The 57,671-nt window shown below is 49.4% G+C and carries 47 protein-coding genes; 23 read left to right on the top strand and 24 right to left on the bottom strand.

The genetic code is table 11. From position 1 onward, the window contains the following. Positions 1-880: 880 nt before the first annotated feature. Both ACQ4MZ_RS22175 and ACQ4MZ_RS22180 read right to left on the bottom strand, forming a co-directional pair. Entirely contained in the window at positions 881-2,623 is a 1,743-nt protein-coding gene (locus ACQ4MZ_RS22175; RefSeq protein WP_430848605.1) for a serine hydrolase domain-containing protein, read from the bottom strand. Positions 2,624-2,789: 166 nt separating this feature from the next. Then, positions 2,790-3,170 (bottom strand): nuclear transport factor 2 family protein, encoded by a 381-nt coding sequence (locus ACQ4MZ_RS22180; protein WP_430848607.1) that lies wholly within the window; start codon positions 3,168-3,170, stop codon positions 2,790-2,792. Positions 3,171-3,676: 506 nt separating this feature from the next. On the opposite strand from ACQ4MZ_RS22180, the gene ACQ4MZ_RS22185 reads away from it, so the two are divergent. The 10 genes from ACQ4MZ_RS22185 (at position 3,677) to ACQ4MZ_RS22230 (ending at position 21,157) form a co-directional block, all read left to right on the top strand. Further along, positions 3,677-6,115, top strand: a complete 2,439-nt coding sequence (locus ACQ4MZ_RS22185; protein ID WP_430848609.1) for a right-handed parallel beta-helix repeat-containing protein — start codon at positions 3,677-3,679, stop codon at positions 6,113-6,115. A gap of 607 nt (positions 6,116-6,722) precedes the next feature. After that, a complete protein-coding gene (locus ACQ4MZ_RS22190; RefSeq protein WP_430848611.1) occupies positions 6,723-7,223 on the top strand; it encodes a hypothetical protein in 501 nt (166 codons plus the stop codon). A 58-nt stretch (positions 7,224-7,281) separates the two neighbouring features. Then, positions 7,282-7,860 (top strand): RNA polymerase sigma factor, encoded by a 579-nt coding sequence (locus ACQ4MZ_RS22195; RefSeq protein WP_430849202.1) that lies wholly within the window; start codon positions 7,282-7,284, stop codon positions 7,858-7,860. A 1-nt stretch (position 7,861) separates the two neighbouring features. After that, positions 7,862-9,070: a hypothetical protein gene (locus ACQ4MZ_RS22200; protein ID WP_430848613.1), complete on the top strand. Its 1,209-nt coding sequence runs from the start codon at positions 7,862-7,864 to the stop codon at positions 9,068-9,070. Positions 9,071-9,166: 96 nt separating this feature from the next. Then, positions 9,167-9,811 (top strand): RNA polymerase sigma factor, encoded by a 645-nt coding sequence (locus ACQ4MZ_RS22205; RefSeq protein WP_430848615.1) that lies wholly within the window; start codon positions 9,167-9,169, stop codon positions 9,809-9,811. Positions 9,812-9,947: 136 nt separating this feature from the next. Further along, on the top strand, positions 9,948-11,042 hold the full coding sequence (locus ACQ4MZ_RS22210; RefSeq protein ID WP_430848617.1) for a FecR family protein: 1,095 nt from the start codon (positions 9,948-9,950) through the stop codon (positions 11,040-11,042). 249 nt (positions 11,043-11,291) lie between these two features. Further along, complete coding sequence (locus ACQ4MZ_RS22215) at positions 11,292-14,636, top strand: TonB-dependent receptor (protein WP_430848619.1); 3,345 nt, start codon at positions 11,292-11,294, stop codon at positions 14,634-14,636. A gap of 19 nt (positions 14,637-14,655) precedes the next feature. Beyond that, the gene (locus tag ACQ4MZ_RS22220) at positions 14,656-16,269 is read left to right on the top strand and encodes a RagB/SusD family nutrient uptake outer membrane protein (protein ID WP_430848621.1); all 1,614 of its coding nucleotides are present in this window, start codon (positions 14,656-14,658) and stop codon (positions 16,267-16,269) included. 36 nt (positions 16,270-16,305) lie between these two features. Next, the gene (locus tag ACQ4MZ_RS22225) at positions 16,306-20,229 is read left to right on the top strand and encodes a PVC-type heme-binding CxxCH protein (RefSeq protein ID WP_430848623.1); all 3,924 of its coding nucleotides are present in this window, start codon (positions 16,306-16,308) and stop codon (positions 20,227-20,229) included. Between the two features lies 1 nt (position 20,230). After that, positions 20,231-21,157 carry an alpha/beta hydrolase gene (locus tag ACQ4MZ_RS22230; protein ID WP_430848625.1) on the top strand — a complete coding sequence of 309 codons (927 nt, stop codon included), beginning with the start codon at positions 20,231-20,233 and terminating at the stop codon, positions 21,155-21,157. Positions 21,158-21,274: 117 nt separating this feature from the next. Here ACQ4MZ_RS22230 and ACQ4MZ_RS22235 read toward each other — a convergent pair whose 3' ends face one another. The 6 genes from ACQ4MZ_RS22235 to ACQ4MZ_RS22260 form a co-directional block, all read right to left on the bottom strand. Next, positions 21,275-23,890 (bottom strand): zinc-dependent metalloprotease, encoded by a 2,616-nt coding sequence (locus tag ACQ4MZ_RS22235; RefSeq protein ID WP_430848627.1) that lies wholly within the window; start codon positions 23,888-23,890, stop codon positions 21,275-21,277. Positions 23,891-24,315: 425 nt separating this feature from the next. Then, positions 24,316-25,947: a tetratricopeptide repeat protein gene (locus ACQ4MZ_RS22240; protein WP_430848629.1), complete on the bottom strand. Its 1,632-nt coding sequence runs from the start codon at positions 25,945-25,947 to the stop codon at positions 24,316-24,318. 177 nt (positions 25,948-26,124) lie between these two features. Next, complete coding sequence (locus ACQ4MZ_RS22245; protein WP_430848631.1) at positions 26,125-27,111, bottom strand: S41 family peptidase; 987 nt, start codon at positions 27,109-27,111, stop codon at positions 26,125-26,127. A gap of 70 nt (positions 27,112-27,181) precedes the next feature. Then, a complete protein-coding gene (locus ACQ4MZ_RS22250; protein ID WP_430848633.1) occupies positions 27,182-27,979 on the bottom strand; it encodes a helix-turn-helix transcriptional regulator in 798 nt (265 codons plus the stop codon). Between the two features lie 22 nt (positions 27,980-28,001). Then, positions 28,002-28,556: a hypothetical protein gene (locus tag ACQ4MZ_RS22255; protein ID WP_430848635.1), complete on the bottom strand. Its 555-nt coding sequence runs from the start codon at positions 28,554-28,556 to the stop codon at positions 28,002-28,004. Between the two features lie 119 nt (positions 28,557-28,675). Further along, entirely contained in the window at positions 28,676-29,248 is a 573-nt protein-coding gene (locus tag ACQ4MZ_RS22260) for a dihydrofolate reductase family protein (protein WP_430848637.1), read from the bottom strand. A gap of 442 nt (positions 29,249-29,690) precedes the next feature. Between ACQ4MZ_RS22260 and ACQ4MZ_RS22265 the strand changes: the two genes are divergently transcribed. Both ACQ4MZ_RS22265 and ACQ4MZ_RS22270 read left to right on the top strand, forming a co-directional pair. Continuing rightward, positions 29,691-32,813, top strand: coding sequence for a SusC/RagA family TonB-linked outer membrane protein (locus ACQ4MZ_RS22265; RefSeq protein ID WP_430848639.1), 3,123 nt, complete (start codon positions 29,691-29,693; stop codon positions 32,811-32,813). 19 nt (positions 32,814-32,832) lie between these two features. Then, positions 32,833-34,407 (top strand): SusD/RagB family nutrient-binding outer membrane lipoprotein, encoded by a 1,575-nt coding sequence (locus ACQ4MZ_RS22270; protein ID WP_430848641.1) that lies wholly within the window; start codon positions 32,833-32,835, stop codon positions 34,405-34,407. Positions 34,408-34,521: 114 nt separating this feature from the next. On the opposite strand, the gene ACQ4MZ_RS22275 is transcribed toward ACQ4MZ_RS22270, so the two are convergent. The 5 genes from ACQ4MZ_RS22275 to ACQ4MZ_RS22295 form a co-directional block, all read right to left on the bottom strand. After that, on the bottom strand, positions 34,522-34,749 hold the full coding sequence (locus ACQ4MZ_RS22275; protein WP_430848643.1) for a hypothetical protein: 228 nt from the start codon (positions 34,747-34,749) through the stop codon (positions 34,522-34,524). Between the two features lie 163 nt (positions 34,750-34,912). Further along, positions 34,913-35,599 carry a phosphoribosyltransferase gene (locus ACQ4MZ_RS22280; RefSeq protein ID WP_430848645.1) on the bottom strand — a complete coding sequence of 229 codons (687 nt, stop codon included), beginning with the start codon at positions 35,597-35,599 and terminating at the stop codon, positions 34,913-34,915. Between the two features lie 69 nt (positions 35,600-35,668). Continuing rightward, on the bottom strand, positions 35,669-35,998 hold the full coding sequence (locus tag ACQ4MZ_RS22285; protein WP_430848647.1) for a DMT family transporter: 330 nt from the start codon (positions 35,996-35,998) through the stop codon (positions 35,669-35,671). Positions 35,999-36,072: 74 nt separating this feature from the next. Next, positions 36,073-36,636, bottom strand: coding sequence for a Crp/Fnr family transcriptional regulator (locus ACQ4MZ_RS22290; RefSeq protein ID WP_430848649.1), 564 nt, complete (start codon positions 36,634-36,636; stop codon positions 36,073-36,075). A gap of 4 nt (positions 36,637-36,640) precedes the next feature. Next, positions 36,641-37,000 (bottom strand): DUF4180 domain-containing protein, encoded by a 360-nt coding sequence (locus ACQ4MZ_RS22295; protein WP_430848651.1) that lies wholly within the window; start codon positions 36,998-37,000, stop codon positions 36,641-36,643. Between the two features lie 442 nt (positions 37,001-37,442). Here ACQ4MZ_RS22295 and ACQ4MZ_RS22300 point away from each other — a divergent pair, with 442 nt between their 5' ends. The 3 genes from ACQ4MZ_RS22300 (at position 37,443) to ACQ4MZ_RS22310 (ending at position 40,617) form a co-directional block, all read left to right on the top strand. Continuing rightward, positions 37,443-39,056, top strand: coding sequence for a sensor histidine kinase (locus ACQ4MZ_RS22300; protein WP_430848653.1), 1,614 nt, complete (start codon positions 37,443-37,445; stop codon positions 39,054-39,056). Further along, complete coding sequence (locus tag ACQ4MZ_RS22305; RefSeq protein ID WP_430848655.1) at positions 39,049-39,462, top strand: response regulator; 414 nt, start codon at positions 39,049-39,051, stop codon at positions 39,460-39,462. Before ACQ4MZ_RS22300 ends, ACQ4MZ_RS22305 begins: the two co-directional genes overlap by 8 nt. 174 nt (positions 39,463-39,636) lie before the next feature. Continuing rightward, entirely contained in the window at positions 39,637-40,617 is a 981-nt protein-coding gene (locus ACQ4MZ_RS22310) for a glycosyltransferase (RefSeq protein ID WP_430848657.1), read from the top strand. Between the two features lie 22 nt (positions 40,618-40,639). Here ACQ4MZ_RS22310 and ACQ4MZ_RS22315 read toward each other — a convergent pair whose 3' ends face one another. Continuing rightward, on the bottom strand, positions 40,640-41,539 hold the full coding sequence (locus ACQ4MZ_RS22315; RefSeq protein WP_430848659.1) for a DMT family transporter: 900 nt from the start codon (positions 41,537-41,539) through the stop codon (positions 40,640-40,642). A 387-nt stretch (positions 41,540-41,926) separates the two neighbouring features. Here ACQ4MZ_RS22315 and ACQ4MZ_RS22320 point away from each other — a divergent pair, with 387 nt between their 5' ends. Together ACQ4MZ_RS22320 and ACQ4MZ_RS22325 are read left to right on the top strand one after the other, a co-directional pair. Beyond that, positions 41,927-42,490: a hypothetical protein gene (locus tag ACQ4MZ_RS22320; RefSeq protein WP_430848661.1), complete on the top strand. Its 564-nt coding sequence runs from the start codon at positions 41,927-41,929 to the stop codon at positions 42,488-42,490. An 86-nt stretch (positions 42,491-42,576) separates the two neighbouring features. Beyond that, positions 42,577-43,692 carry a hypothetical protein gene (locus ACQ4MZ_RS22325; protein WP_430848663.1) on the top strand — a complete coding sequence of 372 codons (1,116 nt, stop codon included), beginning with the start codon at positions 42,577-42,579 and terminating at the stop codon, positions 43,690-43,692. A 72-nt stretch (positions 43,693-43,764) separates the two neighbouring features. On the opposite strand, the gene ACQ4MZ_RS22330 is transcribed toward ACQ4MZ_RS22325, so the two are convergent. The 3 genes from ACQ4MZ_RS22330 to ACQ4MZ_RS22340 form a co-directional block, all read right to left on the bottom strand. Beyond that, positions 43,765-44,346, bottom strand: a complete 582-nt coding sequence (locus ACQ4MZ_RS22330; RefSeq protein ID WP_291206094.1) for a DJ-1/PfpI family protein — start codon at positions 44,344-44,346, stop codon at positions 43,765-43,767. Positions 44,347-44,435: 89 nt separating this feature from the next. Beyond that, positions 44,436-45,077, bottom strand: a complete 642-nt coding sequence (locus ACQ4MZ_RS22335) for an SCO family protein (protein WP_430848665.1) — start codon at positions 45,075-45,077, stop codon at positions 44,436-44,438. An 80-nt stretch (positions 45,078-45,157) separates the two neighbouring features. Beyond that, entirely contained in the window at positions 45,158-45,550 is a 393-nt protein-coding gene (locus tag ACQ4MZ_RS22340) for a hypothetical protein (protein ID WP_430848667.1), read from the bottom strand. 231 nt (positions 45,551-45,781) lie between these two features. Here ACQ4MZ_RS22340 and ACQ4MZ_RS22345 point away from each other — a divergent pair, with 231 nt between their 5' ends. The 3 genes from ACQ4MZ_RS22345 to ACQ4MZ_RS22355 all read left to right on the top strand — a co-directional run bounded on the left by ACQ4MZ_RS22345 (position 45,782) and on the right by ACQ4MZ_RS22355 (position 47,282). Continuing rightward, a complete protein-coding gene (locus ACQ4MZ_RS22345; protein WP_430848669.1) occupies positions 45,782-46,366 on the top strand; it encodes a TetR/AcrR family transcriptional regulator in 585 nt (194 codons plus the stop codon). Positions 46,367-46,440: 74 nt separating this feature from the next. Beyond that, complete coding sequence (locus ACQ4MZ_RS22350) at positions 46,441-46,851, top strand: OsmC family protein (RefSeq protein WP_430848671.1); 411 nt, start codon at positions 46,441-46,443, stop codon at positions 46,849-46,851. Positions 46,852-47,072: 221 nt separating this feature from the next. After that, positions 47,073-47,282, top strand: coding sequence for a hypothetical protein (locus ACQ4MZ_RS22355; RefSeq protein WP_430848673.1), 210 nt, complete (start codon positions 47,073-47,075; stop codon positions 47,280-47,282). On the opposite strand, the gene ACQ4MZ_RS22360 is transcribed toward ACQ4MZ_RS22355, so the two are convergent. After that, entirely contained in the window at positions 47,272-47,487 is a 216-nt protein-coding gene (locus ACQ4MZ_RS22360; protein WP_430848675.1) for a hypothetical protein, read from the bottom strand. The two genes, ACQ4MZ_RS22355 and ACQ4MZ_RS22360, sit on opposite strands and share 11 nt — an antisense overlap. 220 nt (positions 47,488-47,707) lie before the next feature. Here ACQ4MZ_RS22360 and ACQ4MZ_RS22365 point away from each other — a divergent pair, with 220 nt between their 5' ends. Together ACQ4MZ_RS22365 and abc-f are read left to right on the top strand one after the other, a co-directional pair. After that, complete coding sequence (locus tag ACQ4MZ_RS22365) at positions 47,708-48,208, top strand: methylated-DNA--[protein]-cysteine S-methyltransferase (RefSeq protein WP_430848677.1); 501 nt, start codon at positions 47,708-47,710, stop codon at positions 48,206-48,208. A 178-nt stretch (positions 48,209-48,386) separates the two neighbouring features. Further along, entirely contained in the window at positions 48,387-49,991 is a 1,605-nt protein-coding gene (gene abc-f, locus ACQ4MZ_RS22370) for a ribosomal protection-like ABC-F family protein (protein ID WP_430848679.1), read from the top strand. A 55-nt stretch (positions 49,992-50,046) separates the two neighbouring features. Here abc-f and ACQ4MZ_RS22375 read toward each other — a convergent pair whose 3' ends face one another. Continuing rightward, positions 50,047-51,945, bottom strand: a complete 1,899-nt coding sequence (locus ACQ4MZ_RS22375; protein WP_430848681.1) for a DUF4139 domain-containing protein — start codon at positions 51,943-51,945, stop codon at positions 50,047-50,049. Between the two features lie 156 nt (positions 51,946-52,101). Here ACQ4MZ_RS22375 and ACQ4MZ_RS22380 point away from each other — a divergent pair, with 156 nt between their 5' ends. After that, positions 52,102-53,016 carry a pirin family protein gene (locus ACQ4MZ_RS22380; protein WP_430848683.1) on the top strand — a complete coding sequence of 305 codons (915 nt, stop codon included), beginning with the start codon at positions 52,102-52,104 and terminating at the stop codon, positions 53,014-53,016. Positions 53,017-53,100: 84 nt separating this feature from the next. Here the strand turns inward: ACQ4MZ_RS22380 and ACQ4MZ_RS22385 are convergent, their stop codons facing one another. The 5 genes from ACQ4MZ_RS22385 to ACQ4MZ_RS22405 all read right to left on the bottom strand — a co-directional run bounded on the left by ACQ4MZ_RS22385 (position 53,101) and on the right by ACQ4MZ_RS22405 (position 57,613). Next, positions 53,101-53,919, bottom strand: coding sequence for a helix-turn-helix domain-containing protein (locus tag ACQ4MZ_RS22385; RefSeq protein WP_430848685.1), 819 nt, complete (start codon positions 53,917-53,919; stop codon positions 53,101-53,103). 15 nt (positions 53,920-53,934) lie between these two features. Beyond that, positions 53,935-54,822, bottom strand: a complete 888-nt coding sequence (locus tag ACQ4MZ_RS22390; protein WP_430848687.1) for an oxidoreductase — start codon at positions 54,820-54,822, stop codon at positions 53,935-53,937. Positions 54,823-54,910: 88 nt separating this feature from the next. Beyond that, positions 54,911-55,588: a GNAT family N-acetyltransferase gene (locus ACQ4MZ_RS22395; protein ID WP_430848689.1), complete on the bottom strand. Its 678-nt coding sequence runs from the start codon at positions 55,586-55,588 to the stop codon at positions 54,911-54,913. 330 nt (positions 55,589-55,918) lie between these two features. Next, entirely contained in the window at positions 55,919-56,740 is an 822-nt protein-coding gene (locus tag ACQ4MZ_RS22400; RefSeq protein ID WP_430848691.1) for a helix-turn-helix domain-containing protein, read from the bottom strand. Positions 56,741-56,902: 162 nt separating this feature from the next. Continuing rightward, positions 56,903-57,613 carry a hypothetical protein gene (locus ACQ4MZ_RS22405; protein ID WP_430848693.1) on the bottom strand — a complete coding sequence of 237 codons (711 nt, stop codon included), beginning with the start codon at positions 57,611-57,613 and terminating at the stop codon, positions 56,903-56,905. Between the last annotated feature and the right edge of the window lie 58 nt (positions 57,614-57,671).

The raw sequence follows: 57,671 nt of genomic DNA on the forward strand, positions 1-57,671 counted from the left end.
CGCAGGCTATAAATGCCCCTTTTGAATTGTATCTGATAACCGGTAAATAATTTACGCCTGCGCGCTGGCACCCATAATTACTAATCGGCAGCGCACAAGGCACTATCACAATAGGAAGTAGAGAAATTCTCATTAAGGAAGGATGTGGTATGATAGAGGTTGTATTCGGTTACAAATTACTTTTTTATTCGAGAACAAAACAAGTATTTCTAATATTTTCTTTAATTAATTGTATTAAAAGTCTTAGAAATGTCGAATTCCTTCAAATTCAGGCACTTTTTTACTTATGAAGATGTGTATTTTGAACTGATCAAAACGGTTGAAAACTTAACAATTGTAGTAATTCCCGATCCGAATGCAACATGCCAGGCTATTGCAGACCGAGAATTTTAGACGAGTTAATGGTATTTGTTCGATGAAAGGCCAAAATTAATCGACGAATGTTCCCATCTATTTGTGGGCGAAACTAATCGTACAAAAATTGAAAATCCCAACATTCGTCCTTTCACAAGGGGAGTCAGAAAATGAGAGTTTGGAGGTTAAGCTTGTAAACGGACTTCAACAACCGCTTTAATCAACCAACAGTGGTTCGGCATTTGTCCCGTCGCCGATACGGTAGCCCCTCAGCTTACACTGAGGGGCTTTTTTGTATCAAAATTTCAGAAGCATTATAATCCTGCGTTGTTCAGAGATCGTCCTTGATGCAAAAGTGGTTCTATATCACGACCGCGGATGGGTTGCTGCCTTTTTGTTACGGCTATACATAAACTTGATCCACGATTTATCTAGTCCCTATTAAAATCTATCATGCCTATCAGCTACCACAACGCCTGATTATTGCCCCCAACAGAGCACCTGCATAATTTCCGTCGAATAGCTATTATTTCTTAACGAGATCGCAATCCGTGACCAAGCCGTCGGAGGTCAGATGCACGAGTATAAAGGTATCCGGCTGATTGGACTTCAATTGATAGGTTACTATTTCGCTTACCTGGCTTTCATGGCGTTGAATTCCCCGGCCCGCGACGTTCTCTGAATGAATAAAAGTCAATGACTTCAGAGTTTCCGGTTTCCGCATTCCTCCCGCGAAATCGCGTTTGGCTCCCAAAGTGAGGCCTGATGCTTCTTCCAATACTTTCCCGCCTTTTACCATAGCCTGCAAAGCCGCCAGGATTTTGGGTGTGCGTGACGGATCAGGATCGACATTGGTTTTTTTGGCATCGGCAAGCGGACCGATACGCGGCACTGTTCGTTCATACCTTTGACCATCGTCTTTCAGCGTGAAACCAGTCACATTTCCCTTAGCGTCTGTATTGAAGATCACTGAAACATTGCGATCAGTGGATGTAAACTTATTATTAGCGACGGGTACAAATTCTTCATCTGCAAAATCATCTTCTATCGTAAAAAGTCGCTTATTTTCGGCCTCAAAAGTGACCATTCGATTATTAAATAATTCATAGCGACCTTCGAATGCCTTTAAAGCCCTGGAATCCACATCTACCGCAGCAGGTTTAGCCGTCTTTATAGGGAAACCATCCCAATGGTAATATTCAGCGATAAAATCAACAATTCTGCCCATCATGTGCGAGTTATCATTCGCATTGATCATGATTACAATACCTTGTCCTTTATCCACACTTGCGGTCAATAACGCATCAAACCCCTCGTCACGCCCTTTGTGACCGAAGCGGAGCGTGGTACTATCGCCCTGCAAAAAGACGCCAAGCCCATCCCTGTTTTTCTGATCTGTCAGCATTTGGCGGGTCATAGACCGGGATAATACATTTTCTGATTTCCCTGCATAAGCATTCTGAATACCAATCGCGAACCGGGCGAGATCGGACGGCGTAGTCCACAATCCCGCTGCTGCCATTTCAGGATAAATATGCCAGCGACCTTCCACTAAATTCCTGTTGTTGTAGTGACCGGTTGCTGTCAATTTTGCCAGTTCGGGAGGTAAAGGTTGCTGGAAGGTGCTATTTTTCATGCCCAATGGCGAAAGCACATTATTTTTCATGAATTCCGGAAACTTAGTGCCAGTCACATCCACCATCAGCTGTTGCATAACTGTATAACCGCCACCAGAGTACCTCCAGCGGGAGCCCGGAACAAAGTCTACGCGAACAGGTGGTGTGTTGGCTGGCGCTGTCCCATCCAGAATCTGAACTACCGAAGGGACTTTCGCTCCCACAGGGTATCCCGGGAATCCGTGAACCGTAAGACCAGTAGTGTGACTGAGTATGCCTCGCAGCGTAACCTTTTTGTCGTTTGTGAATTCATTGTCAGGAACTTTCCAGCTTTTAAGCTGTATGTTGACATTTTCATCCAGAACAAGTTTATTCTGTTCAACGAGATACAGAGCACCCATAGCCGCAACCGATTTACTAATTGAGCCGGCCTGAAACAAGGTATTCGTCGTGACAGGCACCTTCCCCTCCTTATCAATAAATCCATATGCCTGAGCCTTCAAGATTTTACCGTCCTGAATGATAGCCAGCGACAAACCGGGAATACCCCGCTTCTGCATCTGGCTCCTGATAAAGTCATCCAGATCATCTGCCTGGACGTGAAATACAACCAATAGAAAGAAAAGAACCAGAAAGAGGCGTTGGTTTTTCATAGATGTTTTGACAGGAATGTTTTCTATAATTTTCAACCACTGCGGTGGCCGCCACTGCGGTGGGCCGCCACTGCGTGGGTCGCAAAGCTAAAATGTTTCTATCCTACCGCCTGTTAATGACCTGCAAAAGAAGGTTAATGAAATGTAAATGCCGCTTAAGTAAATGCTATGTTAGTTGCATAAAACTTGCACCGATCACCTTCAATCCATCACGAAAGCGCTTCCAGACTCTGAAATATCTAAATTTTCCCTCCAATGGCGTCCCCATCATTTTTCCCCTCGCCGTCATAGTAGCGATGGAAAGTGCAGTATCGCCAATTATTTCAATGTCATCAATGATTATGGAAGCGTCGTCAATAATCATTGTTTTTGCTTTATGTGAGTCTAAATCCATTTTTTTTGTCAGGATTTCTCCTGTCGGCGCAACCGCAATTAAGTCCTGGTATAACAGTTCATCCAGAATATCCACGTTACTCACAAGTTGAGCCGAAAACAGTTTGTTTTCAGCCTCAATAACATCTTGTCTGGTGATTTCTGCCTTTTCCATATTGCTATATTTTGATTTCTCTATTTGAACTTTCTGCGCCATTCTGAATCGTAACAACATAAATTTAATAGCGTGGGCCATCGCCGGCGAACTATTGATTCCGTTGTTGGTCAAGCAATTTCAAGCCTTTATTTCACGGCATCAGGTGTGGCACCATGCGCGATTTCTGCGATAACCATCCGAAAAGACAGTCAATTCTATGTCGCCAACAAACCGCTAAAATTCATTTGGGACGGCATCGCTGTTCACGAAACGAAAGTATAGCAGCTTGTTGAAAATAATTATCAGTAAAACTTGAGATTTTGTGTGCTTTGCTTGAGAAAATGGGTAGTTTCGAAGAAACAGGATCAATTTGATCGTACGATTCGACTCGTTCATCCTGAATGAGAAACAAAATGTAGGTTTTGTATATGTACCAAAACAACAGACAGTTAGAATTAGAGAATATCACCGCCGACCTGAGCCATACGCGTAGCTCGCCAAAAACACAATAAATATCAACTACTATGCAACACATTTACGCACACTCTCTGAGATTATTAGTCCTCATTCTTATCGTTTTCCCCGGTTATGCCGACAAGTTTGTCAGGACAACCGCCGCTGGCAATGGAGACGGCTCTTCATGGGCCAATGCTTCCGCTGATTTGCAGATGATGATCAATGCAGCCGCGACCGGCGAAGCGGTATACGTTGCTGCCGGTACTTACAAACCCAATAGCTATCCGGCCGGATGTTCTGGTTGCAACACTCCGCAGGACTATACCTTCAACATGCGGGACATTAAATTGTACGGCGGCTTTCCAAATACGGGCAACCCAGGTATGGCCGACCGGGACACAAGCCTCTATAAAACCATCCTGAGCGGTGATCTGGAAGGCAATGATTGGTGGGGCGTCTCACAGTATCCCCCTTATTCATTTTACCTTTTCAATTACGACGATAATGTCCGCCATGTAGTGACTTCGGTGAAGGAAACGAATGCACTTATCGATGGCATTACCATCCAGTCGGGTAATGCGAAAGCAGGCGATAGCAGCTCCCCTTTACTGGAAGGCGAGCTGCTCGACAATAATTATGGTGGCGGCATTTTCATACGTAATTCCAATCTGACTGTCACGAATTGCAGCATTGTCCGGAATCAGGCAGCCGACGGTGCCGGGGCTTTCAATGGGAACGGGTCGCTAACAATCAGCGGATCGGTGTTAAGATACAATATTGCCTCGGGCTTTGGCGGCGGAATTTACGTTTATTCGGCTGTCCGGCTGGAGATCAACGGATCACTTATCGAATCCAACAAAGCATATGGCATACCGGCCATTTACGCGATAAATTCGGAGCTTGTCATTCGTAGAAGTTTCGTTGTCAAAAATGAAGGAGAATATTCTAACCTCATTTTTTGCACAGGTCCGAAGCCTGCGGAGCTCACTAATTGTGTCTTTTACGGCAATCGTATCGGGAGTTACGGGATGTTAACTTTTAATTCGAATCTCAAAGTCAACAACTGTACGATCTTCGGCAACGTACAATTGGCCTATACCACCCTTGCCAGCGCTATTAACGTATTTGGTGAAGGCAAACTGGAAATGCGTAATACCATTATTTACGGCAATACAGCCCCCAATGGTAATTTCACCTCGCTGAGTGGCTACAACAACAAATCGTACAATTCGATAATCCAATATGCGGAGGGATACTACACGGGAACGGGAAATCTGGGATACATTAATCCTTCTTTCGTCAACGAGGCCGATCCCGATGGCCCCGATAATACCTACGGGACTGCGGATGACGGCTTGCGAATCAGTAACAATTCGGTTTGTGTAGATGCGGGTATTTCGGCAGGCGCACCCACGGACGATATCCTGGGCAATCCGGTGTATAACCTCACACGCGATGTGGGCGCATATGAACAAATGGAAGGACTGGACGTGTATGCCGGGTCAGTAGAGTGTAATGCCATGGGTGTCGACAATGTGATAGGAAACGAATGGTACCACTTTACCAATAGCGGTAAAATTATGGCTATCAACCCGAATGGTATGAACCTGGGTAATGTATATGTGGATATCAGCGATGCACCCGATACGATCTCCTATAACTCGGCCACATTGCTCGGAAGGACGTTTAACGTTCGCAGCAGTCGCTATGGTACGGCCAAATTGCCATCATCGTACACCATCCGCTTTTATTTTACCGACGAGGAACTCGCGCAATACAACCTCGCCACCGCCGGGAATTTTACACCTGCCGATTTCCTGCTTTCCTATCGCGAAGGTGGGAGTGGCTGTTCACTGGCAAACTACGGAGGCACGAAAGCGGGAACTGTAAGCAAGTCGGCTACAACCAGTGGCGAATACGGACACGACAACTATGGCTTCTATCTCGAAGCGTCGCTCGATCATTTCACGATTTTCGCCGCTTCCACGGAGGAACATGCCTTGCCTGTGGAGTTGGTTTCGTTCAAAGGGGCCGCATTGGAAACCTATAACCTATTGCAATGGGAAACGGCTTTAGAGCACAACAATGCCTATTTCGAAGTGCAGCGTAGTACCGATGGCAAAACGTTCGCCCCGATCGGGGAGCATGTTCCTGGCGGCGGCGATGCGTACATTATTTCGTCTTACCGCTTCATGGACAATGCTCCTGCACCGGGCGTTAACTATTACCGGTTGAAGCAGGTGGACTGGGACGGTACCTTCGCGCTGTCGCGAATGATAGTCGTGGAGAACAAAAGAAGCCTTGCGACGCTATATCCTAATCCAGCCGGTAATGCTATCCGGGTCCGGTCGGCCGCCCCATTCGGGTATCGGATTCTGAATGCGGCGGGTACAACCTGCCTGCAAGGTGACGGTCAGGACAGCGAACCGATTAGCATAGAGACGCTGCCTGCCGGCATTTACTTTCTGGCTATCGATGGAGCTACACAAAAATTTGTAAAAGAATAGCCGGCCATCGCGTGCATTCTAACGCTTCGCCCTTGTGCGGACGCGGGCATTGCCCACGAAATAACCACAAGGCGATGAAGGAATCAATCAGCAAAAAAGTATTGATGGCAGCGGGGATACTTCTCAGTTCGTGTGTGCTGCTAAGCTTCTTCTTGTGGTTCAAAGCGGCCTTGGTCAACGGGAACAGTTTTGAGACGACCAGGCAGTTATATCTATCGAACTATCCGCCATTCCTAAGAAACGCCCGTGTTCTCACTGCGTTGTACATTGTTGTAAATGCGTTAGCAATCATCTGCTTTCTGCGGGTTCCTTTTTCATTATCCAAACCCACTGCACTGGTCAAATTTTTCATCATTCTCAACCTCGTCATGATGATTTGGCAGATGTTCAGTTTAATGTAAAGCCCAGAACACAGCCGCGAGCCGGCTGGCGGAAGTCAAAAGATGAGTTTTACGTTATTGATAGTTGTTTTAAATGCGGGTTGTTGCCATAGCTCCAACCTTTTCCGTCCTATCTTTTTCTTAATAATAATCTTTTATAGCTCGGGACGGTAGCGTTTCAATCCGTTTTTACGACTTGGGTAAAAACAACTTAATCTGTTAGCGAAATGAAAACAAATCTTTCAAAGTGCCTCGCGTTCCTCTACCTGGCTATTCTGGCCGTTTCGTTTTCCTGCAACCGGGAAAACAACATTTCGCCTAACCCGGATGAGGGGCTGTTGGTGCAAACCAATGGTGCCGAGTATAGTAAACTGATGGCAGGACGGGAAACCTTCGATGGTACGCCGTTCGAAATCACAAAAGTGACCCGGGAAGGCAACACGTTGAAGATCGATGTGACGGGCGGCGGCGGTATCGAAAATTACAAAATCGTTTGGGATGGCTCACTGATGCTCTCCTACCCGATGCAAGCCCGGCTTGTGGTTGCATACAACACACCCGATGGCGCCCAGGATACCGCTTTGCACAATTATACGCTTGAAATGGATTTGCAAAAGTTGTTTGGAACTACGGCCAACGCGTCCGAGGTCATCGTGCACGTAGCTAATGGTTCCAAAAAGCAAGATAAGGTGGTTGATCCCAACGGAAGTACTTCCAATCCAAAGTAACACCGCGTTCTTTTCAATCACATTATCCCTGCTGGCCCCGGCGCGTCCGGGGCTTGCGATGTTATCTCTCATTGTGGAATGGCTATCTGATTGTACAGCAAATGAAATACATTGGATTGAGCGCTGCGCTAAACGGGACCCCAAAGCCCAGCAATGGGTGTTCAGGCATTTTTTCGGTTTGGCAATGGGCATAAGCATCCGATATCTTCCCAGCCACGCTGCCGCCCAGGAGGCCGTCAACGATTCTTTTCTCAAAATATTCGAACAGTTGCCCCGGCAGCTGGCAGGTCTGCATTCCTTTAAAGCATGGATGCGGGCACTCGTCGTACGTACGGCCATCGACTATTTCAGAAAGGAACGCAAAAATTACCTTTCGACGAGCCTGGATGCCTACCATGAAAGCTACATGGTTGCTGAAGAAGTCGGCGATGGGCAGTCAGTGGAAGAAATCCTGCGCTTGCTCGACAAACTCCCGCCGGTTTGGAAAGTCGTCTTCAACCTTTACGAGGTGGAAGGTTACAGCCACGAAGAAATCGGAAAAATGCTGGATATCTCCACTTCGTCTTCGAGGGTGTACCTTGCCAGGGCCAAGGAGTGCCTGCGAAAAATGATCACCATTCAAAACGGTAGCCATTAAGATGTCGGATCAGGAACCCGTAGGCAAGCGAATGCTCGGCCAGCTTCGCGACCATACCGAACCTTATCAGCCAGAGGCCTGGGAACATTTTGAAGCGTTTCGTGCTGAAAAAAAAGGTAAAAGACGGACTATATTCTATTGGCTGACCGCAGCGGCCTTGCTGGTAATCTTTGGTACGGCCTTACTGCTGAACCGCGTTACCGACCGCAGCATTCGGACGAAATATTCCGTTGTACAGCACCGGGCGAATGGCCCGGACATAACTGAGGCCCCAAAACCTCTGTCCAACGATATCAACGCCCCCCGTCCATCAAAACAAGCTGGCGCAGTTAAGTCAAAGAAAGTGCATTCTGAACAAGAAAACCCGGCTGCTGAGTTGGGCAACTTCCGGGCAAAAAGGGGCAACCAACTCCCGGAGTATCCTCCCCCGGCAACTGGGCACGAGACTGTGCGCGGCAATATCACGCCTGACTTACTGTCCTCGCGGCCCTTTACATCGCCACTTACCCATTTTAGCACGCTGCATATTTCCCTCCAACAGCAGCAAATGCACATAACGCCGGAAACGGTCCGGACCATTCGCTGGGGTGTCGCCATTTCGCAGCAATCGAACCGGGCCGCACATACTGAGCCGGAGCTCAACTATGGCTTAGGCGGTGCATTGCTGGTGCCCTTGTCGGGCAAATTGGCATTGTTAACCGGCATTTCGGGAAGTAAGCAGTCATTGAATGTCGAAGAACCGGAACGTCTGACTGTCTCCGAAGGGTCGGCACAATTACAGCGCGCCCGTTATCATTGGATGAACCTGGAAGTTCCTTTACAAATCCAGTATAAGTTAAAAACTCTCAAAAACCTGGGACTCACTGCGGCAGGAGGGATCGCTTTACAAAGCAGCCTCGGGCAACAGACCGATTACCTTTACAAAAACCGGCGTACGATCACCACTTTCGCAGAAACCGCTGGTGGGCCGGTGCTGGTTTCCACTCAAACCATTGAAGAGCTGAGCTCGGTTACCGAAAATGACAAAAAACGCACATGGGCCTTTGGCAGTCCGCTGTACTTCGGGCTGGGAATCAGCTATCAATGGCAGAACACGGCCATCGAAGTGGAACCTTATGTCAAATATCCGCTGGGCGCGAGCACCGCTGAGCGACTACAACTTACCACGGTGGGCATTCATCTGCGGCTAACCGCCCCGTTCAGACGGTGATGGCCATTCGGACAATCTAACATCCTGCCACTCGGGCAGACAGTAGAAAAGCCCTCCCGCGAACTTCGGTTGAAAGGAGCTTCAACGAAATCGCAGATGAAGAAATCAACGCCTATTCCCATAGATGAGCCGCAACTGGCTGATCTGTGGAACCGTTTCCGCGAAAATGACGAGCAGGCGTTCGACGAGCTGGCTAAACGCAGATACCGGCTCCTTTTCAACTACGCGACCAGGTTCACCAAAGATACCGAGCTGATCAAGGATTGTATCCAGGATCTGTTTCTGGAACTCTGGTATCGCAGAGGCCGCCTCGCCGACACTTCGTACGTCACGGTTTACCTGATTTCAGCATTGCGGAACAATCTTCTGAGAAAGCTGAAAGTGAATACGCGCCTTGACGATTCGGTCGATATTGCTGCCAGCAGCGATATTTTCACCGACAACCTCACGGTGGAAACAATGCTAATCAGCTCTGAATCCATGTCGCAGAATGAGCGCGAGATCCGTGCTGCGATCAACCGCCTTCCAAGACGCCAGCAGGAAGTGATCTTTCTGAAATTTTATGAAGGATTATCGAACGAAGAAATCGCCAAAGTAATGGATATCGAAAAGCAGACGGTAGCCAACTTCATCTACCGGGCGATCAATCAGCTTAAAAATGACTTGCCTTCGTTCTCGAAGATAATTCCCCAAATTATCTTTCTATTTCTCTCTTCTCCGACACCGGACTTACATTCTTAACAATCAAGGTTTTGAACACAACAAATCACCTATCACCTGATTTAAATTAAATTATTTCTAAAATTTTTATCATAAAAAGAGTATCCGCTTCCCGGGACGTACTATTTCAATGCAGATAGTTTACCAAAACCGGAAAATGCAGGAATACGCTCAATACGACATCAAGGATTTCCTGGCCGACGAGGCTTTTTGCAGATGGGTGCTTCGCCAGCAGCCGGCCGATAATGCCTTTTGGGAAAACTGGCTGCGCAACAACCCCGAGCGCGCCGGTATTGTTTCAACGGCCAAAAGCTTAATTTCAGAAATTCACTACGCACAGAACTACCTGAGTGACGAGGAATTGGAAATAGAACTGCGGCGACTCTCAGCAACAAGAAAATCGGCCACTCAATCTCCCGGATACACCCAACCGGCCCGGCGCTGGCTCCGACCCGTATTGTTAGGTACAGGTGCATTGGTCTGCATTGCCGCCTTGTTTTTTATTTTCGGCAATCCCCTGGGCACGCACACAAGCGGGCGAACCGCACATGCCCTTGCCGAGACGCGTAAAACCGACAAATGGATAGAAATTGTCAATGACAACGCCCGTACAAAATCAGTTTCCCTGCCCGATGGTAGTTCCATCCGGCTTTCCTCCAAAAGCAAGCTCAGCTATCCGGCGGTATTTGTCAAGGCCGAACGCGAGGTGCTGCTCAATGGCGAGGCATTTTTTGAAGTAACTAAAAATCCGCAGAGCCCTTTTAAAGTCTACACGAATGATATCGTCACGACTGTTTTGGGTACCAGCTTTACGATCAAGGCATTCGATGGGGATAAAGATGTACGGGTGATGGTAAAAACAGGAAAGGTGACCGTAGCCACGGCACACAACGAAGCCCGGGAGCCTGAAAAAAACCAACTCGTCCTTTTGCCCAATCAGCAGGTAGTCTACCATCGTGACGAGCAAAAATTGAAACGGTCGCTCATCGGCAATCCGCTGCCGGTCGGGCAACCGAATGCCGCCAACCTGGTTTTCGAAAATGCACCGGTTGCCAGGGTTTTCGAATCGCTGCAAAAGCAATATGAAGTCCAGATTATTTACGATGCCGACCTGCTGGCTGGCTGCCAGTTGACCGCCGAACTCGGCCAGGAACCGCTGTTCGAGAAGCTGGCGATGATATGTAAGGCTATTCAGGCACGCTACGAAATCATCGACGGGCAGATCATCATCCATGGAAGTTCTTGCAAATAAATACCAACTATTTCCGAACCCCTTAACCCCACATTCATGATCCCACTCACTCATCCGCCCTGATCATCAACAAACAAGCCGACGATGCTGTAACATCCCCGGCTTGTCCTGATTCCCCCTCTGATTGCTGCCAGTAATCCGGTTCGTCAAAACCGGAGCAGGGAACTTTTGTATCTCATTTTTTCAAAAAAGCATACATACAAATCTATGAAAATTAATACGAAACCGATCAGGATTTTATTCCAAATCATGCGCATATCAATATATCAGCTGATCCTGTCTATCCTGTGCACCTCACTGGTCGTAGCCAATGATAGCCGCGCCCAGGAATTATTGAACCGTCGGATTTCACTGGACCTGGACGATCAAAAAGTAAGTGCCGCGCTACGGCAGATCAGCCGACAGGCCGCCGTACGTTTCATGTACAGCCCGCAGGTGATCCCCGCCGAGCGCAAGGTCACATTGCATGTTCAGAATGAGACGCTCAGTACGGTTCTTGAAACCCTTTTCAAACCATTGGGTATCGGCTATGAGGTCTCGGGTAATCAGCTTGTTCTTAGCGTTATCGCCGATCCAAAACCTGCCGTTCAGCAGCCTGAAGAGCAGCAACGCCCGATCGACCGAAGCATCCGGGGCTCTGTCAAAGATGAAAAAGGCGCTGCCCTACCCGGTGTAAGCATTGTGGTAAAAGGTACCCAGCGTGGCTCCCTGACCGATTCCTACGGGAATTTCGAAGTCAGCGTTCCTGACGGTGAGCATACGATCATCTTCTCTTACGTGGGTTACCTTAGCCAGGAAATGCCCGTCGGCAACCACAGCACAATGAATATAGTGCTAAAGGACGACCTGAAAGCTCTGCAGGAAGTAGTGGTGGTAGGCTACGGAACGCAAAAAAAGGTGAACCTCACCGGCTCGGTCGCTTCCGTGGAAGGCAAAGAATTGCTTAAAACGCCTGCCACCAATATCACCAATTCGCTCGTCGGTCGGCTACCGGGGCTCATTGCCGTGAATGGCAATGGAAAGCCGGGTGCAGGCTCTTCTATTTCCATCCGCGGGGCGAGCACGTTTGGCGACAACAGCGCATTGATCGTCGTCGACGGCATTATCCGCACTTTTGACCAGATCGACCCGAACGAAGTCGAAAGCATTTCCATCCTGAAAGACGCTTCCGCGACGGCGGTTTATGGTTCAAGGGCGGCCAACGGCGTAATCCTGGTCACCACCCGGCGCGGCGCAACGGGCAAGCCTACCTTCCACTACAATGGCTTCGCAGGCATCCAGCAGCCGACTCAATATCCGCGGGTAATGAACGCCTATGAGTATGCGGTTACCAAAAACAAGGCAGTGCGCAATCTCGGCAAACCTATTCAATACTCCGAGCAGGAGCTGGAAGACATCCGCACAGGCGTACTGCCCGAATATGACTGGTACGGCAATACGCTGAAAAAACAATCCTTCCAGACTCAGCAGAACCTCAGCGTAAGCGGCGGGTCCGACGCGATCCGCTACTTCCTCTCACTGGGCTACCTCGATCAGGACGGGATGTACGACCGCATTAACTTCCAGCGGTACTCCATCCGCACCAACGTGGACGCGAAAATCAACAAAAACCTCACCATATCGGCCGACATCGACGCCAGCAATCGTAATACCAATCAAAGCGGCTATTCACCCGAATCAATTTTCGACGACATTGTGGCTGCCTATCCGCTCGACAAAGCCTACAATCCCGACGGGACCATTTTCTACACCCGTGAACAACACCCGGTGGAAGAGATCAAAACCGGCTACAACCGCATGCGGAACAACATTTTGCAGGCGACACTGACCGTTAAGCATGATCTGCCTTTCGTAAAAGGACTTTCCGCGACGGGCCGTGCGTCGTTCGGGCGCGAGTATTCCAATAACAAGCATTATAATGTCCCGATTTTCATGAACCGCCAGGATTCGGACGGTAACACGCTGGAAATCTATCCTTATGGCGGCTGGAATGGCAAAACTGCATTGACGCAATCTTTCAGCGAGTATAATACGACCACGCTCAATGCCTCGCTCAACTATTCGCGCAGTTTCGGGCCGCACGAGGTGGGCGGCTTGCTTCTCTTCGAGCAGCTCGATGCCAAAGGCAATAACTTTTACGGCTTCCGTACCAATTTTCCGGCGCAGGGACTCGACGAATTCCTGTATGGCGGCGAGAGTCAGAAAGATGCGAACGGCGGATCGTTTACCGACGGACGGCGCGGGGCGATCGCACGGGTCAATTACAGCTTCCAGCAGCGTTACCTGTTCGAAGCCTCGTTCAGAAGGGATGGTTCTGTGGCGTTTCCCGCGTCCAAGCGGTTCGGTTTCTTTCCGGCCGTCTCCGCCGGCTGGCGCATTATCGAAGAGCCATTCCTGAAAAACGCGTCAGGACTTGCATTTGTGGACAATTTGAAGCTTCGCGCTTCGTACGGTGTAGTCGGCAACGATCGCAATGTGTACACGGGTTATTTGCTCCGTAACCCCACCTTCCAATATTCACAGGTTTACAATCCGTCGGGTACCATCGTTTCCGGCACGGAAGGGCTTTCCAGCATTGCACCGGGCATTCTGCCGAATCCGAATGTTACCTGGGAAACTGCAGCCGTTACCGATCTCGGCCTGGAAGGTTCCTTGTGGAAAGGGAAATTGCAATTCGAAATCGATGTTTTTTACAAAAGAACTTCCAACATCCTGCGTACGCGCATCCGCTCGATACCGGGCACGCTGGGTGCACAACTGCCGGCTGAGAACTACGCCAAAGTGGATAACAAAGGCATCGAGTTCATGCTGAGCCACCAGAACAGCTTTCAGGCATTGAAATATTTCGTCAAACTGAACGGAAGCTTCTCGCAGAACAAGGTGATTACGCTCGATGAACCGGCCAATACGCCCGATTACCTGCTGCAAACCGGCCGCCCGCTGGGGTTCATTACCGGTTATAAGGCGTTGGGATTTTTCCAGACCGACGAGGAAGTGGCCGCATATCTGCCGCAATTTAACGGCGGACAAAAAGCCGGCGACGTCAAATACGCGGACATCAACGGCGACCAGAAAGTCGACGCGAACGATCTGACCATCATTTCAATGGACAACAATATCCCGAAAGTGATCGGCGGATTGTCATTCGGCGGCTCGCTGAAAGGTTTCGACCTGAATGTGCTTTTCCAAGCGGCGGGACGTGTGAGGCAGGTACTTTACGGCGCTGCCCGGGACTTCTTCCAGGGCGGGTCGCGCAACACCTATGTGGACTTGCTGGATCACTGGTCGCCAGAGAACCCCGACGCATTGTACCCGAGGCCCTGGGAAGGACCCAATCCCAACAATTCCCTGACTTCCAGCCTGTACCTGCGCAATTCAAGCTATATCCGGCTGAGGTCGATCGATTTGGGGTACACGCTGCCCTCTGACCTGGTCAAACGGATCGGCCTGGGTAATGTGCGGGTTTATTTCTCGGGAGCCAACCTGTTCGTATGGTCGAAAATGAAGATGTTCGACCCCGAGATCGAGAACACCACCGGTACCTATTATCCACAGCAGCGCACGCTGAACCTGGGCCTGAACCTTACTTTTTAATCAGTTAATGTTTACAGTCATGACCAAAACATTTGCCAAAACACTGCTGGTTGTTACAATCCTTATGACCACTGGCTGCAATAAAGATTTCCTGGAACGCCAGGCAACCAACTCCATCCCCGAGGAGAATATCTTCCGGGATCCGGCGCTGATCCAGCTGTTTGTCAACAATATGTACCTCGACGTGCCGGCGTTCGAGCGCAACCTGTATGACAACATCACCGACGAATCGCGCTGCTACTGGGGCGGCGGCCCGCGCAATGTGGTGCAGGGCCAATGGTTCCCGGACAATAACCCGATGGAATACTGGGCCTACGGGCCGGTACGGAAGACAAATATGTTTTTGGACAAAATCGACGCAGCGAATATCGACGAGGAACAGAAAACGAGCTTCAAAGGACAGGTAAAATTCCTTCGGGCAATGCTCTATTTCAATATGATCAAGCGCTACGGCGGCGTGCCCGTCATTACCGAGCCGCAGGGGCTCGACGACGACCTTTTCGTAGCAAGGCAGACTACCGACGAGAGCTTCGATTTCGTGGTGAAAGAATTGGAAGAAGCCATTACACTATTGCCCGAAACGCACGGAAGCCGGGCCATCGACGTGGGCAAGGCTAACAAGCATTCGGCGAAGGCATTTCTGGGCCGCGTGCTCACCTATTGGGCCAGTACATTATACAATCCGGCGGGTGACGTGGCACGGTGGCAGAAGGCCGCGAAGATCAATAAGGAAGTAATGGAGGCCGGCAACTACAAGCTGCACGGTAATTTCCGGAACATTATGCTCGACAAGAACAATGAGGAAGAGATTTTCAGTGTACAATTTCAGAAGCCATTCCGCGAGCACGGCTGGGACTCCTGGGGACAGCCCGACTCACAGTCCAAGCAGGACGCCGTGAACCGCAGCCCGGTGCAGGAATTTGTAGACGCATTTGAGATGAAAAACGGAAAAGCAATCAACGAGCCGGGCTCCGGCTACGACCCGGCGAACCCTTATAAAAACCGTGATCCCCGATTCGACGCGACCGTGCTTTACAATGGTGCTACGTTTTTCGGGGCGACCATTTACATGTACGAGGGCGCGCCGATCGACGGCATTAACCTGCCCTACGCGACCATTACGGGTTACCTGATCCGGAAAGGCATGAATGAAGCCAACAAAGACTATTATGGCGGCGCAGGCAGCGACCAGAACTGGATCGAACTGCGCTATGCAGAGGTGCTTTTAAACTATGCGGAAGCTCAAAATGAAGTGCTGAATGCACCCGACGCCTCTGTGTATGCAGCGGTACAAGCCGTACGCCAGCGGGCGGGCCTGGTCCCATACCAGTTACCGGCCGGCCTTTCCAAAGTACAAATGCGCGAGAAGATCCGCCACGAAAGGTATATAGAGCTAAGCTTCGAAGGCAAACGCTACTGGGACCTCAGGCGATGGAAAATCGCGGGGCAGGTGCTGAACGGCAAGCAATTCCATGCGATGTACATAACCAAAAATGCCAACGGCACTTATACCTATAATCCCAAACCGGTGGACGGCATCCCCTATGTTTTTCAGGATAAAATGTATTTCATGCCCATTCCACAGCGCGAGATCGAGAAAAACCCCAAACTGACACAAAACAGCGGCTGGTAACGACTGGCGGCCATTTACGGCATTATCCGATATCCTATGAAATCTATACTTCGTCATTTCTTTCCAGCCATCCTTATTTTGTCGGTCGCTGTTGTGAAACCGTCCGCCGGACAGGCTCCTAATCCCGGTTTCGCACCCAAAACCGGCGACCGTATCGTTTTACTTGGCAACACCTTCGCCGACCGGATGCGGCATTATGGCTATTTCGAAGCATTACTTCAAAAGAACTTCCCGGGCAGGCAACTGACCCTGCGCAATATGGGATGGAGCGCAGACGAAGTAGGTTTGCAGCCGCGGCCATTAAATTTTCCGGGCTTCGGAGAAAAGACAAAGCGCCTTACCGAAGGCCAGAAGGAAGTTAAATTCCAGGGCTTTACGCATGAGGGTGAACGGATCGTAATGCCGGTCGCGCTGAATTTCGAAGGTTTGAACCAGGACCTGCACGATCAGAAGGCGGACATTGTATTCTTATGTTTTGGTATGAATGAGGCTTTCAAAGGTCCTGCGGGCTTGCCGCAATTTGAAAAAGACCTCGGCGCATTCATTCAAAACCTGCAAAACAACCAGTACAATGGCCGCTCCGCTCCTTCTCTCGTGCTTGTATCGCCGATCGCGCACGAAACCATGGGCGAACATTTCCCCAATCCTGCCGAACACAACCAAAATCTGGCATTGTATACCAAAGCGATGCAAAAAGTCGCGTCGGCGAAAGGGCTTTACTTTATCGACCTCTACACGCCTTCACTCGCCCAAATGCAGCAAAAAGGCCAGCCCAAGCTAACGATCAACGGCATTCACCTCACGGATGCAGGTTACAAGCGGGCGGCCGAGTGGATGACCCGGTCGCTGGGTTTCGGAAAGATGCCGGACTTGAACACCGAGCATAGCAGGAAATTGCTGGCCGTCATCAAAATGAAGGATGACCACTTCTTTTACCGCTGGCGTGCCGTGAACGGCGAGTACATTTACGGCCGCAGAAGGGAACCATTCGGGGTGATCGCATTTCCACCTGAATTGCGCAAACTGAACCAGATGGCCGCCTCGCTGGATTCTGTGATTTGGGAAATGGGAAAAAGTAATGATGCTGCCGCCTTCGCAAAAGCCATTGAAATTGTCGACCGTCGCGGAAAACCTGTGGACCCGATGCTGATACCCGCGGTACCAATGACCGGCCGGCAGGGGGAAGCTGCCAAAGCGGCAGCGCACGCTCATCACGAAAAAATGTGGCCTGCCACGACCGACAAATTCAAGCTGCCGGAGGGCTATCAGATCAACCTGTTCGCTTCCGAAAAGGATTTCCCGATTGAAAAACCCGTAGCGATGAACTTCGACGCACGCGGAAGGCTCTGGGTTGCTACGATGCCTACCTACCCGCAGTACTTCCCGGGCATTCCGGTGCACGACAAAATCGTGATCCTCGAAGACACCGACGCCGACGGGAAGGCCGACAAGCATACCGTGTTTGCGGACGATCTATACCTTCCGCTGGGTTTTGAATTTGGCGATGGAGGTGTATATGTGTCGCAGGAGCCGGATATCCTCTTTCTGAAAGATACTGACGGGGATGGCAAGGCCGATTTGCGCGAAGTCGTCCTGACGGGCTTCGGCTCGGAGGACAGCCACCATGCCACGCACGCATTTACCTTCGGGCAGGATGGTGCATTGTATTTCAATGAAGGTACGTTCCTGAACTCGCAGGTCGAGACGCCATATGGGCCCATACGTTCCTACGCGGGCGCGACCTACCGCTATGAGCCGCGCACCGCCAAACTGTCGCATTACATTTCCTATCCCTATTACAATCCCTGGGGCAGCATTTTCGATAAATGGGGCACACACCTGATCGGCGATGCATCCGACGGCTCCAACTATTTTGCCCCGCCCATGACCGGCAATGTCACCTATCCCGACAAGCATCCGCGCATTGAGATGTTCACTGAGACGCGCGTCAGACCGACCGCCGGTATTGAAATCGTATCCAGCAGGCAATTTCCCGACGATGTACAGGGTAACTTTTTGGTTAACAACAATATTGGCTTCCAGGGCACGAAACAGCACCGGATCATCCCGCGCGGCTCGGGCATTGGCAGCAAGGAAGTGGAAGCGATCCTGCAATCGGAAGACCCCAATTTCCGCCCCATAGATATTGAATTCGGACCCGATGGCGCCTTGTACATTGTCGATTGGTACAACCCGCTAATTTCCCACGGTGAAAACCCACCGCGCGACCCCGCCCGCGACAAATCGCACGGCCGGGTATGGCGCATCACGTACAAAGGCAAGCCCGCGCTGAAAGTGATCGACCTGTCGAAGCAGAGCGTGCTGCAACTATTGGAAAACCTCAAAGCATATGAAGACCGGTTCAGGTACCGCTCACGTGCTCAAATCCGCGAAAAACAAGCCCCGGAAGTCCTGCCCGAATTGAAAAAATGGATCGCTGCATTGGATAAAAAAGATCCGCAATACGAGCATAACCTGCTCGAAGGGCTCTGGCTTTTCCAGGATTTCGATGTGGTACAGCCCGACATTTTGAAAACCTTGCTCCAAGCAAAAGAGTCCCAGGCACGCGCCGCTGCCACGAAAGTACTTCTCTATTGGCGCGATCGCATTCCCGGCGCGCTTGAATTGATGCGCGCACGGTTGAACGACCAGTCGCCCCGCGTCCGGATCGAGGCGATGGTCGCGCTGAGTTATTTCAATTCCGAACAGGCAGTAGCCGCCGCCACGGACATTTTCCAGTATCCGAGTGACTATTATATGGATTATGCCATGCACGAGACTTTCCGCTTCCTCAAACCGATCTGGCTGGCTGGCATGAAGCAGGGAAAGCGTTTTGGAAAAAACCCGAAACAGGCACAGCGATACCTGCTCAAACTTGCCAATACGCAGGAGCTCGCCGCATTACCGCAAACGTCCGAAGTGCTTACCGCAATGCTGACCAGACCCGATATCGATGCCGCTAAAAAGATCGAAGCCGTAGACCATCTTGCAAGAAATCAGCAAACCGGGAAGGTCAAAGTGCTGCTTAATGCCATTTACGAAGAAGAAAAGACCAGAAAATCAAATCAGCCCGGCACAGCCCAACAGGAGTTGACGAAACTCCTGCTTTCCAGCAAGCCAGCCGAATTGAAGGCTAGTGAGCAAGAACTGACCCGTCTGATTAACGCTGACACCAGCCAGGTAATGCAAGCCACCGGTTTTGCGGGGTGGATCAGCGCCAGGCTGCCGGAACAATCACTACAAACGGCTATTCAGGGAAAAACAGCCGCGTATCTAACCGGCATTTCCATGCTGCCGGATGCCGACCTGAGGGCTTCTTATTTTCAGAAAGTAAAAGAACTCGCACCCCGCGCCCCGGTAGTGGCTTATCCATTGCTCATGAAAATGACGCTCGAAAGCGAAACCAAAACGCAGCCGACGAAAGAACTGGTAGCATCGCTGAAAAACACACCCGAGCCGGTTCAGAATTCGGCGGCATTTGGGGCGGCAGTCAGGGCGATGAAGGGAATGGTGAGTGCGGTGCCGGAAAAAGAACGGAAAGAAGTGCTATCCATGCTTGAAAGCATGGGAACTATCGAACTCAGATTGATAGCAGTGGAGGCCAAAATGGCATTTGATAAAAAAGCACTCACCGTACCTGCGGGCAGAGCAGTGACGCTGGTTTTCGAGAACCCAGACCTGATGCCGCATAATGTGGTTATTGTCAAACCCGGAACCGCCGAAAAAGTCGGCGAAGCAGCCGATGCGATGGCGAGCCTGAAAGATGGCTTCGAGAAACATTTCGTACCGTCCACACCGGATGTCCTATTTGCGACCCCGCTGGTCAATTCCGGAAAAACTTTCCGGTTGGAATTCAGAGCACCCACGCAGCCGGGTGAATATCCGTTTATCTGTTCATTCCCGGGACATTGGCGCGTCATGCAAGGCACATTAACTGTTACAGACACCAAAATCCCCTGAAATGCACAGATTAACACCGTATTTTCTCCTCGCCGGAATGTTATTCTCAGGCGCATGCAGCGTCGCGCAACGCTACATGCGCCTGTATCCCGAAGCAATTCCCAATTCCATTGAAGCGCCCGATCAGGAAACTTTGTCCGCCAATGCGACCGTGGATTCGCTCACGTCGCACGTGTCAATCCCAGGTCTGACTGTCTTTTTACCCAAACAAACCCGCCCTAACGGAACGGCAGTCATTATATGCCCGGGTGGCGGCTACGGCACATTGCTCACAAAACGCGAGGGAAGCGATGTCGCGCGGGCATTCAACCAGATGGGCATTACGGCGTTCGTCCTCAAATACCGGTTACCCGATGCGCAGATCATGAAAAAACCTGCTTTCGGCCCCATCCAGGACGCACAGCAAGCGATTAAAACAGTCAGGGAGCGTGCAAAGGAATTCGGTATTAATCCAGACCGGATCGGCATTATGGGTTTTTCGGCAGGAGGCCATCTCGCCTCTACGGCAGGAACGCATTTCCAAACACGTTATATCGACAAGGAGGGCAAAACCAGCCTCCGGCCTGATTTCATGATCCTGATCAACCCGGTCATCAGCTTCAACGACAGCACCGGGCATATCGGCTCCCGCGATAACCTGCTCGGTAAAAATGCCAGCCCGGAAATGATCCGTTTATTTTCAAACGAACTGCAAGTCAGTACCGTCACGCCGCCCGCATTTCTCGTGCATTCGGGCGCCGACGTCGTCGTTCCGGTTTCCAACAGCATTTCCTTTTACAACGCCTTGCAGAAAAACGGCGTTAAAGGCGCCCTGCACATCTATTCCAGGGGAGAGCATGGCTTTCTTACGTATCCGCCGTTTCGGGTGTGGTTCGACGACGTGGTGGAATGGATGCGCGCAGAGTATCTAATAAGTGCGGCGAATTAAATCAGTATTAGCCGTACTTATCAGATACTATAAAGAAAGAAAGCCGCTGGCAATGCCGGCGGCCTTAATAAATTGTCCTCAACGTTATTTATAGACAATTCCGGAATCAGGTTTCCCTTATAATTTAAAGAACCTCAGGGTTCTCGGATCGCTACCGGCATTTGTTGTAACCGTGTACAGACCAGGGGCAAGTTTACTGATATCTATTTCGCACCGGGAACCTGTTGTGGTCCCTAAGGAGGTTAATACAATGTTTCCATTCGAATCGAACAAGGTGAAGACCGGCGCCGATTTTTGGAAAAAATTGGTATTGATACTGATCTTGTCGCCGGCAGGATTTGGGTAAATCGCCGCCACTTCTCCGCTGTTGCCGGTGACGAGCAACGCCTGGATTTTAGAATACGCGTATGTTCCGTCATGGTCGATTTGTTTCAGTCGGAAATAATACCTCCCGGCAACCAGGCCATCAATAGTATACTGGTAGTGGTTAATAGCATTCCCGCCATTTTCCCCGACGAAACCTACTTTGGCAAAGTCTTTCGGGTTGTAGCCCATTTCGATTTCAAAGCCGGAATTGTTCACTTCATCGGCCGTTTTCCAGGAAAGCAATGCGGTTCCGGATTCTTTTGCCGACGCTTCGAAGGAAATCAGCCTGACAGGCATCGACGATTTTTCGATGGTGAAATTTTGATTTGATATGTCAAAAAAGACGTTCGGCGAATTGCCATCTGCTGTACTCGTGCTCGCAGCGACTCTGATCCTTGCTTCGGTGGTGCCGGTATCGGGCAAGGTAATGGCCGCAGACCCTGAATTAGGCACAGCGCTTGCAAGAACCAGGGGAAATGTGTTCCCTCCATCCAGTGAAACTGAAATATCAACCAGCGTACAATTGACTGGCGCCGCTGTCGTGCCGTTTACACTCCATTCGACGGTCAGCAAACTATTTCCCTTTTTGATCCCCGAGGGATCGTTGGTCACCAGAAAAGGTCCTGAGTTGCCGTCGATATTTACCGTTACGTTTTCCGATGTCACACCACCCAGGTTATCACGTACGGTTAGCCTGTGGGTTGTCGCAATTCCAATCGAAGGAAGCTTGTCTCCTTTCGCATAATTGGAACCGTCAAGCACCGCTGAAAGTCTGGGGAAATATCTTTTTCCCGGACTGCTGCTTTCATTGGACTGCACAGGTGGGTAAGACCTGAAAAAAGGCGGTTTGGTGTCGTCCGAAATGGTCGATGCGGTAAGCGTTGCCTTGTCGGACTCACTGCTGATGTTTGTGCCTTCCCATGAGTAGCTGAGCACATTTGCCGCATCACCGTCTGTCGCGAGCGCTTCCAATGCAAAAGGCGTGGATTTCGGGATTACATACGTCGTTTGCATAGGTGTAATTGCCGGTACCGCATTGCCGGTGGCGGTTTCGGTAAAGCAATCGAGCGTGGCAATGTAGGTGTTGGCCTGGTCGAGGCTCACCGCATGGAAGTTGAGAAACGGGGCATAAGGGGTCTCATAGTCGTCATTCCCTACCAGCCCGGAACCGGGGTCACTGTTGCTGCACGTGTACCCGTAGCTCATGATCGTAGTTCCCGCGCCGGGTTCAACCGACGTTGCGAATGCGCGGGTGGTACATACAGGCACGTTGCTGTTGTACGAGTGCGACATACCGAACTGGTGCCCTACTTCATGGGCGACAAGTTGGAAATCAAAAACCTCCGCATAGGACCCGTCTCCCACCCCCGATGCCCCCTGGGCTTTCTCAGAAGGAACGCAAACCGAAGGCCTGGCGGCAAGTCCGCCACCGGACCCGCCCGTATATCCCAATACATGACCTATATCGTAGCTGGCATTACCAAGTGTAGCGTCCAGGTTTTCCTGGTTTTGCGTGAGCATCGCGTCCTGATCGTCGTTGTTATAGGGATCCGTGGCGGCGTCCGTATAAACCAGTGTTTCGTCACTTACCAATACAAAGGCCACACTCAGCTCTTTCTGGTAAACTGCGTTCAGGTTGTTTACATAGTTTGTCAACGCATTGAATGCGGAAATTTGCGTCCCTCCTTTTTGAGCTGTAAACTCGGCTGTGGCAGCCATCGCCAGTTTGAACGTCCTTAATGTGCCTCCTGTGGACAATGCGGCGCTTACCCGCTGATTGCCCGCATTTGATCCGGTTGCCTGGGGAAGTTGCGGCCCTAAATCCAACGCGCCGCACCGGTTGTTTGCATTTTTTAATGTGCTGTTCTCCGGACTTACGGCATCCCTTGCGAAATAGCTTTGATACAAACTGTCTGATGCGTTGTCATCCAACTTCTCAAAATAGACCGCGTCGTTTTCAACGCCCAAGATAATCGCACTGAATCCGCTGGAAGTGAAATTGATGCGAAGAGAATAATTTGGGTGCTGCTTTCCCTTGCCAGAATAGGTTTTGATTTCAGGGTGTTTTTTCGCAACCGCCGGTGCCAGGACCGCAGATTCGAAGATCTCGAAAACCTCCACAGTACCATTGGGTAGGGGCACCTCCAATGGAATGCCATCTGCCGTCTTTCGGGGAAATTCAGGTTGCGCTGTTGCCAGGTAATTTTTCATACCCGCACTGTGTACGCGATGCACCGAAAATTTGGAAACGTTCGTGACTTCACGTGCCCGCGAGGCGTCGCTGATTTTTGTCTCAACAAAGAACCCTTTCTGTGCAGAGGCAATCTGCGAAAGAAATGCGAGTAAAAATGTAAAATGAATCTTCATATTGGATAGTTGTGAATTGATGACTGCTTGACAGGGCGACGATCGTTAATTCCTCTAATATCCCGGGAATTTCACGGGCCGTAACGTCATAGAGACGCACGAGGCAGCCCCCTTTCGCGCTAAATGCGCAAGGATTCTTCATAAAAACAGGGAAGAATTGGTGAACATGCTATCGGCGAATCATAAAACCTGTGTGTGTATACGTATACTAAAGTGAGGTGATGATCTCACTCTGGTTACAATACTGATGCGCCGCTATCAGATCTTCGATTGGGCAAATGTAAAGGGGCATCGCACAAACCTTCAAGGCTTGCTATACCGGAATTCCTGAATTTTGATACAAGTTTTGGGTCAAATTGCACTATTTATACGTCAAAATAGTACAATACCATCAAGATTCTCAAATGTGCGCATTCAGGTACGTGCTATTCCAGTTCACTGGCGAGATGTTTGATGAACACAGAGGGAGAAAGACCGGTGCAATCTTTGAATACGGCCGCAAATTGGCTGTGAGAGGAAAAGCCAGACACTGCTGCCATCGTACTGATTTTGTGCTGGCGCCAGGTTGGGTCTTTTTGCAGCATTTCAATTACGAAATTAACGCGGAGACGGTTGATATAACCATTGAAATCCGCATTCTTATCACTTTTGATCAGATAGGACAGATACTTCGTATTCGTATTAAGCAGGGTAGCCATGGAGGCCAACGAGAAGCCGCTCTCAAGAAAGGCGTCTGACTTCTCGAATTCGGCCAGTTTTTCCAGCAGATGGCGTTCCGTTTCTACCGGCATCATTCGCTTCCGGGGGCTGTCTGCGCTATTTTCGGGCGCGATATCGTCCGCCGTGAAGTCAAGCGTCAATTCCCCAACGTCCGATGCTGGCTCGCGTTCGTCGGCCGAGATTTCGATTTGCTTCCTATTTAAATCGTTGAGCACGTTCCTTACATGGGCCAACTCGCGCTTTTGCCGCTTTCTGTACACGACAAAAAAAACACCGCCCGAAAAAATTAATGTGATAGCGGCAAGGATAGTCGCATTTTTCCGGCTGTCCATGGCCTCCACCTTCACCGCATCCTGATCCAGTTGCGCATACATCTTGTTGAGCAGTTGCGCCCGTTTATTCAGGATCGTATCGACCACCGAATTACTCTTTTCCTGTGCCGTACTCAGCTTTTTAGAATCTTTTATCAATGCATAATATCTTTTGGACAGGTCGTAGGTAACATCTTTCAATTGCAGGTACTGCGACTCATCGGCGAAGCGCTCCGCTTTGTCCAGGTAAGTCTTGGCCTCCGGCAGGCGACCGGTCTCCATCAGCGTTTCAGCCATCCCTTTGTAGATCAAACCAATAACGTAATGAAGCGGCTGGGTTTTGCTTATTTCGAGTGCTTTATGATAATGTATAAGTGCGGTGTCATAGCGGGTAAGCAGCCGGTAGTTATCTCCCAAAAGCCGCTCGTTGTTCATAATGCTGAATTCCCTGTTCTTATTGATCTTTTCAAAGCTCTTTCCTGCCTCGTTAAAGTGCCGGATTGCCTGTTCGTAGTTCTCCTCGTCCATACTTGCGAAAGCCAGTTCCTGAAGAAGCAGCCCCCGCGTACTGCTGGCCTGTTCGGCATCCTCTATTTTGGGAACGATTTCCAGCGCTTTTTGGGAATAAGCTCTGGATTTGCCATACAGCTCCATCATCCGGTAAAGGCCGGCCAGGTACGCATTAGCTCTTGTCTGCCAGGTGTAGTTGGCATTTTCCACTGCGAGCTGGTCAATCTTCAGGGCATATTCGACCGATTTTTCGAGCTCCTCCTTTTGCTGGTATAGCCTCGCTATGAGCATCAGACATCGCATGCGGTGCACCGGCACAGAAGAAGATTTGTACAGCGAGTCGGCGGAAGCCACAACGGTATCCAGGTCCTTATTGGCGGCTTGCTTCCAGATCCTGTCATACGCCTGATCAAAAGCCGGTTCCTGGGCATTTGAAAAAAAGCCCGTGGCCAGCAAAAGGAAAATTAATGGATTTGACCTGCGTCTTTTGATCCAAATAATCGCGTGCCTAAGCATACAATTCAAAAGTGTATTCAGAGGGTAAATTTTGTGGACAGCCCATTTTGATCACTCAGGATATCCACGACGAATTTCATTCCAAGGTAATAAGATTTTTGAAACCCAGGAACGCCAGGATTACACTTTTGTCGTATATGGTTGCTTTAATAGAATGGCACGGATTCGAAGGAGCATTTATTTCAGCAATTGAGAAGCCGCGGTGAGCTCGGTACCTTCAGATACGGTGTAATCGGGGTGAACGCCCGTTCCTTCCCAATTCTCGGTTGTGCCGGGCCAGGTAGGAGCGCCCGTAGAAACGGAAAGATAGAGATGCTCGTTAACCGGGTACCACGAACTCATGAACGCCCCGCCGGCTGACCGCTGTCCGACGACTTTTGCGCGTTTATGCTTTTGAAGCGCATATGCGAACGCCTCCGCAGCGGATGCCGTCCCTTTATTGACCAGAATAAAAAGTGGCTTTTCATATATTGGCTCCAACAACCATCCAACTGTTTTTTCTATCTGCATGCTGCCATTCCTGGTCTTAAATTCGAGCAAGGGTGTGTGTTTGGGAAGAAAATAGCTTTCCAGGACATTACCCACGTCGCTGCCCCCGCCGCTGTTATTTCGCAGGTCGATAATCAGCGCCCTGCTATTTGCCACAAACCGCATGGCAGCAAGCAGCGTCGGCAGACTACGTGCCGAAACGTTAATTTCCGAAATCTCAATATAACCGATATTGCCCTCCAGTATTTTTACATTATGAAAGCCGAAGTTCCGTTCCCCGGCGTCTTTCCCGTCAAAAAAAGGATTGTATGCCTGCGAAGCCGTATCCAAGTCCGATTGCCGGGGTTTTCGTAACGCCTGGACAGTTTGAGGGTCATACTTAACATATAAATGTCCATCCCGGCTAAATTCACGCAAGCTTTCCGAAGCAGACCCAGCCAGGTCCTGCCAATTTTTAACAGCCGAAAACCTACCTTTTCGAAGTTCTGCTTGAAGATGTTCCGCTATTTTTCGCCCTTTCTCCGGAAAAACATAAGCAGTGTCGATTTGTTGCGCAATGACGGCAATCGCTGCTCCGATTTCCTGAGAAGACAGGACCTGAGCGGACACGCACTGGCAACGAAGCAGAAAAAAAACGACACTCAGACAGAACAGTGCAGGTTTGATGGTTAACATAGGCCGGGTTGATTAGTTTATTACAAAACTCCGGTATGTCGGCCACTCAAAATTGTATCAGATTAGCGTATTAAATTGTCCGGTATTCTTTGGGTAAAAATCCGGTGATTTGTTTGAAAGCCTTTGTAAAATGTGCCTGATCGACGAACCCGCACTCATGTGCGATACGCGTTAACTGGTAAGATGTGTTCTTAACCAGGGCAATGGAGTTCATGACTCTGAGTTTCCGCATGTATTCACCCAATGTGCAACCGAAATAGTGCGGAAAATATTTCGAGATCGTTACAGGGTGCATACTTGTCGCCTCGGAGAGTTCGCGCAGGGTCACCTGCTCGTTCCAGCGATCGTGCAGCAAGTCGGTAACTTGACCCACCCAACCCGGTGGCCTCCGGCGACCGGCGCATTCCGGCATGCCAAGTAGCCCGAGTACTGTCATCGTAATTGAATCACCGGCGTAACGGTCGTCATTCAATGATTGGCGGTAGGCTTGCAGAAACGCATTGGCAGCGAGCGGATTTTTATGGGTGCTTCGGGCGATGCGGTCTTCTGAGAGATCATATGTCTCAAAAAAAAGGGGTGTGAACTCAATATTAAAATTCCGTGAACCGGGTAATGTCTTACTGTTCTGATGCGGCTCTCCCGCATGAAAGAATACTGCCTCCCCTGCTTGCCGGTAACATTCACTTCGCTGCCGTTTTTCAAAGGTTGCGCCCGCCAGAAGCATGGTGATGTGCGGATTCTCGTGTGCATGCAGCGACACATTAGGGAGATTCTCCTGGGAATAGACTGTTTCACTCCTCCAGATACCGTTCGTCTGGCAGGTCGTCAGGTTGTTTCCTAAATAAGTGGCTGTCGGCAGTAGCTCCATAATCGTGAAATTGCCCTGCCTCCTAGTTCGTCACCAGAAGGCCTTTTTGTAGTTTTTCAATTATCCGCAACAGTCTTGGACGGGTGTACCGCTGCAACAAGACCGGATAGAAATTCAGGAAGACATTAAACACTATCAGCCATATTGCACCCCTGACCGAGTACGTAACTGCAACGTAGCCAGTGATGATTAAAACAACGACACCTGCCGCTAAATGCCCTACTTCTGCTACCCTGCCGGCCCGTTCATACGCCTGAAAATCAGTGAGGCTTTTTCTAATGGGAGTGGCCTTTTGCCTCAATTTCTCCCATCCGCTTTTAGTCAAGATGGCCCGGTACCATTCAACACCTAACATCCGGTACAACTTTCCCTCCTTTTCAAAAGGGAAAGAATCAAAATAGGGTGAATCAAGCGCCGGTTTAAGCTGCGGTTCAAGTATAGATACCCAGAACATCATCGCAAAATTCAATCCAAAACTGAACGCTGCCGACGTAATATCCATATAACGAAGCATCAAGCCCGTGGTTACCACCGCCAAACAGACTATCACCAGGATTTTGACCCGTTTAATAAGCATAGGAGAACGATCTTTTATTTTTCGTTCTAAACTATCAAAATTTTACGGTACGATTCGATGAAAGTCCTTATTTCTAATAATAAATAGCGTTTACCACTACGACAAGCAGTCACCATATATCAACTTCCGACGTTGCCTGACTGCTTTTTCACCGGTTCATAATAATGTATGATTGCGCCTGAGTCGAAGGTCTTTGTTTGGGTCAATTTTAAAGACTTCCTGGCGTGCATGTTTTCGAACAACTGCATGCCTTCCCCAGCAATAACGGGATGAATCATCAACTGAAATTCATCTATTAAATTCAACCGCAACAAATCGATTATCAGACTCCGGCTACCGACCAGAATGCGCTTGCCTGGCTGCTGTGCGAGTGCGAGGACCTCTTCTTCCAGGCTTCTCTTCGCCAGCGTTGCGCTTTTCCAGTCAACATCGGGCAGCGTTCGTGAAAAGACAATTTTAGGAACATGGTCAATTGCCACCGCGAACTCATCCATGGATCGGTTTCCCGTCGGGTTTTCCAGGATACTCCTCCAAAATTCCATCAGCTGGTAGGTTATTCTCCCATATAGAATAGCATCGGCATCACGCAGCAGATTTTCGTAGTGATGATGGACCTCATCATCCGGGCTCACCTTCGTATGGTCACAAACGCCATCGAGTGTCATATTGATAGCGGCTATTACTTTTCCCATATTTTTTTGATATCTAGTGAACAGCTTTAAACCGATGCCAAATTAGTCATATACGATACGACATTGCGTAGCCGTTCGGGACAAATAGAGGGGGAATTATGGACATGACATTTTACCCATGGACCTTCTGGTAACCGGTCAAATGAGAAAATTGAAAATTTTTAGAACAAACAGCTAGTAAATGTATCAGGTACCCAATAAAATTACTATTTTTAAAAAAACTTCAAAACGAACCACCTGTTAGACTCACTAATTGCATAATTTAATTACTTTTCAATAAAAATTACGAGTATTGCCTATGTCTTAACCCTCTACGCCCCCTTCCTTCCAATCGAAAGAAGCTTCAAAGTAGTACTTAACAAGCTTCAACACTTGATCGCTTCCCTGAAGCGATACAGAGTCTCTATGCCAAATTTTCCCTAAATTTTAACCATTCAGAGTTATGAGAAGAAAACAGGAAGTAAAGTGTCCGCTGTGGATGAAACTTTCTTTTTACCAGATTGCCGCGTTTACGGCTTCCGTAGGCACGTCCTTTGCCGTTCCGATGACGCCGGGAGGCATTTCAAACCACAGAGTCGCGTCGATCGCCACTGTAAGAGGTGTTACTGGTAAAGTAACCGACAACAAAGGTGAAGCCGTACCCGGTACCACGGTAGTGATCAAAGGTAGCGAAGTCGGTACCATCACGGATGCCGAAGGTAAATTCTCCATTGAAGTCCCAAATGATCAGACAGTATTGATATTCTCCTCCATCGGCTTCACCCGTAAAGAAGTGGTGGTTGGATCACAAAGCGTGTTGGATGTAGTCCTGGAAACATCCGCTGCCACGCTTGATGAAGTGGTTGTAACGGCATTGGGTGTTCAGCGTGACAAGAAGGCACTGACCTATGCGACACAGCAAATCGGCGGACAAGAATTGAGGGCGGCTGCCAATACCAACTTTGTGGATGCCCTTAACGGTAAAGCCGCAGGTATAGACATTAAAGTAAGCAGCTCGGGCGCGGGTGGTTCCACCAGAGCAGTTCTCCGTGGAAATAAGTCGTTGCAAGGATCCAGCGAAGCCCTTTATGTGATAGACGGTATCCCGATGGTCAACAACAAAGGTGGCCAGCCAGGTTCTTATGGCGGTACGGATGGTGGTGATGGTCTTTCGTCCATTAACCCTGCCGACATCGAGAGCATCAGCATATTGAGGGGTGCGAATGCTTCTATACTATATGGTAGCCAGGGCGCCAACGGGGTGATCCTGATTACTACTAAAAAAGGAAAAGAGGGGAAACTTTCGGTAGACTTCAACTCCAGCGCAGTTTTGGAAAAGGTTTCAGGTCTTCCCAAGTTCCAGTACCGTTACGGAACTGTGGGCGGGGATTACAGCTGGACCCCGATTGGAACAACTGAGGTGAAATCTGACAACTACCAGAAGGATTATATCAATGACTTCTTCCGGACGGGTACTACGTTCACTAACTCGGTGGCCATCACTGGCGGGAATGCGAAGACAAATGTCTATTTCTCCTATGCAAACGTTTCTTCTAACGGTATCATGCCCACCAATACCTATCGGAAAAACAACTTCTCGTTCAGACAAAGCACGAAAATGCTGAAAGACAAGATTACGATCAGCTCGGGTGTGATCCTGTCTTCCGAAGTTTCCAAAAACCGTCCGGGTGCAGGTTACTACAACAACCCGCTAACCGGCTTGTACCTGTTTGCCAGAGACCGCGACTTCCAAAGCTATAAAGACAATTACGCGGTATTCAACAAGGACCGGAACATGGACAAAATGAACTGGTACTCCACCGAAGAGAAGCAAAACAACCCTTATTGGGAACTTTACAAGGATCCGAAACTGCAATCGTACAAAAGGATCATTGCGAATGTGAAAGCATCCTACGACATCGTTGAAAACCTTCGGTTCGAGGTAAGGGCAAACATTGACTATAACAATGTGCTGGATGATAAGCGCTATGCAGCTGGTGGCAACTCCGTAAGTGTAAGCCCCAACGGTACATGGGCCTATGCAAGGTATACCGATCAGTCCATTTATACGGACGGCATCCTTACCTATAATAAAAGCCTGGGCGACTTTAGTGTGAATGCATTGGCTGGTCTCAGTTATCAGAAAAACAAGTATTACGATGGCATGACCGTCAACAACGGAACGGTATCATTGCAGTATCCAAACGTGTTTACGTTCTCGAACATGCCTTACAACGTGGTTTTCAATAACCATCCGGATTACAGCAACACCATCAAGCAGGGAGCATTTGCCAACTTGTCAATCGGGTTCAAGGAGTTTCTCTTCCTGGATCTGGCAGGACGTAACGACTGGGCTTCTACCCTGGCGCTTACCGGCAACCAATCTTACTTCTACCCATCTATCGGGGGATCGGCTGTGATCAGCCAGATGCTTGATTTGCCTCAGGCTATTTCCTTATTGAAAGTTCGGGCTTCCTTCTCGCAAACGGCCAACGAGGTACCTTATAACAGAGTACTTCCTTTGAGCACCATTGGAGGAGCGGGCGGACCGAGCGGCATCGGTGGTATCAACAGACCTACACAGGTACCATTTACCAACTTGAAACCGGAAAAAATCGTAGCTAACGAATATGGTATTGAAACCAAATTCTTCCATAACAAACTGGGACTTGATTTTACCTATTACAACGGCGTAAGTACCAACCAGTTTCTTTCATTGGCAGCACCTTCGGGCTCGGGTTATACCACCTATTATGTCAATGCAGGAAGGATCGAAAACAATGGATTTGAGCTGACTTTGAATGCAGAGCCTATCCGCACGGACCGTTTCAGCTGGAACACGACCGTCAATGCCTCACAGAACAAGAACAAGATTGTTGAGTTGATCGCTTCCAATCCTAACTATCAGGTAGGTGGTGACAACGAGGGCTTTGCTTCGATCATCAAGGCGGGCGGTTCTTTCAATGACGTTTACGTTTATCACTTCGCGCGTAACGATGCCGGCCAGATTATCCTGGATAAGAACGGTGTCCCTACCAAAGCAGCCAAACAGGAAAAGGTTGGCAATGTGAATCCTAAGCTTCTTTTGGGATGGACCAACAACTTCAACTACCGTAATTTTTTCGCGAATGTGCTCGTTAACGGTAAATTCGGCGGTGTTGCATTCTCCAAAACAGAGGCTTTCCTGGACTCTTACGGTGTAAGCGAAAGATCAGCGGAGGCAAGAGATGCGGGATCGGTGCCTATCAATGCGGTTACGCCTGAGGGAACAGCAGTTACCTCTATCGCTCCTTATACTTATTATTCGGCCATCGGTGACCGGAACAAAATCATGGAGCCTTATGTGTATTCGAGAACTAACATCAGATTAGGACAGCTTGTACTGGGTTATAACTTCAAAAGCAAGGGTACCGTGTTCAAAGATGCTTCTATTTCGTTTGTAGGCAGAAACTTGTTCTTCTTCTACAAAAAAGCACCTTTCGATCCGGAGCAGGCAATGAGTACTAACAACAATTTGCAATCGACGGACGTGTTTGGTTTGCCATCTACCAGATCCTACGGGTTGAACCTGAAGTTCTCTTTCTAAAAACTCTAAAGTTATTGACATGAAAAAATTAGTTATAGCACTGATATCACTGATTGCATTCGCGGCTTGTACGGACAATTTCGTGGAGACAAACCAGAATCCATATCAAATTTCGGATGACCTTCTTAAGCAGGACTTCAACCTGGTAGGCTCACCTTTTTCCAATATGATATTTAACCTCAATGGTCACCAGATTGAAGAGGACCTTTGTTCTGACAACTGGATGGGTTACATGGGAACGCCCACAGACTTTGTGGGTAACGTAAACAACACGACCTATTACATTCGCTGGAACACCTACTGGGATCGTGTTTACGGTAGCGTTATGTCCCCCGCCAAACAGGTAATCAAGCTCGCCGCAGACAATAACCTGCCGCTGTTTGCAACCTGGGCCAAGCTGATCCGCATTTACGCCGTTTCCAAATTGACAGGCGTACATGGGCCGGTTATCTATTCCCAATACGGAACTAGTGCCAATTCGATTGCATATGACAAAGAATCAGATCTTTACCCGCTCTTCTTCAAGCAACTGGACTCAATCCAGACTGACTTCGGCGCCAATAAGGAGTACACCGGATTCAAAAAATTCGATCCTTCTCAATACGGCGGAAGCATTCCACGGTGGCAAAAGCTGGTCAACTCTTTGCGTCTGAGATTGGCTATGCGTATTTCAAAAGTAGATCCTGCCATGGCAAAGACCGAGGGTGAAAAAGCCTTGGCCGATCCTGCGGGCTTGATTACTGCCAATTCAGACAACTTTATCAACTCATTGAACGGTAATAAAATACCGGTAGCACAAATCTGCTACGAATGGGATGATACCCGCATGGGTGCTGTCATGGAGTCGTTTCTGGTGGGTTTGAAAGACGGCCGGATTTCGAAATATTTTGCTCCTATGACCAACGCCGCCTTGTATGCAGATCACCCTTCTGTTCCTTACAAGGGCGTTCGTAATGGTGCTTATATCAAAGCGAAAGCCGACCACGTCCCATTCTCAAAAGTGAGCGAAGATTTCCAGACGGTTCAAACGAGAAGAAATTTCACCGCTGCCGAAGTAGCGTTCCTGAAAGCCGAGGCCGCATTAAGAGGCTGGAAAGGCGCTGGCGATGCTAAAACCAATTACGAGGAAGGTATCAAGCTGTCGTTTGCCGACTGGGGTGCAGGTGGCGTAGATGCGTACCTGGCCGACGCGACCAGCAAGCCGATCAATTATGTGGACCCGGTCGACGCCCGCAACAATTTTACTGCCGCTTCCACCATCACCGTGGCCTGGAACAATGCAGATTCGAATGAGTTGAAGCTGGAAAAAATCATTACCCAGAAGTACCTCAATACGTTCACCAATACGCAGGAAGCCTGGGTGGATTTCAGACGTACAGGCTATCCTAAAATCCCGCATGTGGCCAAAAACGATAGCAACAACGACTGGGGTGTAATTCCGGCAACCGAATGGATCAAACGAATGCCGTTTGTAAATGCGGAAAGGAACGGCAACACAGCTGCCGTTGCGGATGCAGTTTCCAAAATGGGCACCGGTGCAAAAGACGATATTGCTACCCGCTTGTGGTGGGATACCGGTAAAGCGAATTTCTGATGATCCCGCGAAACCGAATTTGAAGCACAACTAATTTCGTACGTAACATATAGAGGCTACCTGTTATCCGGGTAGCCTCTATCCTATTATTGCAAGTTTGTTTAAAGAACCAGGTCAGAACTTCAATGCATAATTGTCCAGAATCCATTTCAGGACCTTGTCTCGTTCTTTCTCGGTGTCAAACTGCCACCGGTCTATCACCGCCAGTTCCCCCGAGCCCGCGGCATACAACCCCCGTTCGAAGACGATCTCGTAACGGATTCCGTTCTCTGCCTTGATACTGTCGATATTGTCCAGATTGATCGCACGTGGCTGTTTTTCGTTGCGGATGAAAGTTGGCATGGTCAGGTTGATTGGTGAAGCAATTATATCCCAACATAGCCGAATTCAGACAGGCATCCAAGTATTTCTGAGCAAAGGAAATTTATCCGGGTTGAACCGCTCAAATCCGTGATGATCATTTTGGGACTTCACACGGAAATCCAGTCCTGTTCTTTCGTAAAAACTAGGAGTGTAAACTTCGCACATGCTCCCAGCCCGACCGCAGATACGCCCCCTTGCGGACAATGGTCAGCAGCTCGTCGTCTGTAAGATCGCGGAATGAGGCGTATACCTGGCCTACTGCGTAAAACCATTCGGGCATAACCAGTATCTCCAGTGCATCGGCGTCATTCAGGTAGGCATCATAGTTATTGCCTGCAACCGGCACGGCCACTATTACGCGTTCGGCACCGCGGTTACGGCACAGACGCAGCACAGGTACGAGCGTTACGCCCGTCGCGATGCCGTCGTCGACGATGATAACGGTCCGGCCGCGCATATCCGGAAGCGGTTTGCCATGTTTGTAGATTCCAATCCGACGATTCACTTCGTCGGTCTGCTCGTCGATGATCTCTCCGATCGTCTCCGGTTCGAACGACCGCCTGAACCGCGGGGCAATGTACACGGATAAGTCCTCCGCAATGGCCCCAAAACCGACTTCAGGACAGCCGGGAACTGGTAATTTCCGTGAAATAACCATATTCAGGTCGGTTTCAAGACATTGGGCGACATAATATGCCACCTCCATCCCACCCCGGGCTACACCTATTACGAGCGGGTCCAAGCCTTTGTAGCGCGCTGTCAGAAAATGCCCCAGTTGCTGTCCCGCATCTTTTCGGTCGGCAAAAATGATGTCGTTGCTTCGGTTCATAGGCTTCACGTCTGTACAAAAAAATCCCCAGAACCGGATCGGTAAAAATCGATGCCGGAACTGCAATGCTTAATGCTGCGAAACCATTTTCAGCCCCGCAATGGAGAGGATCAACGTGCTTATGAAGAATATCCGCCAAAAACTGACGGGGTCTTTGAAAACCAATATCCCTACCAACACCGTTCCCACTGCCCCTATACCAGTCCACACAGCATAAGCCGTGCCAATCGGAAGCGTTTGCGTCGCTTTCAGGAGCAATGCCATGCTGACAACCAGCGAAATGATAAATCCGGTAAACCACAAATACATTTCGTTTCCACTTGTTTCACGGACTTTTCCTAAGCAAGAGGCGAATCCGACCTCGAACAGGCCGGCGACGATCAAAATAATCCAGTTCATAACACTTTGTTTTTGCATACAAAGGTCCGGTACCGGTTCCACAAAAAATTTTACAAATGATAAAAAGCGACGTGCTACCTAATTTCCGCACGAATGCGGCTCAGGCTCACCTGCGTGATTCCCAGGTAGGAAGCAATATGGCACAAAGGCACGCGATGAAGCAGATCAGGGGTGGCGGACATTAATTCAAGATACCTTTGCTGGGCGGTTTTGAATTGCATGGAAATCAGCCGCTCTTCGGTTTTGATCAGCTCCTGGCCGATCAGCTTCCGGCCCCAGTTGGCAACGTGAATATCGCTTGCAAAAAGTAATTCCAGGTCCTGCGCTTTCATCTGGTACAAATCGCACGCTTCAATGGTTTCGATATGCTCATAACCCGGCTGTCCCGAAACATAACTTTTCATAGAAATCACCACATCCCCCTCCTTTCCGAACCAGAATGTAACATCCCCGCGATCGGCATCGGAGTACGCACGCACGATCCCGCTCCGTATGAAATAAAGCATTTTCTCCACCCTACCTGAACGAATCAGCACGTGCCCTTTCGGGTACCGGACCTCGGAAACACACTCTTTCAAAGCCTCCTTCGAATCGGGCGGCAGTGGGTGAAAATGTTCGAGAATGTCATCTATTCCCATCGCGCTATCTTGACAATCGTCCAAGGGCTTCTTCCACCGAAGGTACGAAATTGACCTGTTTCCCCTTGTTACTTTCGAAGATGAAATCTCGCAGGCTTTTACTTTCATAATGAGCGAAGTCGCCCACAATGGCCAGGCGAACACGGTAGGTCGTGAATTTCTGCAAAATTTCGCCGGCAATACCCGTTTTCAAATCGAAGAAATTGGGAGTGATATTTTGTTCATGCAAAATTATTTCACCGTAACCCTGGTAATATAGATCAACCATCAATTGCAGTCCGTCGTCGGGCGTATGGATAAGAACCTGGTCAGATGTTACTTCCGCAATCGCGGTTTCATCGTATTGATGGACCTGAATATTCATGGCAAAAAACGCCGCTTGGTTTGTTTAGCGCGGCCTGCTAAATTAGTCAAAAAGTCCTGCGCTGCCCCTAAGGCAGCGTTTGAACTTTTTCGACATTTCAAATTATTTATTCTAAGCCATTTTCTTCCTTCAAGAATAAAAAGCACAAACAATCACCATTGTGTCGGTCCGTCGATAAGCCTATTCACCGGCCCATTTTTTCGTCTGACAATTGAAAATCAGGCATTAATTCAAACCGCGTGCCAACCCGATCGATCACTCAAAAGCCCCCTACATGCTTCCTTAATAGCCATTCGCTCATTTCACTAAAATTATTTTTACAAACTGGGCTAAATAGTATTTTTACGATACCAGGCAGGCTATTTTCTAAAACAAAGGCGCGGTTGTTTAGCATGAATTTAATCATTAATATTCGAATACGCCTCCCGTTAATTGAACATCCATGACCCCGGAAACTGCGCAACATTATGCTATTTCAGACGACCGTATAATACTCTGCCGTACAGGCCAGGCTCCCTTAACAGCAAGTCAGGACGGGTTGTCAAGGCAGGTGGTAGAATTCTTCCGGGGGATTTTCAGCCAATCGGAATGGCCTGCCCGCTGGTACTGCGGCAGGTGGTCGGATTTTCATGGCTGGCTGTACATCATTTCCGACATGTTCATCTGGGCTTCGTATTTCCTGATTCCCATTTTCCTGATCCGGTTCGTTCGCAACAGAAAAGATTTTCCATTCCCTAAAACAATCTGGCTGTTCGTCGCCTTTATCGCTTTCTGCGGCACTACGCATCTGATCGACGCATTGATTTTCTGGATACCGGCGTATCGCTTCAGTGCATTGGTCAGGTTTGCCACAGCGATCATCTCCGTGACGACAGTTTATTATCTGTACAAGATCTTTCCCAATGTGCTCTTGCTCCGGTCTGTTTCCGATCTGCAACGGGAAATCGACGAACGTACGGCCGTGGAAGAAAAACTTGCGGAGAGCGAGTTCCTGCTCAGCGTTGCCAGCGATGTCGGCAAGCTCGGCGGCTGGGAATACGATACTGCTAAGGGACAATTCCGTTGGACGGCTACTTGCGGCAACATCCTGGAAACCAACGAAGAACATATTCACAACGAAACCGACCTGCTCCGCTTTTTCCCCGAACCTTATCAGCTCATCATCCGAGCGGCGCTTCGGGAATCGATGGAAACCGGCTGTTCGTGGGATCATGAACTGCAACTCAGCACCGCCACCGGCGCACGTAAATGGATACGTTTTTCGGCCACGCCATCGCTGAATGCCAGCGGACAGGTGAACAAACTCAGAGGTATTATCATGGATATAGACCGGTACAAAACGCTGGAACTGAAACTCGTCAAATCGATCGATCAGATGGCCCAAAAGAATAGCCAGCTGCAAAGTTTTACCCACATTCTTTCCCACAACCTGCGTAACCATTCCAGCAACATTGCCTTGCTTGCCGATTTTGTAGACGAATCGACCCTCACGAAAGACAATGAGGAGCTTTTTCAAAAGATCAAAACAGTGTCCCGGCATTTGAACGGAACCCTCGACGACCTTTCACAAGTCATCAAGATCCGCGACAATCAGCTGGCGGGCGAAAAACTGGATATCAGGGAGGTAACCGAACAGGTCCTCGGCGTGCTTGATGAAAGTCTGCGTACCAGCCAGGCGGAAATAGGGATGGATTTCATGGTGGAAGAGATCGTATTTCCCCGTATTTACCTGGAAAGCATTCTGATGAACCTGATTTCCAATGGGATCAAGTACAAAAAAGACCATCAACACCCGGTGATACACCTTCGGTTCTACCGGAACGAGACGGGGCTTAAGGTACTGGAATACAGCGACCTGGGCAAGGGGATCGATCTTTCGCTCCATGCCGACAAGATTTTTGGCCTGTATAAAACCTTCCATAAACATGAAGACGCTCACGGAGTCGGCTTATTTTTGATAAAAAATCAGATAGAAGCCCAGGGCGGGAACATTCAGGTATTCAGCAAGGTCGACGCGGGTATTACATTCAAAATTACATTCAACGAAAATGCTTGAAATACTCTGCGTAGTGGACGATGACAAAATCTTCACTTACCTCCTGAAACGCATTCTTGAAAAGGCCAAAATAGCCCGGGAAATTATCTTTTTTGAAAATGGCCGGGATGCCATAGATTACCTCAACAACCACAAAAAGGACGCGCTGAAACTCCCTCAACTGATACTGCTCGACATTAATATGCCTATCCTCGATGGCTGGCAATTCCTGAACGAATACGAAAAACTGAAACCGAACGTACCCCGGCCCATTTCCATTTGCATGATGAGTTCTTCCTCTGAGATGGAGGATTATGACCGGGCCATGGGTTCGGGACATGTGATGGCTTACCTCCAGAAGCCTGTCCAGATCCCGTCGCTGAAAGACGTTACCGAACGTGTACTGTCATTTCTTGGCCCGAAATGATGGCAAACTGCTATTTTTGCTTTGTAACCAAATTTAGAATCCGCCCTGCCACTCCGTATCCTGATAGCGCCGCTGGACTGGGGACTGGGACATGCTACACGCTGTATCCCCGTCATCCGGTACCTTATTGACAAAGGATGTGAGGTAACCCTCGCCGCTTCCGGGGCGACTGCGGTGTTGTTGGAAAAGAACTTTCCCGATCTGCCACAACTCATGCTTCCGGGTTACAACATTACTTATAGCAGCAGCGGCGGCACTTTTGTACTGAAAATACTGTCTCAAATCCCGAAAATCCTGGGAGCAATTGGTCGGGAAAGACAGTGGCTACGCGATATACAAGCCACGCACCGGTTTGATCTGGTGATTTCCGACAATCGGTATGGACTGAAAATCGACGGTCTAAAATCGGTCATTCTGACTCATCAGTTACAGATCATGACAGGATTCGGCACAGCCGCAGACTCCGTGATGCGGCGACTGCATTACCATATGCTGGGAAAATTCGATGAATGCTGGGTTGTAGATGAGCAGGAAAATGGCGGGCTGGCCGGTGCATTGTCGCACCCGCGGCAACTTCCTGCAAATGCACATTACGTTGGGCTACTTTCCCAACTGTCACCTCCGGCCGCATTTGTACAGAGCCATACTAACAACATCCTTGTCCTGCTTTCCGGCCCGGAACCCATGCGGAGCATTTTGGAAAAAGTAATGCTTCAACAAGCCGCATCGGTTACCAGTTACCATTTCCACATTATTGCCGGCAATCCCTCAGGACGCGCGCCAGGGCATTTGCCTGCGCATATCACATACATGACATATACGAGCGCCCGGGAGCTGGCGCATGCGCTCGCGCGTGCTCAGCTCGTCGTCTGCCGAAGCGGTTATTCAACACTGATGGACCTTGCAGTCTTCGGAAAAAAGGCATTGCTGATTCCCACACCGGGACAGTCGGAGCAGGAATACCTGGCCACGCATTTACAAACCGAGGGAATCGCTTTATGCAGGGATCAGGGAAATATTAATCTGAGCAAAGACATTCCCAAAGCGCTAGGCTATCGAGGGTTTACGGGGCAGATGGAAGGTAGATCAAGCCTGATGGAGACCCTGATCGACAACCTCTTACAAAAACTGGAAAGCGAATCGGGGCGGCGTTGATATCCTGCCCCGGTTCATTTTCTTAATGGCTCTCAGCCACCACCGGATCTGCATTCCGGTGCGCACGCATCACTTGCAGCATTTGCAACACTACCGATAACAGGATCAACACCAGGCCAAGGTAAAACGACCAGCGAAGTTCTTTGTTTTCGTGGTAGATCAGAATGGCCAGGATAATCGTGTAGACGGGTTCCAGGTTCAGACTGAGGTTGACCGTAAAAGCCGAAATGCGGCGTAGTACCTGCGTTTGCAGCATATACAGGACAACGGTACAGAAAAACGCCAGCAGCAACAGGTAGCCCAGGTCCGCCCACGATGGCATGAGTGTCGCGACGGGAAAATAATAGAAATACAAAGGCATGAGCGGAGTCAATGCAATGGCGCCGCCGATCAGGGCATATACCGTGGCCGTTTCGCTTCTGAAAGAATGCGCGAGCCGCTCATTGGTGATTGTAAAAAGGGAACCAAGTGCCGATGACGCCACGCCGAGCGTGATACCGACCCGGTACCGCGCGTCGAAACTGAAAATCAAAGCAATACCCAACAATGTGAGCAGGCTGAGCAGCAACTCGGAGAGCACGAAACGGCGGCGATTGATCAACGGCGCGAAAATGGCCGTAAAAAAACCGACCACCGAGAAGCAGACCACCCCTACTGAAATATTGGAATACTTGATGCTTCCGTAAAAGAAGATCCAATGCAATCCAAGCAGCAACCCGGTCAATGAAGTACGGGCAAAATCGCGGAATGATATACGCTCGAGCTTCTGGGTTACCGCCAGGATCAGCAGCATCAGAATGCCTGCGAGCCAAATCCGGTACCACGACAGCAGTCCTTCATTGATCGTAATAAGTTTTCCGAAAATACCGGTAAATCCGGCGAGAATAATCGCTATATGGAGCTTGATGAAAGCTTGTTTCATTGGAGTATTTGTTCAAAAAGGTACTAAAAATGAACTTCGGGCGCAGTGAATACAGCGCAAACCGGTTAAGCCCCCGAAAAGGGCTAAGGCTCAACAACCTTCGTGAACAATGGTAACTGGTAATAGGGAAATCGCCCCCCGAAATACGGGAAGTACCAAAATAAATTCCGGTCATCAAGCCTTTCAGGCTGCCGGAGGAGGCGAAATGCAGAAAAAGAGTCTGTTCTCGGACATAACATTGTTATTGTACTGTAAAAATAAGGCGGTTCAGCCGGAAGATCAACCCCAAGTTTCGCTTTCATGTTTCAGCTCGGCAAGCATTGTACAATGTTTTCATTTTTTTGACTTTATCTTACCTTTGCATTAAAGAAACCGCTGGAAAGAAATTTGGGCCGATTTTTATCACTCCTGCTTTTTGTACTACTACTCTATAACATGATGGGCTATTCGGTGCTCTATCTGTTAGAGGATCAGTATGTGCCAACTGCGGCGGGTCGCGACCATATCGAACACAGCGCCTATTCCCGCGATATCGTCGTAAAAGTACCGGTTTCCCTCCCGTATCAGACCGACTGGTCAGTCCCTGAGCCTTCGGAAGGCAAAATCAGGCATGAAGGCGAGTATTATCAGATCAGAACAAAGCAGCTTCTGAACGATACCTTGTATGTTTATTGTGAATACGACCAGAATGCACGTGACCGGTATATGGAGCTCGTGGATCATATTCAACGTGAAGCCGTAAGCACGGCGCCGGAAAGTACTGCGCCTAAAAGCCACGCCAAGCTGCTCAAATCCTTTTTGAAAGAGTTCATGACCTCTCCGCAGAAGCATGTCTTTTTTGTGATGGAATGGATTGAAACAATACCATCCGCAACAGACCAATATTCCTGCCCGGTTTTCGAAACCTGCCATACCGTCCCAACACCACCACCTGACGGACTGCTGTCCTAAGCATCAGTTTTTAGCCCCCATAACCCTGCATTCCGGCAGGTATGAGAGGCGTATACTCAACCCCAGGAACATTCACCAAATCCGTAATGAAAAAATTACTACAATCGTCACTCGCATTGCTGGTTTCTCTTTGTGCCAGCCAAAATACATTTTCCCAAGGCTGTGTCGCCATCCGCGGCACAGGTAATGCGTGCATGATCGCGCACGCCGACAGCAGCAACCACAGCCAGTGGGTTGTGAGTGCCAGCGGCCGTTACTTTAAATCCTTCCGCCATTTTTCCGGACCCAATGAGAACAAGGAACGGCTCGTCCAGCACACCGAGGTAATCAACCACACGGCGTCGGTCGACATCAATATTATGCGCATTCTGAATGACCGCTGGTCGTTGATGGTCGATCTCCCGATCATTTCAAATGCCCGTTCTTCACTTTACGAACACGGGCTCGTGAATGGCTCCAACAAGTTCAACGAGCGGCACAGCATGCATTCGTTTGGTATCGGCGACCTCCGCATCGCTGCCTACCGCTGGCTTTTCGATCCTAAAAAGAGTTACCGCGGCAATATCCAGCTAGGCTTGGGGCTTAAACTGCCTACCGGCGATTACAACTATCAGGACTATTGGTACAATGTAGGCCCGAACGGCACAAAAGAGCTGCGCACTGTCGACCAATCTATCCAGTTGGGCGATGGCGGAACGGGTGTTACCGTAGAGTTGAATACATTCTATAATATCTTTCACAACTTCGGCGTATACGGTAACTTCTTTTACCTCGTGAACCCGCGGGAGCAAAATGGCGTACGCACATACCGCGAAACCCTTTCGCCCCGCCTTGCCAACGAGGCTATTATGAGTGTACCCGACCAATACATGGCACGCGGAGGGTTCAGCTATTCGCTCACCCCGATTTTGAAAGGCTGGGCCGTGTCTGCGGGCGCCCGCCTGGAAGGAATCCCCGTGCACGACCTCGTTGGCGGCAGCGGTGATTTCCGTCGCCCCGGTTACGTGTGGAGCGTGGAGCCCGGCGTCACCTATTCGGGTGAAAAGTTCAGCTTCTTCGCTACGATACCCGTTGCATTTGTCAGAAACCGTACCCAAAGCGTAACCGACAAAGAATATTCGGATAAAACCGGCGTCTTTACGCGGGGCGACGCCGCATTTGCCGATTATTCGATCAATGCAGGTGTTTCTTTCAAGTTTTAATTCAAATTAGTACATTATCAAAAAGGCTGGACTTGCATCCCAAGTCCAGCCTTTTCACTTCAAAAACCTTTTTTAAATACCGCTGATCTGCACGCCGAGCAGTTTGTAGAACTCTTTCAAAATGGCCGGGTGACCAGGCCACGCGGGGGAAGTAACCAGGTTCCCATCCACAACCGCCTGATCCGCCGGGATGTTCTTCCACGTCCCACCAGCCAGTTCGATATCAGGCCCGACGGCTACATAAGCTGTCAGTGTACGGCCCTGCAGCACCTTTGCGGCGGTAAGTATCTGGATTCCGTGGCAAATGGCAGCCACCGGCTTGTTGGCTTCAAAGAAATGGCGGGTAATCTCCAATACGCGCTTGTTGAGGCGCGTGTACTCGGGCGCACGGCCGCCTGCAATGTAAAGCCCGTCATAATCAGCCGGATTGATACCATCAAAATCGGCGGTAATCGCAAACCGGTGGCCTTGTGTTTCCTTGTACGTCTGGTCACCTACAAAATCGTGCACCGCGGTGGGTACAGTGTCACCCTTTTGGCGGTCGGGAGCGAGCGTATCCACTTCAAACCCGACAGAAAGCAAGGCCTGGTAAGGCACCATAGCCTCGTAATCTTCTACATAATCCCCTGCGAGCAACAGAATTTTCTTCGACATAATGGTTTAAGGTTAGTGATTAAAGAAGTTTTACTGCACTTAAAGCTACATGAAAATCGGCCTCCTGGTTCCTCCGGAGGCCGATTTCCCTATTCATATTCTTTGAGCAACGTCCGGATATCCCGGATGAGCTCGTAGGTACCTTCGTCGGTAGTTCCATCGTACATGCCGCGGATGTGGCGGTCCTTGTCCAGCAGTACGAAATGCCCGCTGTGCAGGAATCCCCCCGGCGATTTGGCGTCCTCCGCGGCAGTAATCAGGTAATGCCTCTGTCCTATGTTGTAAATTTTCTCACGGTCTCCGGTTACAAATTGCCAGGTTGCATTGCTTACGCCCAGGTCATTCGCATAGGTTTTCAGCACCGCGGGCGTGTCATGCTCGGGGTCGATGGTGTGGGAAAGAATGCGGACGGTCGGGTTATCCTTCACCTCGTCGTACACTTTGAGCATATTCTTTTTCATCACCGGGCAGATCGTCGGACAGGTGGTGAAGAAAAAGTCGGCGACGTAAATTTTGTCTTTGAAATCCTGTTCGGAAACAATTTTGTTGTCCTGATTGGTGAATGAAAAAGCAGGGATCGATGGGTAATCCGTTTCCTCAATGGTTTTTCCTTCGACCGTTTTAACAACGGTTTGAGGCTCGCCCAGATAGGGTAGTTTGCGGTCTTCGCAGGCAGTCAGCATAGCCGCTGCCAGCAGACCGACGATGATGCTTCGGTTATGCACGCGCATGATAAGTTTGGAAAATAAAGAAATGGAATGATGGGCGCTGCCCCGGGCCGCGCCATTAGAAAACCTTCAAAAGTGGCTGATTAAGCCAACGGGGGATGGAAAATATCCGCAGTTGCCATGCGGGAAAGGAATGGGGAAATATAGCTGAATGTTACCGTCAACCTTCCTTCAAAATGTTCCGGAGTTTTGAAAATGAAGGGCTTACCGGTGTCCAGAGCCTGAAATAGCAGATTAGCCATAAACGTTTGCTCCGCCCGGCGCTCGTCCTGTTTTTTTGCTTCGACAATCTTTTCGGCCAGGTAACATTTACCTTCACAGACCACGATCGGGTTGTCACGGTTTACGCATAGATTAGCGATGATATATTCCTTCCGCAATTCATAATCCAGGTACACCAAGGGAACGACCCATGCTTTGATAAGCATCAGGAGCGTGAACCCCAGGGTAGTCCATTGTTTTCCGGCAGCTTTCAAGAAATGAGAAGCAATTTTTAATGATGTATAAACGCTTCACAAAGCTAATGTCCGATGTTTGAGATACCAAATCGGTTATCCGAACATCTCCCATCCCTTCCTCCCCTTCCTCCTTCATCCTTTCCTCCCCACCCATCCAATCCAGTTGAAAAATTTTTCAAAAATATTTTCATCTTTATTTTGTACCAATCGGTAAAGTATTATACATTTGTAACATCAAACAAAGCAACAATGGCAGGCAGACCTAAAATATATGACGAAACAGCGATCCTGGACAAGGCGGTGGAAGTCTTTTGGAAGAAAGGATATGCCAACGCGACTGCCGACGACCTGCTCAGTGCCATGGGAATCGGAAAAGGCAGTTTTTATTTCGCATTCAAAGGCGGCAAGGAAGAACTGTTCCGGAAGTCGATGGAACGGGTCGTCGAGCTGAATTTCAAAGCTATCCGCGACGCGCTCACGACATGCGCTGATCCGGTCCAGTTTATCAAAGATTTTTTCCTGTCGCTTACAGGAAATGAGTCTCCGGTTGGTAACAAGGGCTGTTATTTCGGTAATGCGTTGATCCAGGTATCGGCCGACGATGCCGGTCTGAAAATGATTGCCGCGAAATACCTCCACTTGCTCGAAGAAATATTCACGGAAGCCATCCAGAGAGGTAAAGACCTGGGTTTGCTGCAAACCCAGGAATCCGCCGACACCCTGGGAGCTTACCTGGTGAATCTCTGGAATGGCATCAATGTGACACGCAGAATGGAACCCGACCAACTCAAGCTTGCTGAACTGGTCCGTATGAACCTGAAAATCTTAACCTGAATTTTTTTATTCAATTTTGTACCAAATAGTACAGTTTATTTCAAACCATTTTTAAATTATAAATTCTAAAGATCATGAAACGCAAAGCAACAGCCGTATGGAATGGTGATATCAAAACTGGCGCCGGACATATCACAACGGGCAGCACCGTACTCAACAAAACGCAATACTCGTTCAACAGCCGCTTCGCCGACGGCATCGGCACCAATCCGGAAGAGCTTCTTGCCGCAGCCCATGCGGGATGTTTCACAATGAAACTCGACCTTGACCTCACCCAGGCCGGTTACACGGTCGAATCCCTGGAGACGCAATCGATTGTTACGCTGGATAACGGCAAAATCACCAGATCTGAACTTACGCTTCAAGCCAAAGTTCCGGGTATTTCAGAGGAAGAATTCCAGGTTATTGCCAAGGGAGCCGAAGAAACCTGTCCGGTAAGCCAGGCATTCAGTTTTGAAATCGTGTTGAGTGCTACGCTGGTCTAGTTGATCAGGTAACTTAATGAGCGGTCTGCACCTGTAATGATCCAGGTGCAGGCCTTCATTTTTTTAACCGTTTGGTAACTGTTAAATGAATTAGTTGAAAATAAATACTACAATAAGCAACTGAAATTGAGGGGTTAAAAGATATTGAAGTTCTATGTGCGTTCTTTACTTTTGTAACGAGTGCTAGGCAATTTATTAAATCAAACAAAACCACACTACTTATGCAATCCTCCATCACAACAACTAAAAAACAGTGCAGCGGAGATCAATGGAGCTCCCTCATTCCTTCACTTATTTCTACCTCTATGGGCGCCGCCGTGATTGGCGGCAGCATTGCCAACATTTCTGGCGCATTGGTCGGCGGCGCATTCGGGGTTTTCATCGCGCTTTGTTCCGAGCACAAAAACAGCAAAGCATCCATCAGGAACTGAACTTAACTTGGTTGATGTCTTGAACGCTGTTGTCAGGGATGTTCTCGCTCCCAGGATCATCTTTGTATTGGCCGGCCTGGGAAGCATTGCCTATCTTTTTACATTCTGGTTTCAAAATCGTTTTATTCAAACCAATCTCCCCGACCTTATCAGCACCGGGTTTCAGATTGTATCCATTACTAGCGGTTTCAAGCTCGTTCTGCATGTGTTTATGGATTTGTGTAGACCCGAGGCGGTAATGGAAATGGACAAATTCTATACTGGCTACGGTGGTGCAGCGGTTTTATGGATTTCTATTACGACTTTGAGAAAGCGGTTTAAAAATCCGGATTGCTGACAAAATCCGGATTTCGCGATTCTACATCCTGAGAGCCCGAACCAATAAAATCTAGTTTGTTGTTGCATAATGACGAAACGCAACAAATATGGGTACCTGCTTCAAAAGAATGGCATCGCCTACGGGCACATTGACGCTGATCGCCAGTGAAAAAGGACTGCGGGCAGTGCTTTGGAATTATGATCCACGAAAATCGGATATCGACTGCCGCGTGGAAGACCCAGACCACCCGCTCCTACTCGAAGCGGAAAAACAACTGAATGAATATTTTGCTAAAAAGCGCAAAACGTTTTCCCTGAAACTCGATTTCATAGGCAGCGATTTTCAAATACAGGTTTGGGAAGCATTACTGACGATTCCGTTCGGCGAAACGAGGACGTACGGTGATATTGCGAGGCAAATCGGCAACCCCGATTCGGTAAGGGCTGTGGGAGGCGCAGCCAACAAGAACCCCATTCCCATCATAGCACCTTGTCACCGGGTAATAGGCGCCAACGGCAAGCTCGTCGGTTTTGGCGGCGGGCTCGAAAATAAAGCACTTTTGCTTGAATTGGAAGCGCCGTATCGCCAAACGAGCTTGTTTGACTAAAATGACGATTGTACAGTAACCGATTGTTTATCTATTGAGCGTTCGGGATTAATTCCTATCTTTGCATCATTATTCACCAACCGGAAACACCAGGTGTAGGAGATCATTTCTTTCAGGAAAATAAATGCACGCGGCCGTGACGGCGGCTGCTATTATTCATTCTCAAAAGAAATTTTCTATGCTTTTTTTGCAAGGTGTTACGTACGCACACCCGAACCGGGATGTGCTGTTTTCTGATATAAATCTTACTGTCAATAAACAGGATAAAATCGCGCTTATAGGTAACAACGGTGCGGGAAAATCTACTTTGCTGGGCATTCTGGCGGGAAGGTTAAAGCCTTCGTCCGGAACAGTGGGAGCAGATTCGAAACCCTATTTCGTTCCCCAATTATTTGGCCAATATAATGCGCTGACGGTTGCTGAGGCTTTGGGCGTTCACGACAAATTACTGGCGCTCCGGGAAATCCTGGAAGGGCATTTGACAGATATTAACCTCGAATTGCTTGACGACGATTGGGGCATTGAGGAGCGCTGCCAGGAGGCTTTCGCACATTGGCAACTTCATGGCATTGCACTTTCCCAACCCATGGCCGAGTTGAGTGGCGGGCAAAAAACGAAAGTTTTCCTGGCGGGTATCATGATTCACGAACCTGATATTGTCCTGCTCGATGAGCCCAGCAATCACCTCGACGCCCGTGGCCGGACACTTTTGTACGACTACATCCGCTCGACCGGTAATACGCTCGTTGTAGTGAGCCATGACAGGACGCTCCTGAATTTATTTGATACCGTTTGCGAGCTAAGCAGGCGGGGAATCACCATGTATGGCGGCAACTACGATTTCTATGCAGAGCAGAAGGAGATCGAGAATGAAGCGCTAAACCTCGATGTGAAAGCGAAAGAAAAGGCACTCCGCAAGGCCAAAGAAGTCGAAAAGGAGTCGATGGAACGGCAGCAGAAGCTGGATGCACGCGGTAAAAAGAAGCAGGAGAAGGCGGGCCTACCCACGATCGTCCAGAATGCATTTCGCAATAATGCGGAGCGGAGTACCGCTCGAATGAAAGGTATTCACGCCGAAAAAGTGGGTGGCATCGCGCAGGAGCTCAGCCATCTGCGCAGCGAACTCCCGGCGCTCGATACAATGAAAGTCGATTTTGACAATTCCTCCCTGCATAAGGGCAAAATTCTGATCACGGCGGAACAAGTCAACTTCACTTACAATGCGCAACCGCTCTGGCGCGATAACCTCAATTTCCAGATCACCAGCGGTGAACGCATTGCGATTAAAGGCGCCAACGGGTCCGGTAAGACGACATTGATACGCATGATCCTGGGCGAGCTTCAACCTGTCACAGACGCAGGAACACCGGCCATTATGGAGCGGGCAGACTTCAAATCGATTTACATCGACCAGGATTACTCACTGATCAACAACACATTGACCGTCTACGAGCAGGCACAGCAATTCAATTCTGGCGCATTGCAGGAACACGACATCAAGATCCGGCTTAACCGATTTTTATTTACCCGCGAATACTGGGATAAACCTTGCGCCAACCTTAGCGGCGGCGAGAAAATGCGGCTCATGCTCTGCTCACTGGCCATCGGCACCCAAGCCCCGGATATGATCATCCTCGACGAACCGACCAACAACCTCGACATTCAGAACATCGGCATACTCACCGCCGCGATCAACGAGTATCGCGGGACATTGCTGGTAGTATCGCATGATGCACATTTTCTGCGGGAGATTGAGGTTGAAAGGGAAATCCTGCTGAGTTGAGCGAGTTTAACTTACTTTGCCAGGCACCAGAGAATGCGGGCTCCTAAACGAGCCTTCATTCTCTGGTTACATAGGCATTTTTTGGATATTTGACTGCATAACGCAAGTTTAGTTCTTTGCTTTCGCCTACGGGTAGTGACAAAGCCCATGTCAACTCGCCGGTGTTTTCGTCCAGTTTAGCGTCCGGCGCTGATTTATCGAAAACCTCGATATCCTTGCCCGGCGCTAAGGGGTATTGATCCTTCACCACGATTCTGACAGGTGTCTTTTTAGTGTTTCGTAAAACAATGCGGTAGGTACGGTTCTCCGTCACGCTGCTACCCAAAAACTGCTTTTTAGTGTAACTTTTGACCTGCTCACGACGCACAAGCACCGATTTATCCGCGCCAAACGACAAACTGAGCGTGTCCCGCGCACGAGCCGGATCGAAACGGGTCTTCCCAACGTAGCTGTTTTCGAGGTACAGGTTTACGTCTCCCGGTAGCAAATGCAGGTTCGACCATGACGGCAGGTAAGCATTCAAAAACGCCTCTTGCCTCACTTTTGGAACTGCAAGGTATTCATAATAGCTGTCGGAAATTTGTTCCGTCTTCAGATCGGCGGTGTAAGTTTTACCGTCGGACAACAAGGTGTAAGCGACGGGAATTTCGTAGGTTACGCTGGTAGGGGCTTCCCTTTCATGGGTATTCAAATAAATTGATTGCTTTTTATCTGCTCCCATCTTCCCAACTCTACTCTGAGAGATGCCGGTTACACTTCCCCCATAACCAGCAACAACCACCTCTTGCAATTCTTGAATATCCTCCTGCATAATCACGTCGACACGGCGGTCCGTCACCGGCTTGGACTGCATCTGATATCCGATAAATGAAAAATCCAGGATCCGTTTCGCCACGGGCAAATTCGTAGGAATTGATAGTTGATAAAAACCATTTATATCAGTATTGGTACCAACATTAGTTCCTTTAATAGCCACTGTAGCTGCGGGAATCGGTCGGTTTTCCGCGTCTTTTACAAATCCGCTCACTTCACTAATGCTGCCTTCTGCCGGGAGATCGTCTCCCGAAGCGGTGTTATACTGGCTATAATCATTTGGCGAGCCCCAATACCAGGCCTTCAACTCGGGCGCGAGTGCTCTGTTCCTCGGATTCGCGGTGGACAGTATCATCTTTACCTTCTTCCAATCCTCCCCCGAGTACTGGAACATCCCTGCTTTGAATTGTAGTGACAATGGCGTCGACAGATCCGTCAACTTTGCATCGTAGCTCGGGTACCAGCCCGCGTCGGGCAAATAATAGCTCAATTCCAGTTTCACCTGGGCCACCTTTTTCGCAGAAACGGTCACTACGATTTCCATTGTAGCTTTTTGCGAATCCGTAAGGAGCGGCGTGAGCTCCTTTCCCACTGCCTTCAGGCTATCATCCCACTTCTTGATATTATCGGCTATTTCAAGCTTTTTCTGCAAGACCTCAATGAGTCTTTTGCGTTGAAAATCAATAGCTTCTTTTAGTTCCAACGTCTTCACTGCCACTTTATCACCGCCCAAGTGCTGGTTTTTAATGAGCATTTCTTCTTCCTGTTTATAAATCTGTTCCATACCGCGCTCGAAGGCTATCTTTTCTTTAAAGGCTTCGCTTTTAGCTTCCAATTGCTTCATTGTCTTCGACTTCTCCCCTTCCTGATTGTAATTCACTCTAGGCAAAACCGATAACACAGTTAAATCGGCCAACCCGGAAAGCCGGATACTTTCCTTATCCAGCGAACCAGACAAGCCTTTAAATACCAGTTCGTGCGTACCTTCATCCAGCGTCAGAGAGATGTCCCTCATTACTTCCGCACCATTTCGGTAAATCGTGACTTGCCTGACATTGCTGTTTACTACTTGTGTCTTTTGCGCAAATGCCTGATACGACAAAAAAGCCATAACAGCAATGCTAAGGAGAGATATTCGCATGTCGGATTCGATTAAGGTGAGTCGGGATTGTCTTGGTATAACCTTCAAAAAGTAATCAAAAACAGTAGAATACAAATGCTTTAAGTAACCCGTACTTAACAAAAGGCACTTCTCACTTATCCTGCATTCCCTTATCTTTAACCAAAAAATTACGTGATGCTGGATATCGTAATCGAAGCCCGGAAGGCGGCAATCAGTGAGTCGGTGGTGGTGAAGCGGATACTTCCTTTTCGCCTCAGAAGAATGGTCGGGCCGTTTATATTCATGGATCATGCGGGGCCGTTGGAATCGGTTCCCGCCAATCCGTCGTCGATGGATGTGCTGCCCCACCCGCATATCGGACTTTCGACAGTGAGCTATCTGTTTGACGGACAGGTCACCCATCGCGACAGCACTGGCGTGCAGCAGGTCATCAAGCCCGGAGAGGTGAACTGGATGACAGCCGGCAGTGGTATTGCGCATTCGGAGCGTTTCGAAGATCCTGCGGCGCTGGCCGGCGGGCTGGAAATGATCCAGACGTGGGTCGCGTTACCCGAAAAGGATGAAGAATCCATCCCTACTTTCAGGAACTATACCAAAAGTGAACTGCCCGTATTTACCGACAAAGGTGTGTGGATGCGGCTCATTGCCGGCGACGCATTGGGCTTGTCCAACGGCGTCGAAACGCTTTCGCCGCTGTTCTATCTGCATGTCGTTTTGGAGGTGGGCGCTACTTTTCGCATTCCGGACGGATATTCCGAGCGGGCTATTTATGTAGTGAAAGGCTCGGTGGAAACCGGCGGCCACTTTTACCAGCCCGGGAAAATGCTGGTTTTCAACAAGAATGCCGAGCCTATCGTCAAAGCCCGGGAAAATACCACGCTGATGCTGCTCGGCGGCGAGCCGCTTGGCGAACGTTTCATTTGGTGGAACTTCGTGTCGTCCAGAAAAGAGCGCATCGAGCAGGCTAAGGAGGATTGGAAACAAGGGCGAATTCAATTACCACCCGCCGACGATCACGAGTTTATTCCATTACCCGAGGATTACTCACGCCCCGCTGGTGCCCCTCCCGGACCGGAACCACTTTCCTGATATGCATACAACAATACCGTTTTGCAGATTTCCTGGCATTTCAATGTACCAGGGAAATCTGCAAAACGGTTACACCTGCACTTTTCAGCCTGCCAGCCGCGACGGCGGTACGCCAAACATCTTTTTAAACGCAAACGAAAAATGCGAAAGGTCTTCGAAACCGATTTCGAGGTACACTTCGGAGGCGGCACGTCCCTTCTCTCTGATCAGGTAATGCGCTTCCTGCAATCTCCGCTGTTGCAGCCAGCGGCTGGGTGAAGTGTGAAAAATATGTTCAAAATCACGCTTGAATGTCGCCAGGCTCCGGCCCGTCAGGTAAGCAAAACGGTTCATTTGCACATTAAAATGAAAGTTCTTATTCATAAATGCTTCCAGGTCGATCTTACCCGGCTCACTGAAATCGAACAAAATGTCTTTCATCGCCGGCGACGAACGCAAAAGGATCATAACTGCTTCCCGCAGTTTCAAGGCCTGTAAATCCCCGTCTATCAGCTGATCGTCCTCACAGTAAGGCATCAGCGACTCCATAAATCCCTTCACCAGCCCGCCTCCTTTCAATGCAATAACCGATCCCGCTTCCTGACTTCGCGAGTGGTCGGCCTGATATCCGTGCTCCATGGCGAAACTCCGCAGTGTTTCCTGGTCCAGGTAAACAGAAATGGATTTGAAAACGCCATCTGCGGGTGGTTGTTTGATGAATTTCAACAGTTGATTACGCCTCGTAAACCGGTAATCCCCTGGTTTGAAAACGTACTCCTGCTCTCCGTTATTAATCGTGAGCGTCCCCGAAATCTGGTAGCTGAACACATGCTCGGGCGCAAACTGCTCCCCCTCACGGTTCCGCGTGAAATAGCAGGAATACGCGATGGGGGATTTCTGTTTGTTGGATTTAAGATCGGCCATGAACAAAGTTAGCTATTAGGCATTCTTTTTGATGCCCGAATACCATTTGCCCATGGAGGTTTCTAAAAAATCCTCCGACTCGTCGTGGTCGGTGGAAATGCTTACTTCCTCCCAGGCTTCCATTTCTGCCTTCCGGGCTTGGTCGGCACTTTTCAATATGCCGATCGCCTCGCTGCCGAGTACAAGGTGAACGGGCGGCGCGGGATGCACAGCCAAAGCCACCATCACGTCGGCAGCCTTTTCAGGATCGCCCACAGGCACGAATTTGCCGGATTTGAAATAATCGGTACGCTGGTTGACCATTTCGTAACCCTCGATCTGACGGGCGTAAGTCATGGAAGCGCCCGCCCAGTCGGTGCGGAAACCACCCGGCTCCACGCTCGTCACATGAATGCCCAGCGGTGCTACTTCCTTGGCCAATGCTTCGGTAAACCCACCCAGGCCGAACTTCGCCGCCTGGTACATGGTAAGCCCCGCATTGCCGACACGGCCTCCTATCGAACTGATCTGCAAAATACGGCCTCTCCCCTGCTGACGCATATAAGGCAACACCGCCCGGGTGATTTCGATCGGCGCATAAAGGTTTGTTTCCAGCTGGCTGCGAACCTGCTCGTCGGTATAAGCCTCAGCAGCACCGATGATACCGAAACCGGCATTGTTCACCAGCACATCGATGCGTCCGAAATGCGAAACTGCATCGGCCACCACACTGTACACCTGCTCGTAATCCGTTACGTCCAGCGTTACAGGATAAATCTGATCGCCATATTGCGCAACGAGGTCATCGAGCTGCGCGATATTCCGCGCTGTGGCAACCAATTTATCTCCACTTTTCAAAACTGCTTCTGCAAGGTTGCGTCCCAATCCGCGGGAGCTGCCTGTAATAAACCATACTTTTGTCATTGTCTTGGTATTTAAGTACAATGCAAAAGTACCTCACGCCGCAGGGCCCGACTTTGCTGAAAAGCTCAGAGTTGCTTTGTTAAAAAGCTCATCGTCTCAACACGTAAAAGTATATTTCGGTGCGGATCTCAAAACCCAGCGATTCGTACACCCCTATTGCACGCGCATTGTCCGCCTTCACATGCAGGAAAGGCTGTTCGCCGTTCTGCTGAATGCGGCTTGCCTGCCGGAGCAACAAATGCCTGGCGTATCCCTTACCGAGGTGATCAGGATGGGTGCAAACGGCGCTGATTTCGGCATAACCTTCCGGGTGCATCCGCTGGCCAGCCATTGCCACAAGCTTGCCATCGTCGAAAATTCCCTCGTAATGCCCGAAACGAATAGTTTCATCTGAGAATGGACCGGGAGCGGTAAGGCTGGTCAATGCTACCATTTCGGGCACATGTTCAAGGGTGAGCGGAATGGTCTCCGGGCCATTCGATCCCGGATTTGCCGTACCACGGTAAAGCATCTGGTAGCCGGGTACCGCCGCCAGAAGTTGCCATGGAAGAGGTATCTGCACGTTTTCGTTGCTTACAAATATCACGTTGTTATCGAACGGAATAGCATCGTACAATGCTGTCATTCCTTCCAGAGCCGGGCCTTCCACCGCTACGAAGGGCGAAACTTCGGGCAGGAAATATGCCGAACCTCCCTGCACATTTCCAAGCGCGCGATTGTGCGTGCGCAATGCGTACCAGGCCGGATTGTCGAGGATTTGTTTCATTTCAAATAGTCTATGCTAAGGCTGACTCACTTTGGCCAACCTCGTCCATCGGTCAACAACCGCCGGCCGGGCTTTGTTACATATTCAGCAATAAAAAACAAAAAAGTGGCTGCCATAAAAAAGCAGCCACTTTTGCCAAAACACACGAAAACACTATTCGAAACAGAAGGCCGCAAAGCCACTTCATGCAAGTCAATAATGGGTTGTCAAACCCATATTTTGCGTACGCAAAATTGATATCACAAATATCGGAAAAGCGGCTCCGATCGACCCGCACGATCTGTCCGAAGGTTAGGACAATCTGAACATCCGCCCGATTTACCTCACCGGCTAACGGGCACCTGCGCGGAACTCCTCCGGTGTGAGGCCAGTCTGTTTCTTGAAGAAGCGGGCAAAATAGGATTGATCACTAAATCCTAACCCATAGGCAATTTCCTTCACCGAATGCTGCCGGTGATACAGCTCCCGTTTCGCTTCAATGAGCATGAGCCGGTAGAGCAGCTTGCTCACCGTCGTTTTCATTTTTTCACGGAGCAGCTCATTCACCCTTTTGGGGGTAAGACCTATTTCCCGGGCATAAAATGCGGCCGACTTTTCCTGCCGGTAATGCATTTGCATCAATTGGAACAGCCTGACCAACCGATGATCTTCGGCTCCGGCTACCCTGTGATTGCGCTTTCCGAAACGATAAAGATGGGTAAGATAGGCAGTCGTATATTTTAAAAGCAGTGTTAGATCCGCAGCACCGGCGCATTCGAGGAGTATCAGGTCAAAGAGGTGCGTCAACGGCTCCTGCATCTCAGCGGGTATGACAAACGCCTCGTTCTCAAATGGCAGAAAAAGCTGACGTAAATGCGGCTCATCGATCCGGTCGAAAATATCGTGCGCGAACACGATCGTACGCGCACGCGGGAGCCTGGCCGCAGGAATAGAGTGAACCTGATTGGGTGCCAACAGAAACACCTCGTTAGCCCTAACCGGGAATGATTCGAAGTCGATATGGTGGGTACCGCCGGTCTCTGAAAACCAGACAATGGCAAAAAAGCTGATGCGGTGGCTCGGCGCATGATCCCCCAACGTGAGGCCGCTATCCGACGCCATAAAACGTGAGGACGGTAGTTCATGAATTGGGAAATCGGTATGGTGTAGCATCACTTTTTGAACCTCGTTTTAGAAGCCTCCGGCATGTCCGACGGCAAGAATACGCAATTACTGCGATAAACGGCCAAATCTCACATCGCAGGATTAGCTACGACATCTGGCTCTTTTCCCAAAATATAGCATGCACAATACCTGGGCAAGCGGCCAATCTTTTCAGTTGAGATTCAGACCGACCGTCAAACCCAGGTAGGGTTTACCCTGATAAATCCAGTATTGCTGGTTGTCGTCGAGTAGGTGATCGATACCGAGTGCCAACCCGAAATTCAGCTTTTCGACGCCCATGAGGATACACAGCGCTTTCGACCAGATAAATCCGTCGTATTCCACATTGATATTATCGTTCGTCACCCAGGGGTTCATCGGCGTTACACCCACGCCCGTTGCCAATCCGGCTGAAAATCCAAGATGCGTCACCCTTTGGCTCAGCTTGCCGATCGGATTGCGCTTGTAGGAAAGTTCATACGTGTCATTCCTGTAACCTATATACAAGGCGCCGTTGAGGTGATTACTCAACTGCGGGGTGAAGGAACTTGTGGAGGGGCGGTATTTAAAAGGTATCGTAAGTACATCGAGGTCGAACGTGTTCTTCCAATATTTGCTCGCCGCAATTTCCTTATCGACAGCACCTCTTGGATATACCTCTGGTTTCAGGCTCTTGCGATCGGCCCTGGCCGTTTTCCAACCAGCTTGCAAATGATACACCAGCACAGAATCGTCGGCGTTCTCGACGTAAACCAGGGCTTTCCGGTTGTCCTCGTTCGTCTTGTAGACGCCGTCCGTCAACTTGTATTTGGGGCTGTCCTTTAATGCGCGGCAGGACGACAACGCCATCACTACCAATGGGAAATAGTAAATTTTGTTCATGGAAATCCAGGGGTAAGCTTTTGCCACTCCTCTTAAAGATCTATGCCACTTGCATTCG

Origin of the sequence: Dyadobacter sp. BHUBP1 (genome assembly GCF_050587785.1) — a bacterium.
Lineage (GTDB): Bacteria > Bacteroidota > Bacteroidia > Cytophagales > Spirosomataceae > Dyadobacter.

Coding starts and splice junctions, on each gene's coding strand:
- ACQ4MZ_RS22175 (WP_430848605.1), bottom strand. CDS start 2,623: ATGAAAAACCAACGCCTCTTTCTGGTTCTTTTCTTTCTATTGGTTGTA.
- ACQ4MZ_RS22180 (WP_430848607.1), bottom strand. CDS start 3,170: ATGGAAAAGGCAGAAATCACCAGACAAGATGTTATTGAGGCTGAAAAC.
- ACQ4MZ_RS22185 (WP_430848609.1), top strand. CDS start 3,677: ATGCAACACATTTACGCACACTCTCTGAGATTATTAGTCCTCATTCTT.
- ACQ4MZ_RS22190 (WP_430848611.1), top strand. CDS start 6,723: ATGAAAACAAATCTTTCAAAGTGCCTCGCGTTCCTCTACCTGGCTATT.
- ACQ4MZ_RS22195 (WP_430849202.1), top strand. CDS start 7,282: ATGTTATCTCTCATTGTGGAATGGCTATCTGATTGTACAGCAAATGAA.
- ACQ4MZ_RS22200 (WP_430848613.1), top strand. CDS start 7,862: ATGTCGGATCAGGAACCCGTAGGCAAGCGAATGCTCGGCCAGCTTCGC.
- ACQ4MZ_RS22205 (WP_430848615.1), top strand. CDS start 9,167: ATGAAGAAATCAACGCCTATTCCCATAGATGAGCCGCAACTGGCTGAT.
- ACQ4MZ_RS22210 (WP_430848617.1), top strand. CDS start 9,948: ATGCAGGAATACGCTCAATACGACATCAAGGATTTCCTGGCCGACGAG.
- ACQ4MZ_RS22215 (WP_430848619.1), top strand. CDS start 11,292: ATGCGCATATCAATATATCAGCTGATCCTGTCTATCCTGTGCACCTCA.
- ACQ4MZ_RS22220 (WP_430848621.1), top strand. CDS start 14,656: ATGACCAAAACATTTGCCAAAACACTGCTGGTTGTTACAATCCTTATG.
- ACQ4MZ_RS22225 (WP_430848623.1), top strand. CDS start 16,306: ATGAAATCTATACTTCGTCATTTCTTTCCAGCCATCCTTATTTTGTCG.
- ACQ4MZ_RS22230 (WP_430848625.1), top strand. CDS start 20,231: ATGCACAGATTAACACCGTATTTTCTCCTCGCCGGAATGTTATTCTCA.
- ACQ4MZ_RS22235 (WP_430848627.1), bottom strand. CDS start 23,890: ATGAAGATTCATTTTACATTTTTACTCGCATTTCTTTCGCAGATTGCC.
- ACQ4MZ_RS22240 (WP_430848629.1), bottom strand. CDS start 25,947: ATGCTTAGGCACGCGATTATTTGGATCAAAAGACGCAGGTCAAATCCA.
- ACQ4MZ_RS22245 (WP_430848631.1), bottom strand. CDS start 27,111: ATGTTAACCATCAAACCTGCACTGTTCTGTCTGAGTGTCGTTTTTTTT.
- ACQ4MZ_RS22250 (WP_430848633.1), bottom strand. CDS start 27,979: ATGGAGCTACTGCCGACAGCCACTTATTTAGGAAACAACCTGACGACC.
- ACQ4MZ_RS22255 (WP_430848635.1), bottom strand. CDS start 28,556: ATGCTTATTAAACGGGTCAAAATCCTGGTGATAGTCTGTTTGGCGGTG.
- ACQ4MZ_RS22260 (WP_430848637.1), bottom strand. CDS start 29,248: ATGGGAAAAGTAATAGCCGCTATCAATATGACACTCGATGGCGTTTGT.
- ACQ4MZ_RS22265 (WP_430848639.1), top strand. CDS start 29,691: ATGAGAAGAAAACAGGAAGTAAAGTGTCCGCTGTGGATGAAACTTTCT.
- ACQ4MZ_RS22270 (WP_430848641.1), top strand. CDS start 32,833: ATGAAAAAATTAGTTATAGCACTGATATCACTGATTGCATTCGCGGCT.
- ACQ4MZ_RS22275 (WP_430848643.1), bottom strand. CDS start 34,749: ATGCCAACTTTCATCCGCAACGAAAAACAGCCACGTGCGATCAATCTG.
- ACQ4MZ_RS22280 (WP_430848645.1), bottom strand. CDS start 35,599: ATGAACCGAAGCAACGACATCATTTTTGCCGACCGAAAAGATGCGGGA.
- ACQ4MZ_RS22285 (WP_430848647.1), bottom strand. CDS start 35,998: ATGAACTGGATTATTTTGATCGTCGCCGGCCTGTTCGAGGTCGGATTC.
- ACQ4MZ_RS22290 (WP_430848649.1), bottom strand. CDS start 36,636: ATGGGAATAGATGACATTCTCGAACATTTTCACCCACTGCCGCCCGAT.
- ACQ4MZ_RS22295 (WP_430848651.1), bottom strand. CDS start 37,000: ATGAATATTCAGGTCCATCAATACGATGAAACCGCGATTGCGGAAGTA.
- ACQ4MZ_RS22300 (WP_430848653.1), top strand. CDS start 37,443: ATGACCCCGGAAACTGCGCAACATTATGCTATTTCAGACGACCGTATA.
- ACQ4MZ_RS22305 (WP_430848655.1), top strand. CDS start 39,049: ATGCTTGAAATACTCTGCGTAGTGGACGATGACAAAATCTTCACTTAC.
- ACQ4MZ_RS22315 (WP_430848659.1), bottom strand. CDS start 41,539: ATGAAACAAGCTTTCATCAAGCTCCATATAGCGATTATTCTCGCCGGA.
- ACQ4MZ_RS22325 (WP_430848663.1), top strand. CDS start 42,577: ATGAAAAAATTACTACAATCGTCACTCGCATTGCTGGTTTCTCTTTGT.
- ACQ4MZ_RS22330 (WP_291206094.1), bottom strand. CDS start 44,346: ATGTCGAAGAAAATTCTGTTGCTCGCAGGGGATTATGTAGAAGATTAC.
- ACQ4MZ_RS22335 (WP_430848665.1), bottom strand. CDS start 45,077: ATGCGCGTGCATAACCGAAGCATCATCGTCGGTCTGCTGGCAGCGGCT.
- ACQ4MZ_RS22345 (WP_430848669.1), top strand. CDS start 45,782: ATGGCAGGCAGACCTAAAATATATGACGAAACAGCGATCCTGGACAAG.
- ACQ4MZ_RS22350 (WP_430848671.1), top strand. CDS start 46,441: ATGAAACGCAAAGCAACAGCCGTATGGAATGGTGATATCAAAACTGGC.
- ACQ4MZ_RS22355 (WP_430848673.1), top strand. CDS start 47,073: ATGCAATCCTCCATCACAACAACTAAAAAACAGTGCAGCGGAGATCAA.
- ACQ4MZ_RS22360 (WP_430848675.1), bottom strand. CDS start 47,487: ATGCAGAACGAGCTTGAAACCGCTAGTAATGGATACAATCTGAAACCC.
- ACQ4MZ_RS22365 (WP_430848677.1), top strand. CDS start 47,708: ATGGGTACCTGCTTCAAAAGAATGGCATCGCCTACGGGCACATTGACG.
- abc-f (WP_430848679.1), top strand. CDS start 48,387: ATGCTTTTTTTGCAAGGTGTTACGTACGCACACCCGAACCGGGATGTG.
- ACQ4MZ_RS22375 (WP_430848681.1), bottom strand. CDS start 51,945: ATGCGAATATCTCTCCTTAGCATTGCTGTTATGGCTTTTTTGTCGTAT.
- ACQ4MZ_RS22380 (WP_430848683.1), top strand. CDS start 52,102: ATGCTGGATATCGTAATCGAAGCCCGGAAGGCGGCAATCAGTGAGTCG.
- ACQ4MZ_RS22385 (WP_430848685.1), bottom strand. CDS start 53,919: ATGGCCGATCTTAAATCCAACAAACAGAAATCCCCCATCGCGTATTCC.
- ACQ4MZ_RS22390 (WP_430848687.1), bottom strand. CDS start 54,822: ATGACAAAAGTATGGTTTATTACAGGCAGCTCCCGCGGATTGGGACGC.
- ACQ4MZ_RS22395 (WP_430848689.1), bottom strand. CDS start 55,588: ATGAAACAAATCCTCGACAATCCGGCCTGGTACGCATTGCGCACGCAC.
- ACQ4MZ_RS22400 (WP_430848691.1), bottom strand. CDS start 56,740: ATGCTACACCATACCGATTTCCCAATTCATGAACTACCGTCCTCACGT.
- ACQ4MZ_RS22405 (WP_430848693.1), bottom strand. CDS start 57,613: ATGAACAAAATTTACTATTTCCCATTGGTAGTGATGGCGTTGTCGTCC.